Origin of the sequence: Mesorhizobium sp. CO1-1-7 (assembly GCF_020164885.1) — a bacterium.
Classification (GTDB): Bacteria; Pseudomonadota; Alphaproteobacteria; order Rhizobiales; family Rhizobiaceae; genus Mesorhizobium; species Mesorhizobium australicum.
In genome coordinates this window covers 1-57,671 of sequence record NZ_JAIUHA010000003.1, presented here as the reverse complement: position 1 = coordinate 57,671, position 57,671 = coordinate 1, and the positions used below count along the sequence as shown (strand labels likewise).

The 57,671-nt window shown below is 62.9% G+C and carries 50 protein-coding genes (1 of these 50 running past the window's edge); 33 read left to right on the top strand and 17 right to left on the bottom strand.

The features are described 5' to 3' along the window. Positions 1 to 225 carry the end of a translation elongation factor Ts gene (tsf, locus tag LB516_RS06875; RefSeq protein ID WP_015317779.1) on the top strand. Its footprint begins 696 nt before the window's first position, so 225 of the gene's 921 nt are visible here — the last part of the coding sequence; its start codon lies off the left edge, out of view; it ends in the stop codon at positions 223 to 225. 4 nt (positions 226 to 229) lie between these two features. Here tsf and LB516_RS06870 read toward each other — a convergent pair whose 3' ends face one another. After that, positions 230 to 1,174 (bottom strand): LysR family transcriptional regulator, encoded by a 945-nt coding sequence (locus LB516_RS06870; protein ID WP_224719211.1) that lies wholly within the window; start codon positions 1,172 to 1,174, stop codon positions 230 to 232. A 117-nt stretch (positions 1,175 to 1,291) separates the two neighbouring features. Between LB516_RS06870 and LB516_RS06865 the strand changes: the two genes are divergently transcribed. From LB516_RS06865 to lpxB, 13 genes are all read left to right on the top strand, one after another. Then, positions 1,292 to 1,819 (top strand): nuclear transport factor 2 family protein, encoded by a 528-nt coding sequence (locus LB516_RS06865; RefSeq protein WP_015317781.1) that lies wholly within the window; start codon positions 1,292 to 1,294, stop codon positions 1,817 to 1,819. Between the two features lie 35 nt (positions 1,820 to 1,854). Then, positions 1,855 to 2,964 (top strand): aldo/keto reductase, encoded by a 1,110-nt coding sequence (locus LB516_RS06860; RefSeq protein WP_224719210.1) that lies wholly within the window; start codon positions 1,855 to 1,857, stop codon positions 2,962 to 2,964. A 150-nt stretch (positions 2,965 to 3,114) separates the two neighbouring features. Then, positions 3,115 to 3,837 (top strand): UMP kinase, encoded by a 723-nt coding sequence (gene pyrH / locus LB516_RS06855; RefSeq protein ID WP_140726961.1) that lies wholly within the window; start codon positions 3,115 to 3,117, stop codon positions 3,835 to 3,837. 108 nt (positions 3,838 to 3,945) lie between these two features. Then, positions 3,946 to 4,500 (top strand): ribosome recycling factor, encoded by a 555-nt coding sequence (gene frr / locus LB516_RS06850; RefSeq protein ID WP_015317784.1) that lies wholly within the window; start codon positions 3,946 to 3,948, stop codon positions 4,498 to 4,500. Positions 4,501 to 4,532: 32 nt separating this feature from the next. Continuing rightward, entirely contained in the window at positions 4,533 to 5,267 is a 735-nt protein-coding gene (locus LB516_RS06845) for an isoprenyl transferase (RefSeq protein WP_015317785.1), read from the top strand. Then, on the top strand, positions 5,264 to 6,079 hold the full coding sequence (locus tag LB516_RS06840) for a phosphatidate cytidylyltransferase (RefSeq protein ID WP_224587273.1): 816 nt from the start codon (positions 5,264 to 5,266) through the stop codon (positions 6,077 to 6,079). Before LB516_RS06845 ends, LB516_RS06840 begins: the two co-directional genes overlap by 4 nt. 94 nt (positions 6,080 to 6,173) lie before the next feature. Next, positions 6,174 to 7,316, top strand: a complete 1,143-nt coding sequence (gene rseP, locus LB516_RS06835) for an RIP metalloprotease RseP (protein ID WP_015317787.1) — start codon at positions 6,174 to 6,176, stop codon at positions 7,314 to 7,316. Between the two features lie 217 nt (positions 7,317 to 7,533). Beyond that, on the top strand, positions 7,534 to 9,933 hold the full coding sequence (bamA, locus tag LB516_RS06830; protein ID WP_015317788.1) for an outer membrane protein assembly factor BamA: 2,400 nt from the start codon (positions 7,534 to 7,536) through the stop codon (positions 9,931 to 9,933). A gap of 73 nt (positions 9,934 to 10,006) precedes the next feature. Continuing rightward, positions 10,007 to 11,062, top strand: a complete 1,056-nt coding sequence (gene lpxD, locus LB516_RS06825) for a UDP-3-O-(3-hydroxymyristoyl)glucosamine N-acyltransferase (protein ID WP_015317789.1) — start codon at positions 10,007 to 10,009, stop codon at positions 11,060 to 11,062. Further along, complete coding sequence (fabZ, locus tag LB516_RS06820) at positions 11,055 to 11,522, top strand: 3-hydroxyacyl-ACP dehydratase FabZ (RefSeq protein WP_015317790.1); 468 nt, start codon at positions 11,055 to 11,057, stop codon at positions 11,520 to 11,522. The genes lpxD and fabZ overlap by 8 nt, the downstream gene beginning before the upstream one ends. 13 nt (positions 11,523 to 11,535) lie before the next feature. Continuing rightward, positions 11,536 to 12,369 (top strand): acyl-ACP--UDP-N-acetylglucosamine O-acyltransferase, encoded by an 834-nt coding sequence (gene lpxA / locus LB516_RS06815; protein ID WP_140664109.1) that lies wholly within the window; start codon positions 11,536 to 11,538, stop codon positions 12,367 to 12,369. After that, entirely contained in the window at positions 12,341 to 13,255 is a 915-nt protein-coding gene (locus LB516_RS06810; protein WP_140718024.1) for an LpxI family protein, read from the top strand. The genes lpxA and LB516_RS06810 overlap by 29 nt, the downstream gene beginning before the upstream one ends. Then, a complete protein-coding gene (gene lpxB / locus LB516_RS06805; RefSeq protein WP_140824580.1) occupies positions 13,248 to 14,426 on the top strand; it encodes a lipid-A-disaccharide synthase in 1,179 nt (392 codons plus the stop codon). Before LB516_RS06810 ends, lpxB begins: the two co-directional genes overlap by 8 nt. A 108-nt stretch (positions 14,427 to 14,534) precedes the next feature. Here the strand turns inward: lpxB and gltA are convergent, their stop codons facing one another. Together gltA and gltX are read right to left on the bottom strand one after the other, a co-directional pair. Further along, positions 14,535 to 15,857, bottom strand: a complete 1,323-nt coding sequence (gene gltA / locus LB516_RS06800; RefSeq protein ID WP_015317794.1) for a citrate synthase — start codon at positions 15,855 to 15,857, stop codon at positions 14,535 to 14,537. 183 nt (positions 15,858 to 16,040) lie between these two features. Continuing rightward, a complete protein-coding gene (gene gltX / locus LB516_RS06795) occupies positions 16,041 to 17,465 on the bottom strand; it encodes a glutamate--tRNA ligase (RefSeq protein WP_015317795.1) in 1,425 nt (474 codons plus the stop codon). A gap of 103 nt (positions 17,466 to 17,568) precedes the next feature. On the opposite strand from gltX, the gene LB516_RS06790 reads away from it, so the two are divergent. Further along, positions 17,569 to 20,022 carry a ComEC/Rec2 family competence protein gene (locus tag LB516_RS06790; RefSeq protein ID WP_224719208.1) on the top strand — a complete coding sequence of 818 codons (2,454 nt, stop codon included), beginning with the start codon at positions 17,569 to 17,571 and terminating at the stop codon, positions 20,020 to 20,022. On the opposite strand, the gene lexA is transcribed toward LB516_RS06790, so the two are convergent. Both lexA and LB516_RS06780 read right to left on the bottom strand, forming a co-directional pair. Continuing rightward, positions 20,016 to 20,759: a transcriptional repressor LexA gene (gene lexA, locus LB516_RS06785; RefSeq protein WP_015317797.1), complete on the bottom strand. Its 744-nt coding sequence runs from the start codon at positions 20,757 to 20,759 to the stop codon at positions 20,016 to 20,018. The genes LB516_RS06790 and lexA overlap by 7 nt on opposite strands. A 410-nt stretch (positions 20,760 to 21,169) precedes the next feature. Next, positions 21,170 to 21,943 carry a GntR family transcriptional regulator gene (locus LB516_RS06780; protein ID WP_140664092.1) on the bottom strand — a complete coding sequence of 258 codons (774 nt, stop codon included), beginning with the start codon at positions 21,941 to 21,943 and terminating at the stop codon, positions 21,170 to 21,172. A gap of 149 nt (positions 21,944 to 22,092) precedes the next feature. On the opposite strand from LB516_RS06780, the gene LB516_RS06775 reads away from it, so the two are divergent. The 4 genes from LB516_RS06775 to kynU are packed head-to-tail and all read left to right on the top strand — an operon-like array spanning position 22,093 to position 26,142. Beyond that, positions 22,093 to 23,079: an ABC transporter substrate-binding protein gene (locus LB516_RS06775; RefSeq protein ID WP_224719207.1), complete on the top strand. Its 987-nt coding sequence runs from the start codon at positions 22,093 to 22,095 to the stop codon at positions 23,077 to 23,079. 58 nt (positions 23,080 to 23,137) lie between these two features. After that, the gene (locus LB516_RS06770; RefSeq protein ID WP_140726986.1) at positions 23,138 to 23,917 is read left to right on the top strand and encodes an ABC transporter ATP-binding protein; all 780 of its coding nucleotides are present in this window, start codon (positions 23,138 to 23,140) and stop codon (positions 23,915 to 23,917) included. Positions 23,918 to 23,922: 5 nt separating this feature from the next. After that, a complete protein-coding gene (locus tag LB516_RS06765; protein ID WP_224644048.1) occupies positions 23,923 to 24,846 on the top strand; it encodes an ABC transporter permease in 924 nt (307 codons plus the stop codon). A gap of 48 nt (positions 24,847 to 24,894) precedes the next feature. Beyond that, on the top strand, positions 24,895 to 26,142 hold the full coding sequence (gene kynU / locus LB516_RS06760) for a kynureninase (RefSeq protein WP_224719374.1): 1,248 nt from the start codon (positions 24,895 to 24,897) through the stop codon (positions 26,140 to 26,142). A 65-nt stretch (positions 26,143 to 26,207) separates the two neighbouring features. Here kynU and kynA read toward each other — a convergent pair whose 3' ends face one another. Then, positions 26,208 to 27,044, bottom strand: coding sequence for a tryptophan 2,3-dioxygenase (gene kynA, locus LB516_RS06755; protein ID WP_263484902.1), 837 nt, complete (start codon positions 27,042 to 27,044; stop codon positions 26,208 to 26,210). Next, the gene (locus LB516_RS06750) at positions 27,041 to 28,666 is read right to left on the bottom strand and encodes an AMP-binding protein (RefSeq protein WP_224719206.1); all 1,626 of its coding nucleotides are present in this window, start codon (positions 28,664 to 28,666) and stop codon (positions 27,041 to 27,043) included. The genes kynA and LB516_RS06750 overlap by 4 nt, the downstream gene beginning before the upstream one ends. A 310-nt stretch (positions 28,667 to 28,976) precedes the next feature. Between LB516_RS06750 and LB516_RS06745 the strand changes: the two genes are divergently transcribed. Beyond that, positions 28,977 to 29,807: an alpha/beta hydrolase gene (locus LB516_RS06745; protein ID WP_140726998.1), complete on the top strand. Its 831-nt coding sequence runs from the start codon at positions 28,977 to 28,979 to the stop codon at positions 29,805 to 29,807. 32 nt (positions 29,808 to 29,839) lie between these two features. Here LB516_RS06745 and glp read toward each other — a convergent pair whose 3' ends face one another. From glp to LB516_RS06720, 5 genes are all read right to left on the bottom strand, one after another. Next, entirely contained in the window at positions 29,840 to 31,045 is a 1,206-nt protein-coding gene (glp, locus tag LB516_RS06740; RefSeq protein WP_224719205.1) for a gephyrin-like molybdotransferase Glp, read from the bottom strand. Then, positions 31,045 to 31,527, bottom strand: coding sequence for a cyclic pyranopterin monophosphate synthase MoaC (moaC, locus tag LB516_RS06735; RefSeq protein ID WP_140824573.1), 483 nt, complete (start codon positions 31,525 to 31,527; stop codon positions 31,045 to 31,047). The genes glp and moaC overlap by 1 nt, the downstream gene beginning before the upstream one ends. Before the next feature lie 66 nt (positions 31,528 to 31,593). Further along, a complete protein-coding gene (gene trpC / locus LB516_RS06730; RefSeq protein ID WP_224587253.1) occupies positions 31,594 to 32,439 on the bottom strand; it encodes an indole-3-glycerol phosphate synthase TrpC in 846 nt (281 codons plus the stop codon). Between the two features lie 3 nt (positions 32,440 to 32,442). Continuing rightward, entirely contained in the window at positions 32,443 to 33,453 is a 1,011-nt protein-coding gene (gene trpD / locus LB516_RS06725) for an anthranilate phosphoribosyltransferase (RefSeq protein ID WP_224719204.1), read from the bottom strand. Next, positions 33,450 to 35,342 (bottom strand): SurA N-terminal domain-containing protein, encoded by a 1,893-nt coding sequence (locus LB516_RS06720; RefSeq protein WP_224719203.1) that lies wholly within the window; start codon positions 35,340 to 35,342, stop codon positions 33,450 to 33,452. The genes trpD and LB516_RS06720 overlap by 4 nt, the downstream gene beginning before the upstream one ends. A 143-nt stretch (positions 35,343 to 35,485) precedes the next feature. On the opposite strand from LB516_RS06720, the gene tpiA reads away from it, so the two are divergent. From tpiA to LB516_RS06695, 5 genes are all read left to right on the top strand, one after another. Beyond that, positions 35,486 to 36,256, top strand: a complete 771-nt coding sequence (gene tpiA, locus LB516_RS06715) for a triose-phosphate isomerase (protein WP_140664064.1) — start codon at positions 35,486 to 35,488, stop codon at positions 36,254 to 36,256. A 167-nt stretch (positions 36,257 to 36,423) separates the two neighbouring features. Further along, positions 36,424 to 36,900 carry a preprotein translocase subunit SecG gene (gene secG, locus LB516_RS06710; RefSeq protein WP_224719202.1) on the top strand — a complete coding sequence of 159 codons (477 nt, stop codon included), beginning with the start codon at positions 36,424 to 36,426 and terminating at the stop codon, positions 36,898 to 36,900. 209 nt (positions 36,901 to 37,109) lie between these two features. Next, positions 37,110 to 38,240, top strand: a complete 1,131-nt coding sequence (locus tag LB516_RS06705; protein WP_015317813.1) for a L,D-transpeptidase — start codon at positions 37,110 to 37,112, stop codon at positions 38,238 to 38,240. Between the two features lie 195 nt (positions 38,241 to 38,435). Further along, positions 38,436 to 40,073 carry a CTP synthase gene (locus LB516_RS06700; RefSeq protein ID WP_083883046.1) on the top strand — a complete coding sequence of 546 codons (1,638 nt, stop codon included), beginning with the start codon at positions 38,436 to 38,438 and terminating at the stop codon, positions 40,071 to 40,073. Between the two features lie 8 nt (positions 40,074 to 40,081). After that, complete coding sequence (locus LB516_RS06695) at positions 40,082 to 40,621, top strand: DUF1697 domain-containing protein (protein ID WP_224719201.1); 540 nt, start codon at positions 40,082 to 40,084, stop codon at positions 40,619 to 40,621. Positions 40,622 to 40,657: 36 nt separating this feature from the next. Here LB516_RS06695 and LB516_RS06690 read toward each other — a convergent pair whose 3' ends face one another. Together LB516_RS06690 and LB516_RS06685 are read right to left on the bottom strand one after the other, a co-directional pair. Beyond that, complete coding sequence (locus tag LB516_RS06690) at positions 40,658 to 42,115, bottom strand: NCS1 family nucleobase:cation symporter-1 (RefSeq protein WP_140793586.1); 1,458 nt, start codon at positions 42,113 to 42,115, stop codon at positions 40,658 to 40,660. A gap of 252 nt (positions 42,116 to 42,367) precedes the next feature. Beyond that, positions 42,368 to 43,270, bottom strand: coding sequence for a LysR substrate-binding domain-containing protein (locus LB516_RS06685; RefSeq protein ID WP_224597519.1), 903 nt, complete (start codon positions 43,268 to 43,270; stop codon positions 42,368 to 42,370). 258 nt (positions 43,271 to 43,528) lie between these two features. Here LB516_RS06685 and LB516_RS06680 point away from each other — a divergent pair, with 258 nt between their 5' ends. The 8 genes from LB516_RS06680 to LB516_RS06645 all read left to right on the top strand — a co-directional run bounded on the left by LB516_RS06680 (position 43,529) and on the right by LB516_RS06645 (position 52,079). After that, complete coding sequence (locus LB516_RS06680) at positions 43,529 to 45,043, top strand: leucyl aminopeptidase (protein WP_224719200.1); 1,515 nt, start codon at positions 43,529 to 43,531, stop codon at positions 45,041 to 45,043. A gap of 39 nt (positions 45,044 to 45,082) precedes the next feature. Continuing rightward, complete coding sequence (locus LB516_RS06675) at positions 45,083 to 45,988, top strand: proline iminopeptidase-family hydrolase (RefSeq protein WP_224719199.1); 906 nt, start codon at positions 45,083 to 45,085, stop codon at positions 45,986 to 45,988. An 18-nt stretch (positions 45,989 to 46,006) separates the two neighbouring features. Further along, entirely contained in the window at positions 46,007 to 47,668 is a 1,662-nt protein-coding gene (locus LB516_RS06670; protein ID WP_140616442.1) for an ABC transporter substrate-binding protein, read from the top strand. A gap of 55 nt (positions 47,669 to 47,723) precedes the next feature. Further along, complete coding sequence (locus LB516_RS06665; RefSeq protein ID WP_224719198.1) at positions 47,724 to 48,740, top strand: ABC transporter permease; 1,017 nt, start codon at positions 47,724 to 47,726, stop codon at positions 48,738 to 48,740. After that, complete coding sequence (locus tag LB516_RS06660) at positions 48,740 to 49,711, top strand: ABC transporter permease (RefSeq protein ID WP_140717983.1); 972 nt, start codon at positions 48,740 to 48,742, stop codon at positions 49,709 to 49,711. The genes LB516_RS06665 and LB516_RS06660 overlap by 1 nt, the downstream gene beginning before the upstream one ends. Continuing rightward, complete coding sequence (locus tag LB516_RS06655) at positions 49,708 to 50,667, top strand: ABC transporter ATP-binding protein (RefSeq protein WP_224719197.1); 960 nt, start codon at positions 49,708 to 49,710, stop codon at positions 50,665 to 50,667. The genes LB516_RS06660 and LB516_RS06655 overlap by 4 nt, the downstream gene beginning before the upstream one ends. Before the next feature lie 8 nt (positions 50,668 to 50,675). Beyond that, entirely contained in the window at positions 50,676 to 51,659 is a 984-nt protein-coding gene (locus LB516_RS06650; protein WP_224719196.1) for an ABC transporter ATP-binding protein, read from the top strand. 117 nt (positions 51,660 to 51,776) lie between these two features. Beyond that, positions 51,777 to 52,079, top strand: coding sequence for a DUF982 domain-containing protein (locus LB516_RS06645; protein WP_015317826.1), 303 nt, complete (start codon positions 51,777 to 51,779; stop codon positions 52,077 to 52,079). A 94-nt stretch (positions 52,080 to 52,173) separates the two neighbouring features. Here the strand turns inward: LB516_RS06645 and LB516_RS06640 are convergent, their stop codons facing one another. The 3 genes from LB516_RS06640 to LB516_RS06630 all read right to left on the bottom strand — a co-directional run. Further along, complete coding sequence (locus LB516_RS06640) at positions 52,174 to 53,700, bottom strand: HlyD family type I secretion periplasmic adaptor subunit (RefSeq protein WP_224719195.1); 1,527 nt, start codon at positions 53,698 to 53,700, stop codon at positions 52,174 to 52,176. A 3-nt stretch (positions 53,701 to 53,703) separates the two neighbouring features. Then, a complete protein-coding gene (locus LB516_RS06635) occupies positions 53,704 to 55,419 on the bottom strand; it encodes a type I secretion system permease/ATPase (RefSeq protein WP_224719194.1) in 1,716 nt (571 codons plus the stop codon). 113 nt (positions 55,420 to 55,532) lie between these two features. Beyond that, positions 55,533 to 57,671 (bottom strand): DUF5801 repeats-in-toxin domain-containing protein (locus tag LB516_RS06630; RefSeq protein ID WP_224719193.1); only part of this gene is annotated, 2,139 nt, incomplete at its 5' end.

Here is a 57,671-nt window from a genome sequence, read left to right as displayed (position 1 = left end):
ATGGTCGAGGGTCGCCTGCGCAAATTCTATGAGGAAGTCGTGCTCCTGAAGCAGGCCTTCGTGCTCAATCCCGACATCACCGTCGAGAAGGCGCTGCAGGATGCCGAAAAGGAAATCGGCGCGCCGGCCAAGATCACGGCCTATTTGCGCTTCGCCCTTGGCGAGGGCATCGAGAAGGAAGAGACGGATTTCGCCGCGGAAGTCGCGGCGGCGGTCAAGAAGTAACTTCTTACCGGTCCATTTCGCCTGTGTTTTTTCGGCCGGACATCCGCTGGGATGCCCGGCCGATTTCGTTCGCGGTGTCGATAAAGGCCCTGAGTTTGGGCGCCATCGCCGCGCGACGCGGAAAGTAGAGGAAAAGGCCGGGTTCCTCGATCGCTGATTGCGGCAGAACCTGCACCAGGCGACCGGCCGCGAGATCGGCGCGCGCCAGCGGCTCGAACATGTAGGCAAGGCCCACTCCGGCGAGAGCCAGATCGATTGCCGCAAGCGAGTCCGTCACGATGGCCGTACCGCTGGTTTCCATGACCACGTCCTTGCCGTCCCAGGTCAAATCCCAGCGATAGAGGGCACCGGAGCGAACGAGACGGTATCCGATGCAATTGTGGTTCGCGAGATCGGCCACGCTGCGCGGACGGCCATGTCGCCCGATATAGGCGGGCGAGGCGACGATAACGGCTTTGAAGGGCTGCGTCAGTGGGATGGCCACCATGTCCTGGGCGATCATCTCGCCGAGCCGGATGCCGGCGTCAAAACCTTCGCCGACGATATCGACCAACCCTTGATCGGCAAAAATCTCGACCGTGATGTCGGGATATCGCTCGGCCATCGCCGCCACGACCGGCGTCACCGCCAACGGCATTGCAATGTTGGAGGCGTTGATCCTGAGCAGCCCGGACGGCCTGCCCTTGACGCTGCGGATACGATCCATCCGCTCGGCGATATCCTGGAGGGCAGGGGCCGCCGTTTCCACCAGCGCCTTGCCGGCCTCGGTGAGCGAAACGCTGCGCGTCGTGCGCGCGAACAGCGGCTGGCCGATCCGCTCCTCGACGAGGCGCACTGCATGGCTGACCGCCGAAGGGCTCATGCCCAGTTCGGCCGCGGCAAGGGCAAAACCGCCGCGCCGGGCGACCGCAATGATGACAGGCAGATGGCTGAGCAGATCCCGGTCCATTCATGAACAGTATCGCATAGTCTTTGCAGACAATGCAATCTTATCGACGCCGAGGCAGAGGTCCACATTGTCGCCAACACATCGGCGATCGGGCTGATGGTATCGAGGAGAAGAGACATGAACGCCTTGAAACACGCTACCTTCGCCGCAGGCCTTGCCTTGGCGCCGCTCGACGCCGGCGGGGCCGAACCGATGGGCTGGCAGGCGCTTGCCGATGACCGCGCCATCATCCGCATCGCCGATGCCATCGACCGCGCGGTCGACGCGCAGGACTGGAAACGCGCGCGCAGCTATTTCGCGGATAGGGTCACCGCCGACTTCAGCAGCCTGTCCGGGCAGCCCGCGGCCAACATCGCCTCCGACGATCTGATCGGCGCCTGGGCCGGCAATCTCAAAGGCAGCAAGACCAGCCTGCATCTGCGCACCAATCACCAGGTCGTCCTTGAAGCGGACACGGCGACCGTTCTGTCGAACGGCTACGCCTGGAACCGGATGGAGGGCAATGGCGACCCGCTCTGGGAGGTCTGGGGCACGTATGAGCATCACCTCACGCGCTCCGCGGCTGGCTGGAAGGTCGATGGCTTCACCTTCCGCATGACGCATGAGCGCGGCAATCCCTGGGTCAAGGCGACACCTGGCCAATGACGCCCGCATCAACCGGACCAAGATCGGAAAAGACAATGACGATGAGCTACTACACACTCGGCAACAGCGGCCTGCGCGTCAGCCGGCTGGCACTGGGCACGATGACTTTCGGGACGGAATGGGGCTGGGGCGCGGACCGGGATACGGCGCGCGCGATGTTCGACGCCTATGTCGAGGCCGGAGGCAATTTCTTCGACACCGCCGACCTTTACACCGGCGGCACGGCCGAGACCTGGCTCGGTGAATTCGTGGCCGAGCGGGGCTTGCGCGACAAGGCGGTGATCGCCACCAAATTCACCATGAACTCGAACCCAGGCAATCCGAACGCCGGCGGCAATGGCCGCAAGAACATCATGCGTGCCGTCGACGCATCGCTGAAGCGGCTGGGTACCGACTATATCGATCTCTATCTCATGCATATCTGGGACAGGCTGACGCCGGCCGAAGAAGTGCTGCGTACGCTCGACGATCTGGTTCGGGCAGGCAAGATACGTCACATCGGCCTGTCCGACGTGCCGGCCTGGTATGCCGGGCGGGCGCAGGCGATCGCCGAACTGCGCGGCTATGAGCCGATCTCGGCGTTGCAGCTTGAATACTCCCTGGCGGAGCGTGCCATCGAGCATGAATTCGTGCCGTTCGGGACACGCCATGGCGCCGGCATCATGGTCTGGAGCCCGCTGGCAAGCGGACTGCTAAGTGGCAAATACCGCCCGGCGCAGGCGGGCAATGCCGGCCGGCTCGACGGCTTCCGCAACACCACCCACCCAGGCTTCCAGAAATTCAGCGAGCACAACTGGGCGGTGGTGGCGGAGCTGGAGAAAGTCGCCGCCGAACTCGGCCGCGGCATGGCTCAGGTCGCGCTGAACTGGGTGGCGACTCAGCCAGGAGTTGCCACCGTCATTCTCGGAGCAACGCGGCTTTCGCAGCTGCAGGATAATCTTTCGGCGCTCGATTTCTCCATACCGCCCGCGCTTCGCCAGCGCCTGGACAAGGTGAGCGGCACGCCGGCACCGTTCCCGCATTCTTATTTCGGTCCCGAGATCCAGGTCCGTGTCGCGGGCGGTGTCGTGACCGGCGACAAGCCGTCAGGCTACGCATTGCCGGTCGTGGTCGAAGGCGAGGCGGTTGCCATCAGCAGCAACTGATCCAGAAAGCCTGGAATTTTGCACAAGGGCGCGGCGTGACATCGCCGCGCCCTTCGTGTATCCGGTCAACCCGTCATGACAGCACCGCCGGGCGAAGCAGGGGGCGTTTTCGCCTTCAGAGCTTGCCACGCCGGAATTTCGAGGAACCAGATGACGGTCAAGCCCCGCTACCGACGTGTTCTGCTGAAAGCTTCGGGCGAAGCGTTGATGGGCGAACAGCATTTCGGCATCGACGTCTCGGTCGTCGACCGCATCGCCGGCGACATTGCCGAGGCCCGTGCGCTGGGCATCGAGGTGGGTGTCGTTATCGGCGGCGGCAATATCTTTCGCGGCGTGGCGGTCGCCTCCAAGGGAGGCGACCGCGTTACCGGCGATCACATGGGCATGCTTGCCACGGTCATCAATTCGCTGGCGTTGCGCACGTCGCTGAACAAGATCGGTGTCGATGCCGTCGTGCTGTCCGCAATTGCCATGCCCGAGCTTTGCGAGAGTTTTTCGCAGCGCCAGGCGACCTCCTACATGAACCAGGGCAAGGTGGTGATCTTCGCCGGCGGCACCGGCAATCCGTTCTTCACCACTGATTCGGCGGCGGCACTTCGCGCGGCCGAAATCGGCGCCGACGCGCTGTTCAAGGGTACACAGGTTGACGGCGTCTATTCGGCCGACCCGAAAAAGGACCCGAATGCGACACGTTTCGAGCGCATCAGCCACGCCGAAGTCATAAATCGCGGCCTTTCCATCATGGATACCGCTGCGATTGCACTTGCGCGCGAAAACAACATTCCGATAATCGTCTATTCGATCCACGAAAAGGGTGGTTTCGGCGATATTCTAAGGGGCGGCGGCCGCTGCACGGTCGTCGCGGACGAATGATCGGGGCCGATCCCTGGAAGGGGAAACCGGCTTTCGAAAATCAGGCTCGAACACGGGGCCCTTGCCCCGAAGCAGTGAACCCGCGGCAGACGGGTCGAGGAGACTAAGATGAGTGGTGAGTACGACGATCTGAAGCGGCGCATGGATGGGGCCATCGCCGCGTTCAAGCATGACCTGGCTTCGCTGCGGACCGGTCGCGCCTCCAGCAACCTGCTCGATGCGATCCAGGTGCAGGCCTATGGCACCACCATGCCGATCAACCAGGTGGCCAACGTTTCGGTGCCGGAGCCGCGCATGATCTCGGTCTCGGTCTGGGACAAATCGATGGTCGGCGCGGTCGACCGCGCGATCCGGGAATCCAATCTGGGCTTCAACCCGATCGTCGATGGCACCAATCTGAGGATTCCGCTGCCGGAGCTCAACGAACAGCGCCGCAAGGAACTGGTCAAGATCTCGCACGGCTACGCAGAGAACGCCCGTGTCGCCGCGCGCCATGTGCGCCGCGACGGCATGGATTTCCTGAAGAAGGCGGAGAAGGACGGCGACATCAGCGAGGACGATCAGCGCAAGCGTTCCGACCAGGTCCAGAAACTTACCGACGAAACCATCAGCACCATCGATCATCTGCTTTCCGACAAGGAAGCTGAAATCATGCAGGTTTAGGGTTGGCCCTTGGCTGACCCGAAAGCGAGATCATGACAACGCCCGCGCATGTCGCGATCATCATGGATGGAAATGGACGCTGGGCCAAGGCGCGCGGTATGCCGAGGCTCGCCGGTCATCGCGCCGGCGTGGAGGCCCTGCGCAAGGCGGTGCGCGCCGCCCCGGATCTCGGCATCTCCTTCCTGACCGTCTACGCTTTCTCGTCGGAGAACTGGTCGCGGCCGAAGTCCGAGGTCAGCGACCTTATGGGTCTGTTGAAGCTGTTCATCCGTCGCGACCTTGCCGAGCTGCACCAGAGCGGCGTACGGGTCAGGATCATCGGCGACCGCACAGGGCTGCAGGCGGACATCAGGGGGCTGCTCGACGAGGCCGAATCGCTGACGATCCACAACACCTCGCTGACGCTGGTGATCGCCTTCAATTACGGCGGGCGTGACGAGATCGTCCGCACGGCGCGCAAGCTTGCCGCGGCTGTGGCGCGCGGCGAAATGGACAGCGAGGCTATATCGGCTGAAAGCTTTGCCGGCTCTCTCGACACGCAAGGCATTCCCGATCCGGAGCTGGTCATCCGCACCAGCGGCGAACTGCGCCTGTCCAACTTCCTCTTATGGCAGGCCGCCTACAGCGAACTCGTCTTCCTGCCGTGCTACTGGCCGGACTTCAACCGCGAGCATTTCGCCGAGGCCTTGCGCGAATATGCTGGCCGTGAGCGCCGCTTCGGCGGACTGGGCCCGCAGGACGTTGCTTCGCGGCCGGCCGCGGGATGAGCAACCTTCAGCTGCGCGTCATGTCGGCTGTCGTGCTGGCCATTGTGGCCCTCGGCCTGACCTGGCTCGGCGGCCTGCCGTTCCGGCTGCTGTGCGCCGTCATGGCGGCAATGATCTTTTACGAGTGGACACGCATGTCGCGGCCCGCCGCGGCCGACGGGCTTGGTTTTCTCCCGGAAGCGCTAATGGTCATTTTCGTCGGCGCCTTGATTGCCGGCCTGCCCGCACGGTGGCTGCTGCCGCTCGTCGTGATTCTGGTTGCGACAGCGGCGATCACCGCTGGAGTTCGCAAGATCGGCCAGTGGGACGCCAGCGGCCTTGCCTATGCCTGCATGTCGGGCCTGTCGCTTGCCCTGCTGCGCGACGGCGACCATTCGGGCCTCGTCGCCATTCTGTTCCTGTTCGCGGTCGTCTGGGCAACCGACATTTTTGCCTATTTCGTCGGGCGTGCCGTTGGCGGGCCCAAACTGGCGCCTTCGATCTCGCCCGGCAAGACCCGCAGCGGCGCCCTCGGCGGGGCGGTTGGTGGTGTCGTGGCAGGGCTTCTGCTTGCCGCCTTCGCCGGCGCCGGCAACCTGGCGTTGCTGGGTATTGTGGCGCTGGTGCTGTCGATCGTCGCCCAGGCCGGCGACCTCTTCGAATCCTGGGTCAAGCGGCGGCACGGCCGCAAGGATTCTGGCGTGCTCATCCCTGGGCATGGCGGCGTCATGGACCGTGTCGACGGGCTTGTCGCGGCCGCTCTTGCCCTATACGTCATCGGCTGGATCGCGGCGGGCGCCGAGCATCCGGCACAGGGGCTGTTTCCCATTTGAACGGTGTCATTCCACGATCTGGCGCGGGCGCCTTGGATTCGCCTGTATTGATGTCACAGTCACGCAGCGACGCGGAAGAACTTGAGGGCCTGAATTGAACGAGATTCTTCACGCGATTTTCAGCACGGAAGGCCTCTTTCTCGGCACGCTCGTGCCGTTTCTCTTCGTTCTGACCGTCGTGGTGTTCGTTCACGAGATGGGCCACTATCTCGTCGGCCGCTGGTGCGGCATCGGGGTCAGGGCCTTCTCCATCGGCTTCGGTCCGGAGCTCATCGGCTTCAACGACAGGCATGGTACGCGCTGGAAGCTTTGCGCCATACCGCTTGGCGGCTATGTCAAGTTTGTCGGCGACATGAACGCCACCTCCAGCCAGCCGACATCGGAAGAACTCGAAACGCTGACCGACGAGGAACGCAAGGTTGCCTTCCACACCCAGGCGATCTGGAAGCGCGCGGCAACGGTGGTGGCCGGGCCGCTGTTCAACTTCCTGCTGACGATCGTCGTCTTTTCCGTGCTGTTTGCCGCCTATGGGCGTTATGTCGCGGAGCCCATGGTGGCGGAGGTTACAACAGACAGTCCCGCAGCCAAGGCCGGCATCTTGCCAGGCGACCGATTCGTCAGCGTTGACGGCAGCAAGGTCGAAACCTTCGGCGACGTGCAGCGGCTGGTCTCGGGCCGCGCCGGCGACACCATCACCTTCGTCATGCTGCGCGGCGGCAAGGAGGTCACGGTGACCGCGTCGCCGCAGCTGATGGAGCAGGAGGACGCGCTCGGCAACAAGGTCAAGGTCGCCGTGATCGGCGTCGTCAACAACAAGGAACTCGGCCAGCCCCGCCTCATCACCTACACCCCGGTCGGAGCCGTTGCGGCGGCCGTTGAGGAAACCGGCCACGTCATCGAGCGCACCGGACAGTTCCTGCAGCGCTTCGCCGTCGGGCGCGAAGACAAGTGCCAGTTGGGTGGCCCGGTCAAGATCGCCGACATGGCCGGCAAGGCGGCCAAACTCGGTTTTGAATGGCTGGTGCAGCTCGTCGCGCTGCTGTCCGTTGGGATAGGCATTCTAAACCTTTTGCCGATTCCCCCCCTCGACGGCGGCCATCTGTTGTTCTACGGGGTGGAGGCCGTCATCCGCCGGCCGGTGTCGGAACGGATGATGGAAATGGCCTATCGGGCCGGTCTGCTTCTGGTGCTGTGCTTCATGGGGTTCGTGTTCTGGAACGATCTCTTTGGGTGCTGAAATCATGAAGGAATTTGGCCTGAGCATGGCGGATGTTGAGACGCCGTTTACCATGCACGGGGATATGAGTGACGCGAAAGCCACGCACCAGGGTTAAGTAAATACAAATTAACCAGAAGCCTTGCGTGTAGGGAAAATCCGGTTAATACGGTAGGGGAAATGACCGCACGTCCGGTTTTCTCGCCGTGGGGACTACGAGAAAAGGTTATTAAGCCCGATGAAGGCAGCATCCAAGTTTCTAAACGCCGCGTCAGCGGCGGCACTGTCCGCCGCTCTGGTCGTACCAGGTGCGCTCGCAGTGCAGTTCGTTGCCACATCGGCGGCCGAAGCCGCGGTCGTAAGCCGGGTGGAGGTGAGCGGCAACCAGCGTGTCGACGCCGATACCATCCGCAACTACATCACCATCAAGCCCGGCAAGGCCTTCTCCAGCTCCGATGTCGATAGCGCGGTCAAGGCGCTGTTCGGCACCGGCCTGTTCTCGGATGTCCAGATCAACCAGGTCGGCTCGACCCTGGTGGTCAAGGTTTCGGAATACAAGGTCGTCAACCAGGTGCTGTTCCAGGGCAACAAGAAGCTCAAGGACAACGCGCTTCAGGCAGCGGTTCAGCTCAAGCCGCGCGGCACGTTCTCTCAGGCTACGCTGGATTCGGATGTCGAGGCGGTCAAGGCCGCCTACAGGCGCATCGGCCGTGACGATGCCGGCGTGACCGCGCAGATCATGGAGCTTGGCGACAACCGCGTGAACGTGGTCTTCCACATCACCGAAGGCGATCGCACGCAGATCGCGGCAATCAATTTCGTCGGCAACAGTGCCTATTCCAGCCGCCGCCTGTCTGATGTGATCAACACCAAGCGCTCGTCCTGGGTCTCGTTCATCCTGCGCGACGACGTCTACGACGAAGACAAGCTGCGCGCCGACCAGGAGCTGCTGCGCCGCTTCTATTACAATCACGGTTATGCCGACTTCCAGGTCGTGTCCGCCGTCGGCGAGCTCGACAATGCGACCAACAAATACACGGTCACCATCACCGTCCAGGAAGGCGAGCGCTACAATTTTGGCGATATCAGCGTCGAAAGCACGATCCCGGAAGTCGACTCCAAGTCGCTGGAATCGGTGGTCGAAACCCGCAAGGGCGATGTCTACAACGCCAAGAACGTCGAAGACTCCATCATTGCGCTGACGGAGAAGGTGGCTGGTTCCGGCTATGCTTTCGCCCAGGTGACACCGCGCGGCGACCGCAACTTCGAGAACCACACGATCTCGGTGGTCTACACCGTCGACCAGGGCACCAAGGCCTATGTCGAGCGCATCGAGATCCGCGGCAACGACCGCACGCGTGACTATGTCATCCGTCGCGAATTCGATGTCAGCGAAGGCGATGCGTTCAACCAGGTGCTCATCCAGCGCGCGAAGAAGCGCCTGGAAGACCTGAATTATTTTGACAAAGTCGACATTTCGACCGTGCCTGGCTCGGCCCCTGACCAAGTCGTGCTGGTGGTCGATGTGGTCGAGAAGTCGACGGGTGAATTCTCGGTTGGCGCCGGCTATTCGACCGGCGGCGATTCAGCTGGACCGTCCGTCGAAGGATCGATCACCGAGCGCAACTTCCTCGGTCGCGGCCAGTTCATCAAAGTGTCGGCGGGTGGCGGCAAGAATTCGCGCGACTACAGCCTGTCCTTCACCGAGCCCTATTTCCTCGGGCGGCGCATCGCAGCCGGCTTCGACATTTTCAAGTCGACGCGGGAATACAATAACAATTACGACAGCGACACCACCGGCGCGACGATCCGCTTCGGGTTGCCGATCACCAACAGCATCACGACCCAGTTGGCGTACAACATCTCGCAAGAGAAATATAAAGTCGACGATAGTTGCGGTCCAACCACCATTGGAAATCCGGACGGCACCTGCACGATTTCACCGGCTATCCTGGATGGCATTGCTCAGAGTCCTTGGATCAAGTCGTCGATCAGCCTAGGGCTGGTTTACAACACGATCGACGACATGAAGAACCCGCATGAAGGCATCTATGCCAACACGACGGTCGAAATGGCCGGCTTGGGCGGTGACGCGAAGTTCGTAAAGATCACCGGTCGCGGTAGTATCTACCAGACGCTATCCGAGCAGCTTGATCTGGTCGGGCTGATTTCAGGCGGTGCAGGACATGTCGAGGCCTATGGCGGCGACGGTAATCTGCGTATCTTCGATCAGTTCCAAAGCACCGACCGCATGATCCGTGGCTTCGCGTATAATGGCATTGGTCCCGTGGACCCGACCACGGGTGATCATCTGGGGGGTGTGACTTATTTCAACGCCTCGGCCGAAGCGCAGTTCCCGTTGCCGGTTATTCCCGAGAGCTTCGGTCTGCGCGGTGCGGTGTTTGCGGACGCCGCAACGCTCTATGGCAGTAAGATCAATCAGCATCTAAACGATGGTAATCCCGGTAACGATATTCATATCGCTGGTACCGGCCTCGAATTGCGTGCGTCTGTCGGCGTTGGCCTGATGTGGGCTTCACCGTTCGGGCCGATCCGAATCGACTATGCGATCCCGGTCAAGAAGCAAGCGAGCGACGACGTGCAGGAATTCAACTTCGGCATATCGACCCGCTTCTGATCGGCGGCCAACGATGCTCCCGGGTTTTGGATCCGGGAGAAATGTTCCGACCTAGCTGGATATAGCTTCTGGAATGACCGATCCGGTGTTCTTCGCGCCATCACGCCGGTATACGGCGGCCGAAGTCGCGAATCTGACCGGCTCGGTGCTTGTCGATTCCGGCCAATCCGACGTTTTGATCGAAGCGCTGGCGCCGGCCAATGAAGGCGGCGCCAATGCGCTTGTTTTCGTCGACGGCAGGCGTAATTCCGCGCTGATGCCGTCGCTGCGCGCGGCGGCGGTCCTATGCACGGCCGAATTCGCAAACAAGGCGCCTTCCAGCGTTGCTGTCTTGACTCATCCACGGCCGCAGCAGGCTTTCGCGCTGGTTGGGCGCCTGCTGTTCCCGACAGCCGCCACGCCGGGGCCAATGACCAGTGAGACCGGTGTTTCGCCGCATGCCCATGTCGATCCGACGGCGCATGTCGAAGCCGGGGCTATCATCGAGGCCGGCGCGGTCATCGGGCCTGGTGTCTCGATCGGCAGCGGCACAGTCATTGCGCCCAACGCCGTCATCGGACAGTCCTGCCAGATTGGCCGTGACGGCTATGTCGGGCCGGGCGCCAGTATTCAGTACGCTCTGATCGGCAATCGGGTCATCATCCATGGTGGCGCCAGGATCGGCCAGGACGGCTTTGGCTTTGTCGGCGGCGCCAAGGGGCCGGAACGTGTTCCACAGATCGGACGCGTCGTCATCCAGGACGATGTCGAGATCGGCTCCAATTCCACCGTCGATCGTGGCGCCATGTCCGATACGATCATCGGGCAAGGCACCAAGATCGACAATCTCGTTCAGATCGCCCATAACGTCCGCATCGGCCGCAATTGTATAGTGGCCGGGCTGTCGGGTATTTCCGGTTCCGTGGTGGTGGGTGACAATGTCACCATGGGCGGCGGCGTCGGGCTTGCGGATCATCTGACGATTGGTACAGGTGCCAAGCTTGCAGCCAGAAGTGGATTTATGAGCAATGTTCCCGCCGGCGAGATTTGGGGTGGCTATCCGGCGCAGCCGATGGCGGAAGCCATGCGAGAGATAGCCATGTTGCGCACGATGGCCAGGGCACGCAAGCAGGGCAAGGACAATGGCTGACATGGTGGCGGCGACAACGCTGGAAGCGGTCGACATATTGGGGCTGATGAAGCTCCTGCCGCACCGCTATCCCTTCCTGATGATCGACCGCATCGTGGACATCGACGGCGACGACTCCGCCATCGGCATCAAGAACGTGACCATAAACGAGCCGCATTTTCAGGGGCATTTCCCGGAGCAGCCGGTGATGCCGGGCGTGCTGATCGTCGAGGCCATGGCTCAGACGGCCGGAGCCATCTGCATCCGCAGCCTCGGGGCATCGAAGCCGTCGCTGGTCTATTTTCTGACCATCGACAACGCCAAATTCCGTAAACCGGTCGTCCCCGGCGACCAGTTGAAGATCCATGTCAAGAAAATCAAGAAGCGCGGCAACCTGCTCAAATTCGCCTGTGAAGCCCTGGTCGAAGGTACCAAGGCGGCCGAGGCCGAGATTTCAGCCATGATGGTCACCGGCGACTGACGATCGAGTGCCTATGAAAATCAAGACGTCAATCCATCCTTCCTCCGTCGTGGAAGAAGGCGCCCAGATCGGCCAGGGTGTGCGCATTGGGCCGTTCTGCCATGTCAGCGCCGATGCCGTGATCGGCGACGGGGTCGAACTGGTCAGCCATGTCTCGGTGATGGGCGCGACCACTATCGGGGCGTCGACCAAGGTCTATCCGATGGCGACACTGGGCGCACCGCCGCAAAACACCAAGCACAAGGGCGGCCGCACGACGCTGGTCATCGGCGCCAACTGCACCATCCGCGAAGGCGTGACCATGCATGTCGGCACCGACACCAGCCGTGGCGAAACCACGGTCGGCGACAATGGCAATTTCCTCGCCTACGCCCATATCGCCCATGACTGTGCCGTCGGCAACAACGCCACCTTCGCCAATGGGGCGACATTGGGCGGCCACTGCGAGATAGGCAACAACGTCTATATTGGCGGCCTCAGCGCCGTCCATCAATTCGTGCGCGTGGGTGACAACGCCTTTCTTGGCGGGTGCTCGGCTTTTGTCGGTGATGTCATTCCCTATGCCATCGCCGTCGGTAACCGCGCCAGCCTGCGCGGCTTGAACATCATCGGCCTCAAGCGCGCCGGTCTGCCGCGTTCCGAAATCCATCTGCTGCGCAAGGCCTACAAGACGATCTTCGACCGCTCCCGCACCGTGGGCGAGAACATCGAGTTCGCCAAGGTGGAGTTCGCCTCGTCGCCGACAGCGATGAAGATCATCGACTTCATCACCAGTCGCGGCAAGCGGCACTATGCGGTGCCATCGCTCAAGGGCGGCGATGGCGACGATGCCGATGACGAAGGCTGAGACAGCCGCGGCTGGTCTCGATCTCCCGCCTGGTGCCAGGGTCGGCATCATCGCCGGCGGCGGCAGCCTTCCGGTCGAAGTCGCTGCCGGTTTGGCCGGACAGGGTCATCCGCCCTTCGTCGTGCTCATGGACGGTGAGGCCGACCGCTTGGCTGAATTGTGCCGTTACGAGCATGAGACCCTTGCCCTGGAGGCGATAGGATCGCTCATTCCGCTGCTCAAGCGTAACCGGATTACGCATCTGGTGCTTGCCGGCGAGATTAAGCGCAGGCCAAGGCTGACACAGATGCGCCCAAGCCTCAGCCTGCTCGCTGTGATACCCGTCGTCGTCATGGCGTTGGCGCGCGGCGACGATGGACTGCTCAAGGTGGTGGCGCGCGGGCTCGAGGCCCGGGGGATAAAGGTCGTGGGCGCCCACGAGATCGTGCCGAACCTTGTCGCCGCCGAAGGGGTGTTGACCAGGGCCACGCCCCGGAAGTCGGACTGGCGCGACATCGAGGCAGGTTTTGCCGCGGCAAAAGCCATCGGGGCGCTGGATATCGGCCAGGCGGCGATCGCGGTCGGCGGCCGGACCATTGCGCTTGAAGGCATCGAGGGCACGGCCGGATTGCTGGACCGCGCCAGGCTGCTGCGCGGCCACGGCCGTATCGCCGGCAAGACGCGCGGTGTGCTGGTCAAATGCGCCAAGCCTGGCCAGGAGCTGCGCGCGGATCTTCCTTCCATAGGGCCCCAGACGGTAGAAGCAGCGCATGCGGCCGGGCTTGCCGGCATTGCCGTCGAGGCGGGACGCTCCCTAATCCTCGAAGCTCCCGCAACCCTCTCGCGTGCCAATGACCTTGGGCTGTTCATTGTCGGCCTGGCCGCAACGGAGTCAGGTCATGGCTGACAGGGCGCTGAAGATCGCGATCGTCGCGGGCGAGGAGTCAGGCGACCTGCTTGGCGCCGACATTGTCCAGTCGCTGCGCCAAATAACAGGGCGCGATGTGCAGCTCGTCGGCCTCGGTGGCCGCCACCTGCAGGCGCTTGGGCTGGTTTCGCCGTTCGACGCCAGCGAGGTCGCGCTAATGGGGTTCAGCGCCGTCCTGCGTGACCTGCCGCGCCTGATGCGGCGGATCGGTCAGCTGGCGGGGCTGGTTGCGGATGCCAAGCCGGACTGCCTCGTCACCATCGACAGCCCCGATTTTTCGCTGCGCGTCGCCAAAAAGGTGCGCGCCGCCAACCCGACGATCCCGATCGTCCACTATGTCTGCCCGAGCGTCTGGGCATGGCGGCCGGGCAGGGCGGTGGCGATGAAGCCGTATGTCGATCACATCCTGTGCATCCTGCCGTTCGAAGTGAAGGAGCTCGATCGGCTGGGTGGCCCGCCCGGCACCTATGTCGGCCATCGCCTGACGCATGATCCCGGCGTGCTGTCGGCCGCCAGGGCGCAGGCCCAGCCGCGTGATCTTTCACCAGACCGCGTGAAGACGCTGCTTGTCCTGCCCGGCTCGCGGCGCGGCGAGGTGCGACGGCTGCTCGAGCCGTTCGGCGAGACCGTGTCGATGCTGCGGGCACGCGGGCATCGGCTTCGGCTGATGTTGCCGACGGTGCCGCATGTCGCGGACACCGTACGATCCGCGGTCACGCGCTGGGATGAAAAACCCGAGATTATCCTGGAGCCGGAGCGCAAATGGCAGGCCTTCGGCAAGGCCGACGCGGCGTTGATCGCGTCCGGCACCGTCTCCCTGGAACTGGCACTGTCCGGCGTGCCGATGATCTCTTGCTACCGGCTCGACCCTGTCGCACGCGCCGTGGCGCGGTATTTCGTTTCCGTCTGGTCGGCGCTGCTGCCCAACCTGATCTCGGATCGCGCACTGATCCCGGAGTTCTACGACGAATACGTCAGGCCGAACAATCTGGCACGCCAGCTGGAAGCGCTGTTGGCCGACAGTGGCATGCGCGCCTGGCAGAAAGACGGGTTCGCCGAGATTTCACGGCGCATGGCAACGGACAAACCGTCCGGTGAGATCGCGGCGCAGGTGGTGATGGGGTGTATCAAGAGAGTGAGTAGGCAGTAGTCAGTAGTGAGTGGTGAATAGTGAGTAGTGAGTTAGAAAACTCTCTAACCTGACTACTCACTAGTCACTAGTCACTAGTCACTAGTCACTACTCACTACTCACTCGTCTCAGCGCTTGGCGATCGGCACGTAGTCGCGCTCTGGCGCACCGGTATAGAGCTGGCGCGGACGGCCGATCTTCTGGCGTGGATCCTCGATCATTTCCTTCCACTGGGCGATCCAGCCGACCGTGCGGGCAACCGCGAACAGCACGGTGAACATGGTGGTGGGGAAGCCCAGCGCCTTCAGCGTGATGCCGGAATAGAAGTCGACGTTCGGGTAGAGTTTCTTCTCGATGAAATAGGGATCGGTCAGCGCGATCTTTTCCAGTTCCATCGCGATGTCGAGCAGCGGATCGTCCTTGATGCCGAGTTCGCCCAGAACCTCATGCGCCGTCTTCTGCATGATCTTTGCACGCGGATCGTAGTTCTTGTAGACGCGGTGGCCAAAGCCCATCAGGCGGAATGGATCGTTCTTGTCCTTGGCGCGAGCGATGAATTCCGGGATGTGATCGACATGGCCGATCTCGCCCAGCATGTTGAGCGCCGCTTCGTTGGCGCCGCCATGGGCAGGGCCCCACAGGCAAGCAATGCCGGCGGCGATGCAGGCGAACGGGTTGGCGCCCGAGGAGCCGGCGAGGCGAACGGTCGAGGTCGAAGCGTTCTGCTCATGATCGGCATGCAGGATGAAGATACGCTCCATGGCGCGCGCCAGCACCGGGTTGATCTTGTACTCCTCGCACGGCACGGCAAAGCACATGTGCAGGAAGTTTGCCGCGAAACCGAGATCGTTCTTCGGGTAAATAAAGGGCTGGCCGATGTGGTATTTGTAGGCCATGGCCGCGATCGTCGGCATTTTGGCGATCAGGCGCATGGAGGCAACCATGCGCTGGTACGGGTCGGAGATGTCGGTCGAGTCGTGATAGAAGGCCGACAGCGCGCCAACCACGCCGCACATCACCGCCATCGGGTGCGCGTCGCGGCGGAAGCCGGTGAAAAAGCGCGACATCTGCTCGTGCACCATTGTGTGGCGCGTTACGCGGTAGTCAAAATCGTCCTTCTGCGCCTTGGTCGGCAATTCGCCGTAGAGCAGGAGGTAGCAGACTTCGAGGAAGTCGCCATGTTCGGCCAACTGGTCGATCGGATAGCCCCGATGCAGGAGGATGCCGGCGTCGCCATCGATGAAGGTGATTTCCGACTCGCAGCTTGCCGTCGAGGTGAAGCCCGGGTCATAGGTGAAGGCGCCGGTGGTGCTGTAGAGCGAGGCGATGTCGATGACGTCAGGTCCGACCGAGCCGCTTCGCACCTTGAATTCGTGAGTCTTGCCGGCGAATTCCAGCGTCGCCGTGGCCTCTTGGCCGCCCACATCCAGTTTTTTCGCAGCTTCGGTCATTGCAAACTCCTTCTTGTTTCGTCATGCCGGCAAAGGCAAAATCCGCAGAGCGACACGTCGAAATCACCGCAATGCGCGTACTCGCCACCGCATTCTAGGAGGTGCGTGCCAGATTGGGCCAAGGCCTAATGTTGCACTGCGAAACCCGCCTTTCAATGCCAATCTTCTTGGGCCAGTTTGCTCCTAATCGATTTGATCCGCTATGCGCGCCAGGCTTTCCTCACGCCCCAGAACGGCAAGCACGTCGAATACGCCCGGTGACGTGCTCTTGCCGGTCAACGCAGCCCGCAACGGCTGGGCCACGGCGCCAAGCTTGTGGCCGCCAGCCGACGCAAAGTCGCGGATCGCGGCCTCGGCCGTGGCCGCCGTCCAGTCGCCTGACAGCGACTTCAAAGCTTCGTGAGCGCCACGCAGGATCTTGCGCGCGTCGTCATTGAGCAGGAGTGCCGCCTTGTCGTCGATCGGCAGCGGCCGCGCGGCAAACAGGAAGCCGGCACCGTCGACAAGCTCGACCAGCGTCTTGGCGCGCTCCTTCAGGCCCGGAAGTGCTGCCAGCAGCTGCGCCTTGTTCTTGTCGTCGAGGCGCGCCGCCATCGCCGGACCGCCCTCCAGATAGGGCAAGGTGGCGATGAAGATATCGAACAGCTCGGTGTCGGCCATACGTCGCATATGGGCGCCGTTGATCGCTTCCAGCTTGGCGAAGTCGAAGCGCGCCGCGCCCTTGTTGACGTCGCCAATGTCGAACCACGAGACCATGTCCTCGATCGACATGATCTCGTCGTCGCCATGGCTCCAGCCGAGCCGCGCAAGGTAATTGAGCAGCGCCTCCGGCAGATAGCCCATGGCGCGATAGGCTTCGACGCCGAGCGCGCCGTGGCGCTTCGACAGCTTGGCGCCGTCGGCGCCGTGGATCAGCGGGATATGCGACATCGACGGCACGTCCCAGCCCATGGCGTTGTAGATCACGGTCTGGCGGGCGGCGTTGGTCAGGTGATCGTCGCCACGGATGATGTGGGTGACGCCCATGTCGTGATCGTCGACGACGACGGCATGCATGTAGGTCGGGTTGCCGTCCGAACGCAGGATGATGAAGTCGTCGAGATCCTTGTTGGGGAAGCGCACGTCTCCCTGGACCCGGTCCTGCACCACCGTCTCGCCCTCGGTCGGTGCCTTGATGCGGATGGCGCCCTTGACGCCGGACGGCGCCTCCGAGGGGTCGCGGTCACGCCAATGGCCGTTATAGCGTGGCGGCAGGCCCTTGGCGCGTGCAGCCTCGCGCATTGCCTCCAGCTCGGCTGAAGTCTCGTAGCTGTAATAGGCCTTGCCCAGGCGCACCAGCTCCTCGGCCACCTCGCGATGGCGCGGCGCGCGCTCGAATTGGGAGACCGCGTCACCGTCCCACGAAAGGCCAAGCCAGGTCAGGCCATCGAGAATGGCCGATGTGGCCGCATCGGTCGAACGCTCGCGATCGGTGTCCTCGATGCGCAGCAGCATCGTGCCGCCGGTATGCTTTGCATAGAGCCAGTTGAAGAGCGCCGTGCGCGCGCCGCCGATGTGCAGATAGCCGGTCGGCGAGGGGGCAAAACGGGTGATGACCTTGTCGGGCATGGAACTCTCGGAAAACGTCTGAAGCTGGGTGCAGAGCGTGCGGACTTTCGCGCGTTGCGCGTTCATGTAGCATAGGACGTCGAGGGTGCAAGGGGCAGACCCGATGACTGGACGAGGCCGGGGCTCGGATCGGGGCGAGGATGCCGCTATCGGCGTCAGCGAGCGATCCCTGTTTGCGGCGCCTGCGACGATCCCACTGCCATCTCCGCTCGTGGCTGCACCCGAGACCAGGTCGCTGCAGGCAGGTGGGCAGGCGCCGGCGCCGGCTCCTGCCGCGGGCAGGATCGTGCGCGTGCGCCGGCAAATCGGCCTGGTATCCTTGCCTCGCCTGCGCCATGGCGTGACCCGGGCGGCGGAGCTCGAACTCGACCGAGGCATCGCGTTCCTGCTGGTGCCGGTCTGTCTGGCCGTTGGGGCGATCGCCTATTTCTCGCTGGCGTCCGAGCCCGACTTTGCAAAGCCCGCCGCGGTCGTGGTGCTGATGGCGGTCTGTGCCTTCGTCTCGCGTTCCTGGCCCAAAACCCATCTGTGTCTCATGGCAGTGCTGTTGTGCGCGCTGGGCCTGCTCGCGGCGAAGGTCGAAACATGGCGAGCCGGAACCCGGATGCTGGGTTCGGAAATCTCCACGCAACTGACCGGCCGCGTGGTCTCGATCGAGGAGATGGAGAGCGGCCGCATCCGGCTGACCATGGACGTGACTTCGACCGCCCGGCCGAAACTGCGCTATGCGCCGGAAAGGGTCCGGCTTTCCGCACGCAAGATACCGCCGGGAATGACCGCCGGCTCGCTCATCACAGGCTACGCCAAACTGTTGCCGCCGACCGGCCCGGTGCGGCCGGACAGCTACGACTTCTCTTTTGACAGCTATTTCGCCGGCATCGGCGGCAGCGGCTTCTTTCTCGGCAATCCAACGGTTGTTTCCGCCGACGACGGTGAGATGCCGCTATCGGCTCGCCTTTTTTCAGGCATCGAAAATGCCCGCGAAGCCATCGCCGACCACATCAGGGGCAGCGTCGGCGGCGCTGAAGGCGAGATCGCGGCGGCGCTGATCGTCGGCGTGCGCGCCGGCATACCCGATGAAATCAATGAAGCGATGCGGCGTACCGGCATCTATCACATCATCTCTATTTCGGGACTGCATATGGCGCTTGTGGCCGGCACCATCATGGGTCTGCTGCGTGGTGCCTTCGCGCTGTTTCCAGACTTTTCCGCGCGCCGGCCGGTGAAGAAATACGCGGCCGCCGCCGCACTGTTCTCGATCGCGGCCTATCTCATCATTTCCGGTGTCGTCGTTGCCGCCGAACGCAGCTTCATCATGCTGGCGGTGATGCTGATTGCCGTCTTCTTCGATCGCGCTGCGCTGACCATGCGCAATCTGGGGATCTCGGCGATCGCCGTCATCCTGGTCTCGCCTCACGAGGTCGTCGGCCCGAGCTTTCAGATGTCGTTCGCCGCGACCGCGGCCCTGGTTGGCGCTTATGCCGGCTGGGCCGATCACCGTGCGGGAAAGACGCGGCCACCGCCGCCAAAGCGATCGCTGCCCGGGTTCCTGACGCGAAAATTCCTGCTGGCGACAGGTGGACTGGCCATGACGTCCATTATCGCCGGCAGCGCCACGGCACTGTTTGCCATCTGGCATTTCCAGCGGGTATCGCCGCTCAGCCTGTTCGCCAATCTGGCCGTGATGCCTATCGTATCGGTCGTGATGTTCCTGGCCGTCGCCAGCGCGCTGTTGATGCCATTCGGATTGGATTGGCCGGCTCTCTACCTCATGGGCAAGGGCCTGACAGCAATGATCGCCGTGTCTGCGTGGATATCGGAGCGCTCTCCGGTCGATGGAGTCGGGCTGATTTCGCAGCAATCCGTGCTGCTGGTCACCGTCGCGCTGGTTATCGCGACGATGGCGACGACATGGCTGCGGCTCGCGGCGCTGCCATTCGCGCTCGCCGGCCTGTTGACTGTGTCGCACACACGCGCGCCCGATGTGCTGATCTCGGAAGATGCGCGGCTGGTCGCGCTGCCGATCGGCAATGGCGAACTGGCCGTCAACCGGGAACGTCCGAACGAATTCGCAACCGACAACTGGAAGCGCGCCCTGATCTCCGAAACAATCGTCAAACCGGAAATGTTCGACACGACAGACAGGCAATTCGATGTTGCCAGTCCCACCGACCTGCCGCCGGGATCGCCCTTCTACTGCCGCGAAGGCCTGTGCCTTGCCAGGCACCCTTCCGGCGCGATCATTGCCTATGTCGAGGACCGCAAGACCACCTGGAAAGCCTGCGCTTTCGCCGACCTGATCATCGTCAATGACGCAACCGCCTATGACGCCTGCCACAATCCACTGGTTCTCGTCGTCACCAAACGGCAGCTCGCCCGCAAGGGAACCGCTGCCGTCTTCTTCAATCCCCAGTCGGCCACGACCCGGGCCGCGATCGCATTCGCCGTCGACGGACCATACCGGCCCTGGCACGAACAGCGAAAATTCTCACGCGAGGCGAGGGGGCTGCCGCCGTACAAAAAACCCGACAAGCCCGATGACAAGCCGGTTCAGTAGCGCCTGATCAACCCGACCAGCTTGCCTTGTACCTTGACCCTGTCCGGCCCGAAAATGCGCGTTTCGTAGGCTGGATTGGCGGCCTCGAGCGCGATCGAAGCGCCTTTGCGGCGGAACCGCTTCAGTGTCGCTTCCTCTTCGTCGACCAGTGCCACGATAATTTCGCCCGGGCTTGCCGTGTCGGCATTGCGGATAATGACCGTGTCTCCATCGAAGATACCAGCCTCGATCATCGAGTCGCCCTTGACCTCCAACGCATAGTGCTCGCCGCCCATGATCATGTCCGGCGGCACCGAGATCGAATGCGTCTGATGCTGGATGGCATCGATCGGCACACCGGCGGCGATACGGCCCATGACCGGGATGGACACGGCTGAAACCGCGTCGTCGTCGTTGCCGGCCGCGGGCAGGCGCGAAGGCGCAGCGGCCGGCCTGATCTGGCGTCCGAGACTGCCTTGGCCAAGGCTGCCTTGGATGACGCTTGGCGAGAACTTCTTTGCCGCATTGAGGCCCGGCGCGATCGAGTCCGGCAGCCGCAGCACTTCCAGCGCGCGCGCCCGATTGGGTAGCCGGCGAATGAAGCCGCGCTCCTCCAGGGCCGTGATCAGGCGATGGATCCCCGACTTGGAGGCAAGATCGAGTGCTTCCTTCATCTCGTCGAAGGAAGGCGGTATCCCGCTTTCCTTGAGCCGTTCGTGGATGAACATCAGCAGTTCATGTTGCTTGCGTGTCAGCATGGCGGCCCCCAAGACATTGAACGAAAGGTTGAACCAGAATCGAAAAAACAAACCCAGAACAAACACTATCTGTTCCAGTTGTGTTCTGCAACCGTTTAAAGTTTAATGAATTTGTTAAGGGGTCTGAAGTTTTTTGCCCGCGACGGCGGGCGGCAACCAGTCCTTTCCGCCGTCGGCAGGCGCATTGAAATCGTTTTGGTTAATGGCCTGTGGCCCATCCGCCGACGAGGCTTTGGCATCAGTTAGTTGGAAGGCTTCTCCTCGGAGGGACGTATAATTCGCGGAGCCATTATTCGCGGAACGAAACGAAACCAAAATGCCAACGATTGGTAGCTTCGGGCGGCCATGGATCGGGGCGTTCGGCGCACTCCGGCCAGCGCGTTCGAATAGGCGTCGCGGAAGCGCTGAAGTTATCCCGAACCCGCCTTCAAGCTGCCGGCGCGAGCGGCGTATCTGGTAGCGCCGCTGTCTTCGCTGTGGACATAGACGTGCAGTGTGTAGCCGATATGCGCCGTCATCAGCGCCTTGGCCCGCTCGACGTCACGGTCGAGCGCCGCTTCCATGATCGCGGTATGGTGTTCGATCGCAATCGCTTCGCGTAGCGCTTCGATTGCCTCTTCATAGCCATCCTTGAGGCCGGCCGCGGCCCGCAGTGTCGGCGCCAGACCAAGAAAGCGATGATGCCGGCGCAGCTGATCCGAGATCGTCGAGCGGAACCGCAACAGCCAGTCGCATGTGGCGGCGCTCAGCAGCGCCGCATGGAAAGCCTCGTGGTTCTCGTCCCATCTGTCGACGGCCGCGTCCGAGGGATCGTCGACCGCCGTCTTGCAACGCGAGAGCCGGTAGTGGGCGGTGACCACGGCATCCTCCCACTCCCTGCCGCCTTTTTCCATCGATTCGAGGAACAGGGGTATCTCGACCACCATCCTGGCGCGTGCCAGATCCTCCAGCTCGGCCCGCGACACCGGAGCCACGGCAAAACCACGATTGCTGATCGCGGTGACCAGGCGTTCGGCCTCGAGCCGCGACAGGGCTTCGCGCAACGGTGTCCAGCCGACGCCATAGGTGCCGCGCAGCGCACTCAGTTTGAGCGGGGCGCCCGGCATGAGGCGCGTGGTCAGGATGTCGCGCCGCAACAGCTGATAGGCGGCTTCCGTTTTTGTGGAACTTGTTTCATCCAGCATCGTGATCAATCCGTCGTCTGGCGAAAGTATATATGATACCGGGTCCTAGCAACAATTATATATAATGTTTGACACAGACCGGCGGACTGACCATGATCGCCGTAGTAGCCGCGTTTCCGAGCGGCCCTGATCAAATCTGGGAGGAAATGATGTTGAAGTCGAAATCCGCTTGGTTGTCGGGTTTGGCCCTGGCGGGCGCATTGATGGTCGGCGCCGGCAGTGCCGCGGCCGATCAGATCCGTATCGGCATTGCCAATTTCGGCGAGCATCCGCAATTGAACGCCGCCATAGCCGGCTTCAAGAAGGCGCTGACGGACAATGGCTTCGTCGAGGGCAAGGACGTCGTCTACACGGAGAGCCACACCAATTTCGATGCATCGCTGGTGCCGCAGATGATCGCCAAGCTGCAGGCCGAGCAACCCAAGCTGATCTACACCATCACCACGCCGGTCTCACAGATCGCCAAGAAAGCGCTCGCCGGTTCCGGCATTCCGATCGTTTTTGCCGCGGTCACCGATCCGGTGGCGGCCAAGCTGGTGCCGTCATGGGACGCCGGAGACGAAGGCATGACCGGCGCCAGCGATCTGCAGGACGTCGCCGCGGTGATGGCCTTCACCAAGAAGCTGCTGCCGAACGCCAAGCGCTTCGGCGTGCCTTATAATCCCGGTGAGGCCAATGACGTTGCCTTGGTCGAAAAGCTCAAGGCGGCGGCACCGGCCGCGGGCTTCGAGGTGGTGGAGGTCGGCATCGACAACGTCAATGACATCCAGCAACGCATTGCTTCGCTCGCCGGCAAGGCCGACGTGATCTACGGCCCGGCCTCGAACCTGATCCAGCCGGCGATCGCCGCTGTCTCCGCGGCCGCCCGCCAGGCCGGTATCCCGGTCGTCAACTCCGATGACAGTGCGGTCCGTAACGGCACCGTGCCGGCGAGCTTCGCGGTCAATTACACGCAGGTCGGCGTCAACGCCGGCAACATCGCCGCCGAGATCCTCAAGGGCAAGGATCCCAAGACGATCGCGCCGTCGCGCCCGGCCTACAAGGACCACATGGCAACGATCTCGCGCAAGGCGATGGCCGCGTTCGGCATCGAGATACCGGCTTCAATGGCCGATTGCGGCTGCATCGTCGACTAACATCGGAACTGCTGGGGTGACGGCGTCGGCGCCGTCATCCCGAGGTCAGGGAGAAACGATGCTCGAGATTCGATCCGCGCGCAAAGTGTTCTACAAGGGCCAGGCCGACGAGAAGGTCGCGCTGGACGGTCTCAGCCTGTCCTTGGCCACCGGAGAGTTCGGCATCGTCATCGGCTCCAACGGGGCCGGCAAGAGCAGCATGCTCAACGCCATTTCCGGCGCCCTGATCCTCGATTCCGGCCAGATCCTGATCAACGGCGCCGACGTGACTGCAATGCCGGTGCACAAGCGCGCCGCGAAACTGGCGCGCGTGTTCCAGGACCCGATGCGCGGCACCGCCGCCAGCATGACGGTTGCGGAAAACATGCTGCTGGCCGATTTGCGCAGCCAAAAGCGCACCTTGCGCCCGGGGCTGAACACCACCCGGCTTGCATCCTACAGGGAACGCCTGTCGATCCTGGGTCTCGGTCTGGAAAATCGTCTCGACACGCGCGTCGACCTGCTCTCGGGCGGGCAGCGGCAATCCTTGTCGCTGATCATGGCGGTCGGTGGATCGCCGGACTTGCTGCTGCTCGACGAGCATACCGCGGCCCTCGACCCGCGCACGGCCGAAATCGTCATGCAAGCGACGGTTCGCGCCGTCAACGCGCTGAAACTGACGACTTTGATGGTGACCCACAACATGCAGCACGCCGTCGACCATGGCAGCCGGGTGATCATGCTCGATGCGGGCCGGGTGCTCCTGGAAGTTGCCGGGCAGGAGAAGGCGAGGGTCACGGTTATCGATCTGATCGGCCATTTCTCGGTCAAGACCGATCGCATGTTGCTGGCGAGCTGATCATCATGGGTTTTGTTGGGGACGTTCTCACCAGCTTCGTCGCGATCATGCCGGTCACCCTGGCGCAAAGCCTGATCCTGGCCTTTGTCGTGCTCGGGATCATGATCCCGTTTCGCATGCTGAATTTTCCCGATCTCACCAGCGAAGGCGCCTTTCCGCTGGGCGGCTGCGTCTGCGGCGTTCTCCTTGCCGCCGGCGCATCGCCGCTGATGGGCATTGCTGCCGCCCTTGTCGCTGGCTTCGCGGCGGGCTGCTGCACCGCCTTCATCCATCTGCGCTTCCGCATCCACACGCTGCTTGCGGGCATCCTGATGATGACGATGCTCTACAGCATCAACCTTCGCATTATGGGCAAGTCCAACCTGTCCGTCTTCGGTTCGCCCTCGGTGTTCGACTGGGTGCCGTTCGCGCGGCCGGGTTTCCCCGCCAGCAAGATTGTCGTCGCGGGTCTCCTCGCGCTTGCCGCCTTCATGCTGCTCTACATGTTCTTCAGGACCGAGAAGGGGACTGCCGTGCGCGCCGTGGGCGCCAATCCTGACATGGCCGAGGCGCAAGGCATCAATGTCTGGGCCGCGACCATAGGCGGTGTCGGGCTGGCCAGCGCTTTTTCGGCGTCAAGCGGTGCGCTGATGGTGCAGTCGCAAGGCTTCGCCGACGTCAATATGGGCCTGGGAATTCTCATCAACGGCCTTGCCGCGCTGATGATCGGCGAAGCCGTCGTCGGCAAGCAGACGGTGTGGCGGCAATTGCTGGCGCCCTTCGCCGGCGCGATCATCTACTACCAGCTGGTGTCGTTCTGCCTTGCGGCCGGCATGCCGCCGCCTGACCTGAAGCTTGCCACGGGCCTGTTCGTGCTGGCCATGCTTGCCTTGCCCAGCCTCAAGCGCAGCCGGGGGTCCGCACCGGTTCGCGAAGCGATTCGTGAGTAACCCGGCGTGAATGACCAAGGCGTGAATAACCAGGGAATGTCACAAATGATGCCTACGACGCTCGATCTCGCAGCCGTCGATGCCATGGATGCGGCGGACCCGCTGCGTGCCATGCGCGACCGGTTCATCTTGCCGGAAGGCGTGATCTACCTCGACGGCAATTCACTCGGCGCCGCGGCACCCGCCGTCTTCGACGAGCTGCGGAAAGCCGCGACCCAGGAGTGGGCGCAGGATTTGATCCGTGCCTGGAACACCGCCGGCTGGTTCGACATGCCGGTCGCGCTCGGCGACCAACTGGGGCGGCTGATAGGCGCGGCGACCGGCCAGACGGTGGTCTGCGATACGACCTCGATCAACATCTACAAGGTGCTGCATGCCGCACTCGGCATGCGGCCGGACCGCTCGGTCATCGTCGCCGAGGGCGACAGCTTTCCAACCGATCTCTACATGGCCGAAGGCGTGGCCTCGACGCGCCCCGGCACGGTGTTGCGGCTTGAGGGCGTTGATGCGCCGACCATTGAGGAGCTGATCGACGAGCGCGTTGCGGTCATCCTGGTCAACCACGTCAACTACAAGTCCGGCCAGCTGCGCGACATGGCGGCACTGACATGCAAGGCCCATCAGGTCGGAGCGCTGATCGTCTGGGATCTCTGCCACACCGCCGGCGCGCTGCCTGTCGAGCTCGACAGCGCCAATGCCGATTTCGCCATCGGCTGCACCTACAAATATCTCAATGGCGGCCCGGGCGCGCCAGCCTTCATCTACGCCGCCGAGCGTCATCACGATAAAGTCCAGCAGCCGCTCAGCGGTTGGTGGGGCCATGCGCGGCCCTTCGCCTTCGAGCAGGGTTATGCGGCCGGCAGCGGTATCCGCCGGTTCCTGTGCGGCACGCAGCCGGTGTTATCGATGCGGGCGCTGAAGGGGGCGCTGGATATCTGGGACGATGTCGACATGGCGACGGTGCGCAAGAAGAGCATCGCGCTCACCGACCTGTTCATCCAGCTCGTCGAGACCAGATGCGGCGCCTACGGCCTGGAGCTGGAAAGCCCGCGCGACGGCAATCAGCGTGGCAGCCAGGTGTCCTTCCTCCATCCCAACGGTTACCAGGTGATGCGGGCCTTGATCGAGCGCGGTGTGATCGGCGATTTCCGTGCGCCGTCGACGATCCGCTTCGGCTTCACCCCGCTCTATGTCGGCTACGCCGATGTATGGCAGGCGGTCGAGGTCCTGGAAGATATCCTGCGCACTGGCGCCTGGCAGGATGCACGCTTCGCGGTCAAGACGGCGGTGACCTGAAGCCGGCGCGAAGCCGGGAAAAATGTGACGCGGTTTCCGTCCAAAACCGTGCCAAAACAAAGAGTTCAGAGCCGGGTGCGAACCATCCACAGTTCCGGAAACAGGACGACCTCGAGCATCTTCTTGAGATAGGAGGCACCCGACGTGCCGCCGGTGCCGCGCTTCAGGCCGATGATGCGCTCGACGGTGGTGACGTGGTTGAAGCGCCAGCGGCGGAAATAGTCCTCGAAGTCGACCAGCTTCTCGGCCAGTTCATAAAACATCCAGTAACGCTGCGGATCGCGGTACACCGTCTGCCAGGCGACCAGGACTTCTTCGTTCCCGGTCCGCGTCTCGCGCCAATCCGTGCGCTTTGCGTCCACCCCGATGTCGAAGCCATTGCGGGCCAGAAGCAGCAGCGCTTCATCGTAGAGCGACGGCTCGGCCAGGATCGCCTCCAGCTTCTGGCTGAGGTCCGGCCGGTGCTTGTGCGGCCCGAGCATGGCGAGGTTGCGGTTACCGGCCATGAACTCGATGGCGCGATACTGCCAGGACTGGAAACCCGAGGACTGGCCGAGCGCGTCGCGGAACTCGGTGTATTCGCTGGGCGTCATCGTGCGCAGCACGTCCCAGGCATTGTTCAATTGCTCGAAAATGCGGGCGACACGCGACAGCATCTTAAAGCTCGGTTCGAGGCGGTCGGCACGGATCGAGCGGATCGCCGCGCCAATCTCGTGCAAAGCCAGTTTCATCCACAATTCCGATGTCTGGTGCTGGATGATGAACAGCATTTCGTCATGCGCCGAGGACAGCGGTGTCTGGGCCTCCAGCACTTTCTCCAGGTGCAGATAGTCGCTGTAGGACATGCGCTCCTTGAACGACATCTCTGCGCCTTCAGAGGCCGGATCGTAAGGCTCGCTCAATTGATCTTCTCCGTGCGCAGCCGAAACCGCTGGATCTTGCCGGTCTGGGTCTTCGGCAGAGCGGCGATGAATTTGACCGATCGGGGATATTTGTAGGGCGCGATGGCTGCCTTGACGTGGTCCTGCAGGCGCTTGACGGTCATTGCGTCTGGCGGGACACCTTGCACCAGCACGACATGCGCCTCGACGATCTGGCCGCGCTCGCCATCCTCGGCACCGATGACCGCGCATTCGGCGACATCGGGATGCGACAGCAGCGCCGCTTCGACCTCGGGTCCGGCGATGTTGTAGCCGGCGCTGACGATCATGTCGTCGGAACGCGCGGCGAAGTGGAAGAAGCCGTCCTCATCCTGCGTGAAGGTATCGCCGGTGAGATTCCAGCCGTCGCGCACATAGTCCTTCTGCCTGTCATCGGCCATGTAGCGGCAGCCGGTCGGCCCGCGCACCGCCAGCCGTCCGGTCTCGCCACGCGGCACCTCGCGCATCTCCTCGTCGACGATGCGCGCCTCGTAACCGCCCACCGGCTTGCCCGTCGAAGCGGGCTTCCTGTCGTCAAAGCGGTTGGAGATGAAGATGTGCAGCATTTCGGTGGCGCCGATGCCGTCAAGGATAGGCTTGCCGGTCTTTCGCGTCCACTCTTCGAAGACTGGAGCCGGCAAGGTTTCGCCGGCCGAGACGGCAACGCGCAATGATGAAAGATCGGCGCCTTCGTCCATGGCCTTCAGCATGGCCCGGTAGGCGGTCGGCGCGGTGAAGGAAATGGTCGCTTTGTAGGTCTCGATGATGTGGACCATGTTGGGTGGCGTCGCCTGTTCCAGAAGCGTTGCCGCCGCGCCGAAGCGCAGGGGGAAGATGGCAAGCCCGCCAAGGCCGAAAGTGAAGGCGAGCGGCGGCGAGCCGACGAAGATGTCCTCGGGCGTCACCTGCAGGACTTCACGGGCGTAGGCATCGGCGATGATCAGCAGGTCGCGGTGGAAATGCATCGTCGCCTTCGGCACGCCGGTCGTGCCCGAAGTGAAGCCGAGCAGGGCGACATCGTCGCGGCCGGTGCTGACGGCGGTGAAGGTAACCGGCTTGTCGAGGGCGGCGCGATCGAGCTCGGCGTCATGGTTGGCGGTGCCGTCGAAGCCGATCACCTGCTTCAGGAACGCGCTGTCCTTGGCGCAGGCGGTCATCTCGTCCATCAGCCTGGTGTCGCAGAGCGCGGTCGTGATCTCGGCCTTGTCGACGATCTTGGTGAGTTCACCGGCGCGCAACATCGGCATGGTGTTGACGACGACAGCACCGACCTTGGTGGCGGCCAGCCAGCAGGCGACCATTGCCGGGTTGTTGGCGGAGCGGATCAGCACCCGGTTGCCCGGCTCGACGCCGTAGTTCTCGACCAGCGCATGGGCGAGCCGGTTCGTCCAGTCGGACAGTTCCTTGTAGGTGCGGCGGCGGCCATTGCCGATCAGCGCGGTGTGGTCACCAAGGCCCTTCTCGACGAGCCTGTCGGTCAATTCGACACCGGCATTGAGGTGTTCTGGATAGTCGAAGCCGTCGAGCAGGAAGTCGGGCCATTGCTCGGGCGGCGGCAGATTATCGCGGGTGAACGTGTCGGTATGCGCTGAAGGCCCAAGCATGTCGCCGCTGTCCCTGTCTGCCGCCTGGCAGTGTGCGTGGCACCTGGCCGGCGGCGGTGGATCTGAATTCCTGTCTCTCGCGGAAGGCTTCGTGCGGCCGGCTACACCCTTGTCGACATGTCACCGGAAAGGTGACCATCGGCGGGTTCGGACGGCACAGCGGACCTCCCATTTTGTCGGCTGTTCCGAAGGCAGGATCGCACCAGTCGAAATTTGTTTCAAGCCTAAAATGTTTCATCCCAAAGCCTTGACGCACGGCCTGGTGGCGGCCATTGCTAGCACTGAGACGATGCTTTTGGGGAGGGTGCCGATGCTCGACCATCGCATTGCCGATTGGGACAATGCCTATGCCAACGGCGCGAATATTGCCGGCAGCGACCGGTGGCCGGCCGCCTGGTCGGAACCAGCGCAAGCGTTCCGTGACGCACTGTCGGGGGAGGGCCGGGCACGGTTCGACATCGCGTATGGCGATCGGCCGCGCAACCGGTTCGACCTTTTCCTGCCGGAGGCTACGCCCAAGGGGCTCGTCGTGTTCATCCATGGGGGCTACTGGCTGGAGTCCGACAAAAGCGGCTGGTCGCATCTCGCCAAGGGCGCGGTCGGCAACGGCTTTGCCGTGGTTATGCCTTCTTACACGCTCTGCCCGGACATCCGCATTGCCGGCATTGTCAGCGAAATCGGGGCGGCGATCGGCAAAGCGGCGGCAATGGTCGGGGGACCGCTGATGTTGACCGGACATTCGGCCGGTGGACATCTCGCCAGCCGCATGGTGACCACAACCACACCGCTCGCCACCGATGTCGTGCGGCGCATACGCCACGTCGTTTCGATTTCCGGCTTGCATGATTTGCGCCCGCTGATGCGCACCGGCATGAACGCCGTGCTGAAAATCGATGAGCATGAGGCGCTGACGGAAAGCCCGGCACTGCTGCGGCCAATCGATGGTGCCCGCATCACCTGCTGGGCCGGCGGCGGCGAGCGCTCGGAGTTCCTGCGACAGAATGCGTTGCTGGCCAACATCTGGACCGGGCTTGGCGCCACCACCAGTGCCGTGGTCGAGCCCGACCGGCATCACTACGATGTAGTTGATGGCCTGGCCGATCCGGCGCATGCATTGACGCGGACCTTGATCTCGGAATAAGCCCTGTGATCAGTAAGTTATTACGAAATACTTCAGCGCAACATCAGAACGCTGCAAGCGTCGCCCGCAGCGGATGCAGGGGCAAAAGGCGCGCGAACGACCAGTCCGTTGGCATCGGCCAGCATCCTCAGCATCGAGGAATCCTGGATGCCGAACGGCGTCGCCACCAGTTCGCCGTCATCCTCCCTGACTACCGCCCTCACATAATCCTGGCGCAGGTCATTGGCCGCCATTGCGGCGCCCAGCCGTGCCGGGCGGATATCCTGACGATGGTCGCGACCGCCCAGCCTTGCCAGAAGCGGCTTCAGGAACAATTGCGAGCAGACCAGGCTTGCTACCGGATTACCGGGCAGGCCGATGCATCTGATATCGCCGAGGCGCCCGAACATCAGCGGCTTGCCGGGACGCATGGCGATCTTCCAGAAGCCGAGCGTCATGCCTTCGCCGGTCAGCACGTCATGGATCAGGTCGTGGTCGCCGACCGATGCGCCGCCCAGCGTGACGATGACATCGGCACCCGCCGCGACCGCTTTCCTGACCAGGCCGGCGATGTCGTCCTTGCGGTCGGCGGCGATCCCGAGATCGAGCGCACAGGCACCGATCGATTGTGCCGCCGCGGCGACGCCGTAGGCGTTGGACGAGATGATCTGGTCAGGCCCGAGTTCGCTGCCGGGCGGCAACAACTCGTCACCGGTGGCGATGATGGCGACCAGCGGCCGTTTCACCACGCCTACTCGGGGATGATTGGCCGATGCCGCCAGCGACAGTGCCGCCGGGTCGAGCACGCGCCCGGTCTCCAGCAGCACGTCGCCCTTGGAAAAATCGAGGCCGACGCGGCGAATGTTACGCCACACGGCGGTGGGCTCGATCACTTCGATGTTGCCGCCGCCGAGATCCCGGACGTTTTCCTGGATGACGATGGTGTCGGCGCCGTCAGGCAGCGGTGCGCCGGTGAAGATACGCACTGCCTGTGCCTGGCCGACCGCGCCGTCAAAGCCGCGTCCGGCCGGCGCCATGCCGATCACCGAGAGTTTCGACGGCACCGACGCGACATCGGCGGCTCGCACCGCATAGCCGTCCATGGCCGAAGCGTTGAAGGGCGGCTGGGTGCGCAGCGCCATGACCGGCTCCGCCAGCACACGATCGATCGCCTCGATGAGCGGGACGCTTTCGCCGGCCAGCGGCACGGCGCCGTCGAGCAGGCGCTCGAGCGCGTCGGCGACCGGAACCAGTGCCATCAGAGCCCTGCCTTGTAGTCGCCGGACTTGCCGCCGGTCTTTTCGACCAGCCGTATGCCGGAGATGACCATGGCGCGGTCAACCGCCTTGGCCATGTCGTAAATGGTCAGGCAGGCCACCGAGGCTGCCGTCAATGCTTCCATTTCGACGCCGGTCTTGCCGGTGACGCGCGCAAGGGCCGTGACCTTCAGGCCGGGCAGAGCATGGTCAGGCTCTATGTCGACGGAAACCTTGGTCAGCAGCAGGGGGTGGCAGAGCGGGATCAACTCATGGGTCTTCTTCGCTGCCATGATGCCGGCGATGCGCGCCGTGCCCAGCACATCGCCTTTCTTGGCATTGCCGGCGAGGATGGTCTTCAACGTCTCTGGCTGCATCGAGACGAAACCCTCTGCGATCGCGGTGCGCGTCGTCTCGTTCTTGTCGCCGACATCGACCATGTTGGCCTCGCCCTGTGCGCCAAGATGGGTGAGAGCGCCTGTCATCGTCAAATCGCCATAGAGCGACGTGCGTCCATTCGGACGCACAGAGTGCGCTCTGTCACTTTGACTCTATGCATCGTGCTCTCCGAAAATCGATTCCGATTTTCGACCCGCATCGGACGCCTTGCCCGTGAGCAGCGAGCGCGTTGCAGCGGTCACGTCCCGTTGGCGCATCAAGCTCTCGCCCACCAGGAAGGCCCCGATGTCCATCCTTTGCAGTCTAAGGCAATCGTCATGCGAGAAAATGCCGCTTTCGCTGACCAGCAAATGACCCCCCGGCACCATCGCCCGCAGCCGCTCCGACGTATCGAGGCTGGTCTCGAATGTCCGCAGATTGCGGTTGTTGATGCCGATCAATTGCGATGACAGTTTCAGCGCTCGCTCGGTCTCGGCTTCATCGTGCACCTCGATCAGGGCGTCCATGCCGAGCTCGAACGCAGTCGATTCGAGTTGGCTGGCCATGGCATCATCGACGCTGGCCATGATGATCAAAATGGCGTCCGCGCCCCAGGCCCGCGCCTCGTAGACCTGGTAAGGATCGAACAGGAAATCCTTGCGCAGGGCGGGCAGCGTCACGGCCGCTCGCGCCTCGGCCAGAAACTCCGGTGCGCCCTGAAAGGAGGGCGCATCGGTCAGCACAGAAAGACAGGCCGCGCCGCCTTTTTCATAGGCCCTGGCCAGGCTCGGCGGATCGAAATCGGCACGGATCAACCCTTTGGACGGACTTGCCTTCTTGATCTCGGCGATCAGTGCGAAGCCACCCGATCCGCGCTTCGCTTCGAGCGCGGCGAGGAACCCGCGCGGCGCGTCGGCGTCCTTCGCGCGCGCCTTGATCTCTGCCAGCGGCACGCTTGCCTTGGCGGCGGCGATCTCGTCGCGCTTGTAGGCTTCGATCTTGCGCAGAATGTCAGACACGGTTCACCCGTTCGAAATCTCGACCAGGCGGTCGAGCACCTGCAGCGCCCGGCCGCTGTCGATGGCCTGTGCGGCAATGGCGATGCCATCACCGAGCGTCGTCGCCTTGCCCGCAATCACCAGTCCGGCGCCGGCATTCATCAAAACCGTGTCGCGATAGGCGCCGGCGGCCCCGCCTAGCATACCGCGCAAGGCCTTGGCATTGTAGGCGGCATCACCGCCACGCAACTCATCCTTGGTATGACGCTTCAGTCCAACCTCTTCCGGGGTCAGCGTGAAGCTGCGGACTTCGCCGCCAACCAGTTCAGCTACCCGTGTCTCGCCTGTGGTGGTGATCTCGTCATAACCATCGCCGTGGGCGACCCAGGCATGCTCGGTGCCGAGCGCCTTCAGCGTTTCGGCCACCGGCATGATCCATTCCGGCATGAACACGCCGACCATCTGCCGCCTGACGCCAGCCGGGTTCGAAAGCGGGCCGAGCAGGTTGAAGATGGTGCGCGTACCAAGCTCGCCACGAACCGGACCGACATGCTTCATAGCCGGATGGTGCGCCGGCGCGAACATGAAGCCGACGCCGGCTTCATGGATGCACTTGCCGATTAGCTCCGGCGCGATGTCGATCCTGACGCCAAGGGCAATCAGCACGTCGGCCGCGCCGGTCAGTGAGGACAGGCCGCGATTGCCGTGCTTGGCGACCGGTACGCCGCTGCCGGCAATGACAAAGGCGGAAGCCGTCGAGATGTTGACCGAGTGCGAATTATCGCCACCGGTGCCGACGATGTCGATGGCGCCGTCAGGAGCATCGACGCGCAGCATCTTGGCGCGCATCGTGGCGACAGCGCCCGAAATCTCGCTCACCGCCTCGCCGCGTACGCGCAACGCCATCAGGAAGCCGCCGATCTGCCCTGGAGTCGCATCGCCCGACATGATGATGTCAAAGGCCTCGCACGCCTCCTCGAAGGACAGGGCGGTGCCGGTCGCGACCTTGGCGATATGGGTTTTCAGCGCGCTCATCTTGTCGAGGCTTGGGCAACGGCGGCCTGGTCGACGCGGACGTCGTACTGCGTCTGCAACTGCGCCACCAACTGGTCGAGCAGGTCGTCGGACATGCCGGAGGTGAATGATTTCTGCGCGTCGTCCGGCACCGAGCTGGCGTCGGCGCCGGCCGGTTCGAACACTTCGGCGACCTTGAACAGGATCTGGCCGTCGCCGGTGGGCGAGGGGATCAATCCGGTGCCGCCTTCGCCGACGCCGAACATGACGGCGGCGCCTTCCTTGCCGAAATCGGCATCGTCGGCTTCGCGCTTCAAGCCGCGCTTGGTCTGCTTCTCCAGCTTGAGTTCGCCGGCGATGACGTCGAGCGTGGTGCCGGCCTTGAGGCGCTTCTCGAGTTCGTCCGCCTTGGCGGCGAGCCGCTTGGCGGTCTCGGCCGCCGTCCAGTCGGCGACAACCTTTTGGCGCACCTCATCAAGAGTGCGGTCGCGGGCCGGTGTGATCGAACCGACCTCATAGAAGACAAAGCCGTTGTCCGCTGTGGTCAGCGCCTCGTTTTCGGTGTTCGGTTCCGCATCGAAGACGGCCTTGATCAGCGCCGGCGATTCCGGCAGGTCCTTGACGATGGAGCCATCGGGCCTCAGGCCGTTGCGATCGATGGCGTCGATGGTGATGTCCTTAAGCTTCAATTTGGCGGCGGCATCGGCCAGCGAACTGCCGGAGGCGCGGGTGTCTTCATAATTGTCGTGCACATCCAGAAGGATGCGGCTTGCCTCGCCCAGCGCCAGATCCTTGCGGATCTGGTCCGACACTTCGGCGAGCGGCTTCACCACCTCGGGCTTGATGTCGGTCACGCGCAGCAGCACCGGACCGAAGGCGCCCTGCACGACCTGGCTGACTTCGTTGGCGTTGAGCGCGAAGGCGGCATCGGCAACCGCCTTGTCGGCGATCTTGTCCTTGGCGAGCGTGCCAAGCAGCGTGTCGGCCGGGGTCTTGCCCTCAGCGGTCACCAGCTTGTCGAAGGTGGCGCCGGCCTTGAGCGAATCGAGCGCCGCCTTGGCGGCATCCGGCGTCTTGAACACAAGCTGCTCGATGGTGCGCATTTCGGGCGTGGTGTAGCGTGACTTGTTCTTGTTGTAGTCGTCACTGACCTGCTGGTCGGTGACCGCGGTCGTATCCATAATGTCCGCCGGTTCGAGGCGGACATACGAGAATTTGCGGTATTCAGGTGCGGCGTAGCTCTTCTTGTTGGCCTCGAAATAGGCCTGAAGCACGCTGTCGCTCGGCGCCGCGATCGGCTCGACCAGCGCCTTCGGCAAAGTCAAATAGTCGACGGTGCGGTCTTCACCGCGGTAGAGCGCGACCGCCTTGAAGAACGTGTCCGGCGCCTTGAGGCCGTCCGAGACCGCCTCGACGATCTGCTGGCGCACCGCTACCTGGGCACGGTTCTTCAGATAATCCTCGGGCCGCATGCCGACCTGGTGCAGCATGTAGTCGAATGTCCTTCGGTCGAACTGACCGCCAGGGCCCTTGAAAGCCGGGTCTTCGCGGGTGAGTTCGGCCAGCCGATCCTTGGAAAGGCCGAGGCCGAGCTTGCGTGCCTGCTCGTCGAGGACGGCACCGGAAACGAGTTGCGCCAGCACCTGGTTGTCGATGCCGAGCGCCTTTGCCTGTTCATGCGTGAGGCGCTGACCAAACTGCTGCGACATGACGGCGAGCTGGCGGTCATAGGCGAGGCGGTATTCGTTGATCGATACCTTGGTGCCGCCGGCCGTTATTACCGAATCGTGGCCCGCGAAGCCGCCCATCAGCCGTCCGGAGATGCCCCAGGCGGCGAAACTGACCACCAGCAGCGAAAGCAATGTCTTCGCGACCCAGGTACCCGCCGCGCTTCTCAATATACCAAGCATGGTTACTTCCGATTTATGCGCATTTTCGCATGCGCCGAGTCTGAACCAAGCGCAATAGCGCCCTTCCTGCCCACTGTCGATTGCTTTGTGGCCTGATTTTGGTAGTGAGGGCCAGAGCTTGATATCGCCCGGAGAAGCACACCATGACACCAGGAATTCGCCCGCTTGTCGCCGGCAACTGGAAAATGAACGGCACCAGCGCCTCGCTGAACGAGCTCAGGATGATCGGCAACGGTTTCATGAGCGGGCTCGACGCCGAGACCGAAGCGCTGGTCTGCGTTCCCGCGACGCTGCTTTCCCATGCCGCGGAGATTTTGTCGCGCACGCCGGTCCATGCCGGTGGCGAGGACTGCCATCCCAAGGAAAGCGGTGCCTATACCGGCTGTATCTCCGCGGAGATGCTGAAGGACGCAGGCGCCAGCCATGTCATTGTCGGCCATTCCGAATGCCGCGAGCAAAGCGGCGAGGACGATGCGACGGTCCAGGCCAAGGCCACCGCCGCATGGCGGGCCGGGCTCGTGGCCATCGTGTGCATCGGCGAGACGCGGCAGGAGCGAGAGGCTGGAGCCACGCTGGAGGTGCTGTCGCGCCAGGTCGCCGGCTCGGTGCCGCCAAGCGCCACGCCATCCAACACCGTCATTGCCTATGAGCCGGTTTGGGCGATCGGCACCGGCCTGACGCCAACCGCGGCCGATGTGGCCGAGGCGCATGCGCATATCCGCGAAAAGCTGGCGGAAAAACTTGGGACCGCCGCCGCCAGGATGCGCATCCTGTACGGTGGCTCGGTCAAGCCTTCCAATGCCGTTGAACTGCTGGGCGTCAGGAATGTCGACGGCGCGCTGGTCGGCGGCGCCAGCCTGAAAGCGGCTGATTTCCTGGGCATCGCCGAAGCCTATCGCAGCATTGCTGGCTGAGATTCACGAGGATGGACGGGTCTCGTCCCGTTCAAATTCGTTGCAAAGAGGGCGTTGCTTCCCATATTCCGGCCACGGGCTTGGAAATGCCGTGAAAGCATTGTATTGAGCCGCCTCCAATTCACCGGCCGTGTCCGCGGCCGGGCAGGGCCTTGCCAGGATAAATTATGCAAACCGTACTGATCGTCATTCATCTCATGGTCGTGCTCGCCCTTGTCGGCGTGGTGCTGCTGCAGCGCTCCGAAGGCGGCGGTCTCGGCATTGGTGGCGGATCGGGCTTCATGACCGCGCGCGGCGCGGCCAACGCATTGACCCGGGCGACGGCGATCCTGGCGGCAGCGTTCTTTGTGACGTCGCTGACCTTGTCGATGATTGCCCGCTACGGCGAAAAGCCGATCGACATTCTCGATCGGGTTCCCGCGACCTCGGATGGCGCCGGCAAGGGCGTGCTCAACCAATTGCCGGGTACGGCCACGCCGGCACCCGCCGGCAGCACCACGCCGACGCCTCCGTCCGGCAACGACGCCGCGACAAAACCGCTGGCAACGGCCCCGGCCACCGCGCCCGCCGGCAGCACCACGCCGCCAGCGGCCAATGGAACCACCAACACCGCGCCGGCGTCGCCCCAGGTTCCGAACCAATAACCTTATGTTCTAAACCGCGATCTGTGTTCGTTTGAACACAGTCGCGGCAAATGCTGCGCAATCACGAAGATTCGACGGATCACGGCGCGGTCTCGCGCTTGAGGCATACGCGCTTATTCGACTATAGATTGCACGCGGCATTTTCGGCGTCCTTGGGGGACGCCGGGCGACGCCGTGGGCAACAAGCATTGAACGATCGGATCTTCGCCATGCAGCTTCGCAGCTTCATTTTCCTGGGACTTTGCGCCGCAATCGGCATAAGTTCCCCGGCCTCCGCCGCCATGCCGGCAAACATGGCCGCACAACAGTCGGTGTCGCTCGAAAAGACCGACGCCATCCCCGTCGCTGCCAAAAGCGATGCGACGCAGTTGAAGCTTCTCAAGAAGAAGAAAAACCCCACGCCGGAGGATCTTGCCCAGATCAAGAAGATCGAGGCCAAGATCGTTGCCGACAAGGAGGATGCCAAGGCCAAGGCGCTTGAGGCCAGGAAAATGGCGATGCGCGAGGCGGCCAAGGCCAGGGCTGACGCAGATCGGCAGGCGTTCCTGGCCAGCAAGGGCCAGAAAGCAGCGGCAACCGAAGTGGCCGATGCCAAGCCGGCCAAGAAGACCGTCAAGATCATCGAACCGATCGAACCTGTCACCCCGATCCCGGCGGCCGAGCCGATCCCAGCCGAGGCGATGAATGTCGCTTTGACGGGCAACAATGGCGAACTGCGCAGCGAGGTCGTCGGCGGCCAGAAGCAGTCAAGCGGCGGCCTGTTCGCGGGTCTGTTCGGTGGAACATCGTCTGGCTCATCGATCAGCTATCTGCCCGAGACACGCGCGCTCGACTCGGCACTTGCCCAGAAGAACGCCAAGAAGCCGTTCAAGGTGAAGCCGGAATTCGTGCCTCAGGACGTGGAATTCACCGGCTATGACGCCGGCACAATCGTCATCGACACCAGCGCTCGCCGACTCTACCTCGTCGAATCATCGACCACCGCACGCCGTTACGCCATCGCGGTCGGCCGCGAAGGCCTGCAGTTCAAGGGCACGGTCGCGGTCGGGGACAAGCAGGAGTGGCCGCGCTGGATCCCGACGCTCGACATGCAGAAGCGCGAGCCCAAGCACTACGGCCAGTACAAGGACGGCATGGCAGGCGGCGGCCAGAACCCGCTCGGCGCCCGCGCCATCTATCTCTACGATGGCAGGAAGGACACGCATCTGCGTATCCACGGCACCATCGCGCCGCAGTCGATCGGCACCAGCGCGTCCAATGGCTGCTTCCGCATGATGAACGAGCACGTCATGGATCTATACAGCCGCGTCCGGATCGGCACCAAAGTCGTCATCATCTGACGTTTCCGTCATCATGCCGAAGGGCCGGCTCAGCCGGCCCTTTTGTTTTGCTTAGAGCGATTCAAAACCCTTTGGCCGTGATGCCTGTCCGAAAGCCGGATCCCACTTTTCGGGATCATGGTCCGAGCGCCTTTTTGGGAAAAAGCCTTCGCGGCGGTTTTTTCTCTGGCGGAATCAATCCGGCCGCGTTAAGCGATGACTCCCATGGCGCGATATGTATTCATCACAGGCGGCGTGGTTTCCTCACTTGGAAAAGGCATTGCCGCAGCGGCCCTTGGGGCTCTCCTGCAGGCGCGAGGTTATCGCGCACGCATCAAAAAACTCGACCCTTATCTGAACGTCGATCCCGGCACGATGTCGCCGTACCAGCACGGGGAGGTGTTCGTCACCGATGACGGTGCCGAGACCGACCTCGATCTTGGCCATTACGAGCGCTTCACCGGCCGGTCCGCCAATCAGCAGGACAACATCACGACCGGGCGTATCTACAAGAACATCATCGAGCGCGAGCGGCGCGGCGATTATCTCGGCGCCACCGTGCAGGTGATCCCGCACGTCACCGACGAGATCAAGAACTTCGTCCTCGACGGCAATGACGACTATGATTTCGTGCTGTGCGAGATCGGCGGCACGGTCGGCGACATCGAGGCGATGCCGTTCCTCGAGGCGATCCGCCAGCTCGGCAACGATCTGCCGCGCAACAACGCCGTCTATGTCCACCTGACGCTGATGCCCTATATCCCGACGGCGGGCGAACTGAAGACCAAGCCGACCCAGCATTCGGTCAAGGAGCTGCGCGGCATAGGCATCGCGCCCGACATTCTTCTGGTGCGCGCCGACCGCGCCATCCCCAAGGAAGAGCGCCGCAAGCTGTCGCTGTTCTGTAATGTCAGGGAAAGCGCCGTTATCCAGGCGCTCGACGTGCCACATATCTACGATGTGCCGATGGCCTATCACAAGGAAGGTCTGGATTCGGAAGTGCTCGCTGCCTTCGGCATCGAGCCGGCGCCCAAGCCGCGCATGGAGCCGTGGCAGGCCGTCTCCAACCGCATCCACAATCCGGAAGGCGAGGTCACCATCGCCATCGTCGGCAAGTATACCGGCCTCAAGGATGCCTACAAATCGCTGATCGAGGCGCTTTCGCATGGCGGGCTGGCCAATCACGTCAAGGTCAAGCTCGACTGGATCGAATCGGAAATCTTCGAAAAGGAAGACCCGACGCCTTGGCTGGAGAAGGTGCACGGCATATTGGTGCCCGGCGGCTTCGGCGAACGCGGCTCAGAAGGCAAGATCCTGGCGGCCAAATTCGCACGCGAGCGCAAGGTGCCGTATTTCGGCATCTGCTTCGGCATGCAGATGGCGTGCATCGAGGCGGCGCGATCGCTGGCCGGTGTCGAACATGCCTCGTCGACCGAATTCGGCCCGACCAAGGAGCCGGTCGTCGGTTTGATGACCGAATGGCTGAAAGGCAACATGCTGGAAAAGCGCAGGGCGACTGGCGATCTCGGCGGCACCATGCGGCTCGGCGCCTATCAGGCCGAGCTCGCCAAGGGTTCGAAGATCGCCGACATCTACGGCGACACCCAGATTTCCGAACGTCACCGGCACCGCTACGAGGTCAATATCGACTACAAGCAGCGCCTGGAGGATTGCGGGCTGGTGTTTGCAGGCATGTCGCCCGACGGTGTGCTGCCGGAGACGGTCGAATACCCCGACCATCCCTGGTTCATCGGCGTGCAATATCACCCCGAACTGAAGAGCCGGCCGCTCGATCCGCATCCGCTGTTTGCCAGCTTCATCGAGGCGGCGGTGGAGCAGAGCCGCCTGGTCTGACCGCTCCCATGCGGACCTACGTCGCGCTTCTCTACAGCATCGTCCTGGGAGAGGGGCGGCGGGTCGTCATGTCCGACCTCAAGGCCATGGCGGAAAGTCTCGGCCTGAAGAATGTCCGCACCTTGGTGGCGACCGGCAACCTGGTCTTCGAGAGTGAAAGGACCTCGATCACCACGCTTGAGACACGCCTGGAATCCGCCTTCGAACAGGCCTTTGGCCGCCATGTCGATATCATCGTGCGTGCCGCCGAAGACTGGCGCAAACTCGCAGCCAGCAATCCATTCCCGACCGAGTCGGTGGAAGCCGGCGACCAGGTGGCGGTGCGCGTGATGCGCAAACCTGTGGCCGAAGATGCCATATCGGGGCTTCAAGCCTGTGCCGTCGCGGACGAGAAGGTGCTTCTGGTCGGCGGCGACATCTGGATCGTCTTTTCAAGGGAGAGGCCTAGCTCGCGCCTGCTTGCCGCTGCCAACCACAAGCGCATGGGCGCCGGCACATCGCGCAACTGGAACACCGTGCGCAAGCTGGCCGAATTGATCGCGCGGTAGAGCGGGGCGGCTCGGGGCCGCCCCGCTATGGTTTCATCAAGCTTTCGCCATCTTGGCGCTGGCGCTCACGGCCGCGGTGCGCAGCACGTAGTAGATGACGCCGGCAATCGCCACGCCGAAGAACCAGCCATAGACGCCCCACCAGGACGGCAGCCAGTTGGTGAAGTTGGGCAGGATCGACGAGAAGATGGCGCCGATGCCGGCGGCGATGAACGCATTGACGTGCCAGCCACCCTGGAAGCGGAACTCGCCGTCCTCGCGATACAGCGCCTCGACGTCGACTTCACCTTTGCGGATCAGATAGTAATCGACCATCATCACGCCGAAGATCGGCCCCATCGTTGCGCCGATGACGTTGACGAAGGAAGCCGCACTGCCTTCCCACGGTGCGAAGGGATAGAGCACCAGCGCGATGACGGCCGCGATGTAGCCGCCTTTCTTGAAGTCGATCTGGCGGGGAAAGACATTGGAAAAGTCGAAGGCCGGCGAGACGAAGTTGGCCACGACATTGATGCCGAGCGTCGCCACCGCGAAGGTGAGCGCCGCGAGCGCGGCCAGGAACCAGCTGTCGAACTTGGCCGAGATCTGGTCGGGGTGCAGCAGCACCTCATGGTAGACGTCGTAGGCGGCGATGGTGGTGACGCCGGCGACCAGCGAGAACAGGATCAGGTTGATCGGCAGGCCCCAGATATTGCCCTTGCGCAGCGATGCCTGGTCGGGGGCATAACGGGCGAAATCGCAGAAGTTTAGATAGAGCGCCGAGAAGTACGTCACCCAGATCGCCGCCACGGCAAACAGTGCGGTCCAAGACCCTGGAGTACCAGGGACGCCCGCATCCTTGGTCTTTTCAAGTAATACATCCATTGGGATATCGCTGGTGAAAGCGAAGGTTCCTGATTTGACGCAGAGATAGATGGCCAGGATCAGCATCATCACCCAGACCGCCGGGCCGGCCCAGTCCTGGAAGCGGCGCACCGTTTCCATACCGCGCTGGATGATCAGCAGTTGCAGTGCCCATATGATCACGAAGCAGATCACCTCCAGGCCGGAATGGCCAAGGAAATGGGTATTGGCGTTGAAATCGGCGAACCATTGCGAGCGGATCAGCAATGCGACGATGGCGCCTGAGGCGGCCGCTGTCTGCGCGCCGTACCAGAAGCAGGCGACGATGGCGCGCACCAGTGCCGGAATGTTGGCGCCCCAGATGCCGAAGGAGGCGCGGGCGAGCACGGGGTAGGGCACACCGGTCTTGACACCGGCATAACCGACCATGTTCATCAGTGCGTAGATGATCAGCGAACCGATGCCGATGGCGATGATGAAATTGACGAAGCCGCCACAGAACAGAAACAGGCTGGCGGCGAGGTAGTAGCCCCACAGGCTATGGACGTCCGACGTCCAGACGTTGAAGATCGAAAACGGTCCCCAGTTTCGAACCTTGGCAGGAGCGAGGTCTTCATTATACAGGTCAGGCGATGCGCCTTGTATCGTCATTGCAATGTCCCCTTCTTGCAGCACGCGCCCTCACGCGTTGACCGCAGAGGTTACGCCTGACGCTGGGGAACCGGCAAGCAATCGATTTGCCGGCTTTGGCCTTAAAGATATTCAATGCGAACCGCGATTATCGAGAGCCCGTGATGGTGAGCCGCTTTTGAAACAGGCCTGCCTGTCGATTCGAATTCTCGATCCACGGCTTCCAAGCTGGACAAATCCGCGTTCCCGACGCCTATCGGCAAGCAAGGCTGCCTAGGCGATGGCCATCACCCGCTTGTGGTCCTCGACTTCGGAAAGCAGCCAATCCTGAAACAGGCCCGTACCCGGCTTGTTTCCGATGCTGCGGCGCTGATGCAGGTAGATGCCGGCCGGATAGGTATGGCGGGCGCTGAACGGGGCGACCAGTTTGCCCTGCTGCAGCAGATCCTGGGCCATCATCGTGTCGGCGAGCGCTATTCCAGCGCCATTGATCGCCTCGCGCATGATCAGCGTACAATCATCCAGCGTCGTGCTGGATTTCGGCGTCGTGTCCAACACGCCTTCCTGCTCCAGCCAGCGCTTCCATCGCATGGTCTCGCATTCGTGGATCAGGTGGTGGTTGACCAGGTCGGCGGGCGATCGCAGCGGCATCGGCCCTTCAAGCAGCGAGGGCGCACAGACCGGCGTCAGGACCAGCGGGATCAGCAGCGTTAGAGCCGGGCCGGCCTTGTAGACGAACTCGTCGACGATGGCCAAATCGAAATTGGCCCGCTTGCCGGACGTGGATATCTCCAGATCTACGGACGGATGCCGTCGGCGAAAATTCGGCAGCCGGTCCGCCAGCCAAAGGTTCAGGACAGCAGGGACGCACAAAACCCGGACACGCTGGGTCCTGCCGTGGCTTGGGGGCCCGGCGAGACTGACATCGTCGGTGGCCCGCCAGATGGCTTCGAATGCTTCGGAGAGGCTGCGTGCGTAATAAGAGCCCCGAATGGTCGGCGTTATCTGCCGAAAGCCGCGCTCGAACAGCTCCTGGCCGAGATTCCGTTCGAGTGCGCGGATGTGACGGCTGATAGCCGAGGGTGTCAGATGCAGCTCTTCGGCTGCGTCCTTGACGCTGCCGAGACGGGCGGCGGCCTCGAAAGCGCGCATGCCATTGAGTGAGGGTAGGGCCATCGGCCGATCATGAATTGCCAGTTGAGTTTTTGTCAATCGATATGGACAAAATTGGCGTTTGATCGCCTGACCCGTTCGGGGATACCCAAGAGGCAAGAGCAATTAAGTCGTCTCAAGAACGACAATTTGGGGACTTCGGCACGATCCAACCAGAGGTGACGGCCGGCTTGACCGGTTTCCACCGGTGGCGGGAGAAGCCTTGCGCAAACTGCAAGCCGCGCCTGGGCCAAAGCCCCGCAAAGAGGAGAACGCCTACCTATGCCTCAATCGCCAGTGCCGGTCTTTGAAACGGCGGACGAGATTTCCGCTGAAACCTCCGTCGTCGTGATTTTGCAGGCCGCTCAAACCGGCTTTGGCCCGCGGGCAACGGCCCTGGACACCGAAATGGGCGGGATCCTCTCCCGGGCCTGTGCCGATGCGGCTGCCTTGGCTGAATCCGGCGCCTGTATCGATGTCATCGCCCCCCAGGCGGTATCGGCGCGGCGCGTGATTGTCCTGGCCATGGGCAAGGCTGAGGCCGTCACCGCACTCTCCTTGGCGCGTGCCGGCGGCCTGCTTGCCGCGCATCTGGAGGGCAAAGGGGAATGCGCGGCCACCCTGGTCCTGGACCCCATTGCCGGCATAAGTCTGCCGGGAGCGGAAATCCTGGCAAGAGTCGCGCTTGGCATGCGGCTGCGGCGCTATCGTTTCGACATGCGCAACCGGCGCCAAGGGGCGGGGGCCGATCGGACCCTTCGGGTGCAACTGGTCGGGGCCGGCGGTCCGGAGCTGAATTCGGCGCTGGCGCGGATCAATGCCATCGCGGATGGCGTCGAATATGCGCGCACACTGGTCAACCTGCCGCCGAACCATCTCCATCCCGACAATTTCCACGATCACCTGGAGCCTCTGCGCGAAGCCGGCATCGACGTCGAGATACTCGATACGGCGAAGCTCAGGGAATTCGGCATGAACGCGATCCTGGCCGTGGGGGCGGGTTCGGTGCGGCCGCCTCGGGTCGCCGTCCTGCGCTATCGCGGCAAGGGTGCTCCTGCGCAGCCGCTGGCGTTCGTCGGCAAGGGTGTCTGTTTTGATTCCGGCGGTCTCTGCATTAAACGCGGCGAGCAGATGTTCGATATGAAGGCCGACATGGGCGGTGCGGCCGCCGTGGTCGGCCTGCTGATCGCCCTGGCCCGGCAAGGCAGCCTGGTGCACGTCGTCGGTGTGCTCGGCATTGCCGAGAACATGCCGTCAGGCACCGCGCTCAAGCCGCGCGACATCATCACGACAGCGTCCGGGCAAACCGTGGAAGTGTTCGACACGGATGCGGAAGGCCGCCTGATCCTGGCCGACTGCCTCTATTATGCCGCTTCGCGCTTCAATCCGTCGGTGATCGTCGACCTCGCCACCTTGACCTATTCGGTGATGCGCGGTCTTGGATCGGTATTCGCCGGTCTCTTCAGCACCGACGATGCCATCGCCTCGCGGATGATCGCGGCCGGAGAAATAGTCGGCGAGCGGTTCTGGCAGCTGCCGCTCGACCGGGCTTATGACGAGGGCCTGCAATCGCCGTTCGCGGACCTGCGACATCACGCCAAGGACATGGAAGACGGCGACGCTCCTTACGCGGCGGCGTTCCTGCGACACTTCACGGAAGACCGCCCCTGGGTGCATCTCGACATCGCCGGCAAGGAACTGACCGAGAAGGATCAGCCCCTGGGCCGGGAAGGCGCTACCGCATTCGGCGTGCAGATGCTGGAAGAATGGGTTCGCGCCAGCCGAGTTGCAAACTAGGTGACCAGCGGCATGCCTTCAAACATTCAGGAGATCGGGATGTCATCGGAGATCGTCACCAGGGAAGGGCGGGCCGATTTCGGCGACTACGAAACCTGGTATCGCGTCAGCGGTAACCTCGATGCTGACAAGGCTCCGATCGTCATTTTGCATGGCGGGCCGGGAGCCGCCCACAATTACGTCGATGCCTACAAGCTTCTTGCCCGAAGAGGCCGCGCCGTCATCCACTACGACCAGCTGGGCTGCGGCAATTCCACCTTGCTGCCGGACAAAGGCGCCGATTTCTGGACACCCAGGCTGTTCATCGATGAGCTTGAAAACCTTGTCGACCATCTCGGCATCCGCGGCGGCTTCCACGTGCTCGGACAGAGCTGGGGCGGCATGTTGGGCGCCGAGTATGGGGTGACGCGGCCGAAGGGCTTGAAGTCGCTGACCATCGCCAACTCGCCGGCGTCCATGAAGCTCTGGGTAGAGGAGGCCAACCGGCTGCGCGCCGACCTGCCCATGGACGTACAGGAGACACTGACCCGGCACGAACAGGCTGGCACGACGGATCATCCGGACTACCAGCAAGCGACGATGGTGTTTTACGAGCGGCATGTCTGCCGGATCGTTCCGTTCCCCGCCGAAGTGACCGAGACCTTCGCCCAGGTCGTGCGCAATCCGACCGTTTACAACGTCATGAACGGGCCGAACGAGTTCCATGTCATCGGTACGCTGAAGAACTGGAGCATCATCGATCGGCTGCCTGCCGTCGATGTTCCGACGCTGATCGTTTCCGGCCGTTACGACGAAGCCACGCCCGCGACCGTGCAGCCGTTCAAGGACGGCATCGAGGGATCGCGCTGGCAGGTATTCGAGCATTCCAGCCATATGCCGCATGTCGAAGAGCAGGATCTATGCATGCGGGTGGTGGGAGACTTCCTGGACGACAACGACAACTGAAAAAAGGGGAACTGCGACATGAAGAAACTGCTCTTGGCGGCGTCAGCCGCGGCATTGCTGGCCGGCTCGTGGCTGGCTCCGGCACAGGCCGAATACCTCAAGGAACATCGCGGCGGCACTATTCGCCTGCTGGCCCGCTCGGCCGCCGGAACGCTCGATCCGCACATCAATTACACCGACCAGGGCTGGCAGATGTATCAGCCGATCTATGACGGGCTGGTCGCCTTCCGCAAGGCCGAGGGCATGGACGGCTTCACCATCGTCCCCGATCTGGCCGAGGCGCTGCCCGAGGTGACCAATGACGGCAAGACCTTCACCTTCAAACTGCGCAAGGGCATCAAGTTCTCCGACGGCAAGGATCTCGGCGTGAAGGACGTCGTTGCTTCCTTCCAGCGCATCTTCAAGGTCTCCGGACCGACCTCCGGCACCTTCTATGCCGGCATCGTCGGCGCCGACAAATGCCTTGCCGAAACCAAGAGCTGCACGCTGGAAGGCGGCGTTGTCGGCGACGAAGCGGCAGGCACCATTACGTTGAATCTCACCAAGCCGGACGCCGAGATCCTCTACAAGCTTGCGTTGCCGCATGCTGTGGTCCTGCCGGCGGACACGCCTGCGGAAGACATGGGCTCCAAGCCCATCCCCAGCACCGGCGCCTACATGATCTCCGCCTTCGATCCCAACAAGGGCATGACGGTGACCCGCAACCCCAATTTCAAGCAATGGAGCGAGGACGCCCAGCCGGACGGCTATCCTGATGTCGTCCAGTATGATTTCGGCCTCTCCGAGGAAGCTGCCGTCACCGCGATCCAGAACGGGGAAGCCGACTGGATGTTCGACGCGCTGCCCAGCGATCGTCTCGGCGAACTCGGTACCAAGGCCATGGACCAGTTGCATATCTCGCCGCTCTCGGCCTGGTGGTATGCGCCGCTCAACAACCGGCTGGCGCCGTTCGACAATGAAAAGGCGCGCCAGGCCGTTGCCTACGCGGTCGACCGCAACACGCTGGTCAAGCTGTTTGGCGGCAAGGTGCTGGCCTCGCCGGTGTGTCAGGTCCTGCCTCCGGATTTCCCCGGCCACGAAGACTACTGCCCCTTCACCAAGAACCCCGGCGCCAAGTGGTCGGCGCCAGACCTCGACAAGGCAAAGCAGCTCGTCGAGGAATCGGGCACCAAGGGCCAGAAGGTGACCATCATCGTCGAGGACACGGCCATTTCCCGCTCCATCGGCGTCTATCTGCAGAGCGTGCTGACCACCATCGGCTATGTCGCCGACGTCAAGCCGATCTCGTCGAACATCCAGTTCACCTACATCCAGAACACCAACAACAAAGTGCAGATGTCCGTTACCCAATGGTACAAGGACTATCCCGCGGCTTCGGACTTCCTGAACATCCTGTTCAGCTGCGCATCTTTCCGTGAAGGTTCGGACGCTTCGATCAACATCGCCGGCTTCTGCGACAAGGATATCGACGCCAAAATGCAGAAGGCATTGGACCTCGGTGTGACCGACCAGAAAGCCGCCGACAAAATGTGGGCCGAAATCGACAGGCAAGTCACGGACAAGGCACCGGCCGTCGGCCTCTTTACGCCGAAGCGGCTTGACTTCGTCAGCAAGCGCGTCGGCAATTTCAAGTTCAACCGGCAGTTCAACTGGATGATCACCCAGTCGTGGGTACAGTAATGGCCTGGGTACAGTAATGGCCTGGGTGCAGTAACGAACCGCGAAGGGCACGTCCGTGTCGTACCAAGTCGCTGCCGTGCCGCGCAAAACGCGAGGGCCCTGGGCCGTCGCGTTTGCGAAGCTGGCAAGAAACAAAGCCGCCATGGCGTCCCTGGCCGTGTTCCTCGTCATCGTCCTTGCCTGTCTCAGTGCGCCTCTCTATGCGAAATGGGCAGGAACAGACCCTTTCGCCTCGACGCTCGACGCCGTCATCCAGATCGACGGTGCCGACGTTCCGGTGATGGAACAATCGACAGAGGGGCTCGGGCTTGGCTACACGCCGCTCGGCCCGACCTGGCGGATCGGCAACTATTTCCTCGGCGCCGACAGCCAGGGGCGCGATGTCATGGCCCGGATGCTCTATGGCGGGCTGAGCTCGCTGCTGATCTCCGGGGCCGCCACCATCTTCACCCTGATTCTCGGCACGGCGGCGGGATTGATCGCGGGGTATTTCGGCGGCGTTACCGACACGGTTCTGTCGCGCTTGCTGGATGTGCTCTGGGCATTTCCGATCTATCTCCTGGCGATTTCGCTTTCCATTGTCACAATTTCGCAAGGCATCTCGATCGGACCGATCGAGATCGAGTCCGGCAGCCTGTGGTTGCCGGTCATCATCATCGGGATCGTCTATATACCCTATGTGGCGCGTCCGATCCGGGGGCAGGTTCTGTCGCTGCGGCACAGCGAGTTCGTGCTGGCCGCGATCAATCTGGGCGTACCGGGATGGCGGATATTGTGGCGCGACATCCTGCCCAACATCACCACCACCCTCATCGTGTTCATACCGCTGATGATGGCGCTGAACATGCTTACCGAATCGGCGCTCTCCTTCCTCTCGATTGGCGTCCAGCCGCCCGCGGCGAGCTGGGGAACCATCATCCAGGACGGGCAGGCGCTGCTTTACACCAGGCCACTCGTGGCGCTGGTGCCAGGCCTGGCGATCGCGATTTCCGTCATGACCCTCAATGTCTTCGGCGACGGCCTGCGCGACGCGCTCGACCCGCGCTCGAAGGTTCGGCTGGGGCGCGACTGATGATCTACGCCATCCTGCGCCGTTTCGGTCAGATGCTGTTCGTGATGTTCGGCATCTCGGTCATCGTCTTCCTGATTTTCTTCGCCACACCGGGCGCCGACCCGGCGGCCCGTATCGCCGGCCGCAATGCATCGCCCGAAGTGCTCGAGGCGGTACGCCACAGCTTCGGCTTCGACCGGCCGCTCTACGTGCAATACGTGACCATGATGGAGAAGATCTTCGTCACGGGCGATCTGACTTCCTTCGTCAATCGCGGCTGGAAGGTGGTGCCGGCGGTGATGGATTCCATACCGGTCACGCTCTCGCTGGTGTTCGGGGCGGCGATCCTGTGGGTGGTTGTCTCCATCGGCATAGGCATCATCGCCGCCGCCACACGCGACAGTTGGCTGGACAGGCTGCTGATGGCGTTGGGCTTGCTCGGCATTTCCATGCCGGTCTACTGGCTGGGCGAGGTGATGAACCTGATCACCCAGAGCCGCTATCACGACAGCTGGGCATTTTCCTGGGTGCCGCCGCTTGGCTACAAGAATTTTTCCGACGACCCGAAAGGCTGGTTCCTGACGCTGGTCATACCTTGGATCACGCTCGCCATCCTCTACATCGGCATTTACGGGCGGGTCTTGCGCGCGGCGATCATCGAATCCCTGCAGGAAGACTATATCCGCACGGCCCGCGCCAAGGGCCTTTCGGAGACCCGCATCCTGCTGCGCCATGCCTTGCGCACGTCGCTCATCGCCTTCGTCACCTTGTTCGGTCTCGACTTCGGCGCACTGGTGGGCGGCTCGGCCCTCCTGACCGAAGTGGTGTTCGGGCTGCACGGCATCGGCAAGCTCACCTATGACGCACTGCAGAACCTCGATTTGCCAATGATCATGGCGACGGTGATGTACGCTTCCATGTTCGTGGTGGTCGCCAACGCGGTCGTCGATTTCGTCTACATCCTTCTCGATCCGCGCCTGAGGACATCATGATATTGTCGGTGCGTGATCTCCGTGTATCCTTCCGGACCGATGATGGCCTGGTGGGGGCCATCGATGGTGTTTCCTTCGACCTCGCGGAAAGCGAAATTCTCGGTGTCGTCGGCGAGTCCGGCTCCGGCAAGACCGTGTCGCTGCTTGCGGTGATGGGGCTTATCACCGATCCCAACGCCATCATCGAAGGCTCGATCCGCTACAAGGGTCGCGAGTTGGTCGGACTGCCGCCGCGCGAACTGAGGCACCTGCGGGGCAACGAGATCGCAATGATCTTCCAGGATCCGATGACGGCGCTGACGCCGGTCTACACCATCGGCTGGCAGATCGCCGAACAGATCCGCGCGCATCGCAACATCAGCAAATCCAAGGCCATGGAGCGGGTGGAGGAACTTCTGGCGGAGGTGAATTTCCCCAATCCGCACGAAGCAATGTCGCGCTATCCGCACCAGCTCTCCGGCGGCATGCGCCAACGGGCGGTGATCGCGATGGCGCTGTCCTGCAACCCGGCGCTACTGGTGGCGGATGAGCCGACCACGGCGCTCGACGTCACGGTGCAGGCAGGCATTCTCGATCTGGTGCGCAAGCTGCGCGCCACGCACAAATCGGCGGTGGTCTTCATCACCCATGACATGGGCGTGGTCTCCGAACTCGCCGACCGGGTCATGGTCATGTATGCGGGCCGCATCGTGGAACGCGGCAGCCGCACGGAGCTGTTCTCCGACCCGCGACACCCCTATACGCGTGCATTGCTTGGTTCGATCCCGCCGCTGACCGGTGCCAAACCCCGCCGCCTGCCGGCCATTCCCGGGTCTCCGCCATCGCTGCTGCGATTGCCGCAAGGCTGCGCCTTCGGTCCGCGTTGCCCTGTCGGGTATGAGCCCTGCCTAACCAAGAAGCCCGAGCTTGGCGCCGCCACGCACGCGGCGGCCTGTTTCCGGGTGGCCCAGACATGATCGGACCGATGATCGACAAAGACCGTCCAATCCTCGAAACGCGCGGGCTCGGCAAGCGCTTCTCGATCGGCAGCCGTTTTTCCGCGGAGGGCAGGCGAACCGTCCACGCGGTCGACAATGTCTCCCTCACAGTGCGCCGCGGCGAAACCGTCGGATTGGTCGGCGAGTCCGGGTGCGGCAAGTCCACGCTGGCGCGGTGCCTGGTCAGGCTCTACGACATTTCGGACGGCAAGCTCCTGTTCGAAGGCGACGACATCACCTCGAAATCGCTGTCTGAACTGAGGCCGCTGCGGCGGCGCCTGCAAATGGTCTTCCAGGACCCGTCGGCCTCGCTCAATCCGCGCCGGCGCGTCGGCGACCTGGTGGCCGAACCGCTGCGCATCCATGGCAGGCTTTCATCGCGCGAGATCGCCAGCCGCGTCGCGGAACTGTTCGACCTCGTGGGACTGTTGCCGGACCATGTCATGCGCTTCCCCCATGAATTCTCGGGCGGGCAGCGCCAGCGTGTCGGCATTGCACGCGCCATCGCCCTCAATCCCGATCTCGTCGTTCTCGACGAACCTGTCTCCGCGCTCGACGTGTCCGTACAGGCGCAGATCGTCAACCTGCTTGCCGATCTGCAGGAGAAGTTGGACCTCACCTATGTTTTCATCGCCCACGACCTGTCCGTGGTGCGTCAGGTCTCGACCCGCATCGCGGTCATGTATCTCGGCTCGATCGTCGAGGAAGGGCCGGCGGAAGAGGTGTTTTCAGCCCCGGCCCACCCTTACAGCCAGGCCCTGATCTCGGCCGTTCCCGTCGTGCAGACGACCAGTGGGACGCGTAAGCGTATTATCCTTACAGGCGACGTACCGAGCCCGCTCAACCCGCCCTCCGGTTGCCGTTTCCATCCCCGATGCCCAATAGCGGTTGAGCGTTGCCGTTCGGAACGGCCGGAGCTGAGGGAGCACCAATCCGGCCGCAAAACGGCTTGCCACTTCCCGACGGTATAACCGACCTCATTCCGATCCAGAATTTTTTAAAAATTCTGTTTCCATATGGAACAAATCGCCAGGCGGGGCGTTTCATAAGGTTCGATCGAGCGCATCTTGATCGACCGGGAGGAAACAATGGACTACCTGCATTTCTTTGCGCCCGTGCGGATATCGCGCGGGCAGGGGCATCCTGTAGAAGAAGTGGATAGTGTTGCCGAGGCGATGGTTTTCTTGCGTAAATGGCCGACGGGACGACGTGGGCCAGTTTATCAGTGCGCGCTGAATTGCTGCTCGGCTGCCCTGTCGGGACAGATGTCGGCGGAGGAAGCCAGAAAGGCGTTCACCGGATTTGCCCGGATCACGCGGCTTCTCGACGATGACATGGCACTGCCGATGGGCAGCGACAGCATGGCGAGCATACACGCGCTGCGGCGATAGCCGCCACGCCCCTTTGCCTTTGGTGGATCGCGCCCCTTACGGGCGCGATGGAGGTTATGCTTGACCCTCGGGGCAGGTCGGTGGGTATCGCTTCTCAATTCTCCCTGAACCCACGATTGAGCGAATCGCGAACCGGCGCCAACATATAGTCCAGCAGCGTGTGCTCGCCGGTCAGGATCATGACTTCCGCCGGCATGCCGGGCGATAGATGGATGTCATGCAGATCCCTGAGATCGGCCGCGTCGATCTTGACCTTGGCAAGGAAATAAGGCTCTCCGGTTCTCTCGTCCGTCATCCGGTCAGCCGAAATCGAGGTCAGCAGGCCATGGATTTGCGGCAGGTGTCTGGTTGGATAGGCCGACAGCACCACACGGGCCGGCATGTCCGGATGCACCACGTCGATATCCGTGGGCTTGATGCGGGAATCGATGATCAGATTGGCCTCGTTCGGGACGATGTCGAGAAGCGCCTGACCGCTGGAGATCACGCCCGATTCCGTTGTTACGCGCAGGTTCATCACCGTTCCGGCGATTGGCGCGACGATGTCCGTCCTCGCCAGCACGTCCTGGCGCGAAGGCAATTGGCTGCGCAATTCGGCGAGATCCGTGCGCGCTTTGGCAAGATCCTCGTTGGCGCTCTCGCTATCCTGCTGACGCAGGTTGAGGAGTTGGAACTGGGTTTCGCCGATCTGCTGATCGTTCTTCGCTATCTGCGCCCGGTTCGATGCCTGGTTGGCTCGAATGTCGGCCTGGGAGCGCTGAAGCGCCAATATCCGCGGCAGGCGTTCGAGGCCCTTCCTGTACATCTCCTGCGCGGAGGCGATCTCCTGGTCGATCAGGCCGAGTTGCTCGGCCTCGGCCGCCATGACATCCCTCGCTCCCGTGCTTTGCTCTTCGATCTGCGCGATGCGTTTGTTGAGGATCTGTGTGCGGCCTTGGCGGGTTGCGAGGCGGCTGTCGAGCAGCGCCTGTTCTTCGGCGACCACCTTGCGCGCGCTCTCGCTGTCGATCGAGGTCAGCTCGTTGGGGAAGGTTATCCGGTCCTGACCGGCAAGCTCCGAAACAAGTCGCGCCTCGGTCGCCAGCAGGCGAATATAGCGCCCCTCCAGCTCGTCATATCGCCCTTGCGCATCGGTCGTCTTCAGGCCGATCAGCACTTGGCCGACGCTGACTTTATCGCCCTCCTTGACGTGGATCGCGCCGATGATGCCGCCCTCCAGATGCTGGATGGTCTTACGATAACCCTCGGGGCTGACGACGCCGTTGGCAACGACAGCGCTCGCCAGCAGGGCGACGCTTGACCAAGCAGCGGTGCCGCCTACGAAAAGGATGGCCGAAGCGTAGCCCAGCATTCGCGCCGGCCGCGTCCGCAGCTTCAGATTGCGCCTGCTGGCACGGTAGGCGCGCGAGCGTCGCCGGAGCAATCCCGCAATCAAGAGCAGGAAGAGCGCGCCAGCCACCGCCAGCAACATTATGCGAGACGGCGTGTCGGTCCCATCCAACCAAACCGATACCGCTGTGCTGAGGTCGTTGGCGGAGGCGGTCAGCCTGTCGGTGAGTTCGTGCAAGCTGTCCGTCAGCCGGTTCAGCGTCGTCGAGAAGTCGCCAAATCGATCGCTCATGGCTCACTCCGCTGCGTTCAGTTTCGTTGCCGCGTTGGCAACAAGCTTTTCCCGCAAGGCCGCCGGAACCGGAATGCGCCTGGGCGGTCCGCCGAGCGCGCCGAGCACCTCGTCGCGCGTGCCGAACATCGAAACCGATCCGTCATGGAGGAAGACGACATGATCGGCGGTGCGCAGGAGATTGGTCTGGTGGCTGACGAGAATGACGGTGCGGCCCCGCTCCTTCAGTTGCTGGAGCACGTTGAACAGCGCCACTTCGCCTTCACCGTCCAGGCCGGTGTTCGGTTCGTCGAGAACGATCAGCTGCGGATCGCCGAACAGTGCCCGGGCCAACGCGACACGCTGGCGCTGGCCGCGCGAAATGCGAGCGCCATGCGGTCCCACTTCGGTCCGGTAGCCGTTCGGCAGCCGCAGGATCATATCATGGATGCCGGCAAGCTGCGCCGCGGCGATGACCGCGTCGCTGTCGACGTCACGCAGGCGCGCGATGTTCTCGCCGATCGTTCCTGGGAACAGCTCGACCTGCTGCGGCAGATAGCCGAGATGCATGCCAAGTTCGTCCGAAGGCCAGTTGCACACCTCCGCGCCATCCAGCCTGACATGGCCGAGCGAAGGCCGCAGCGCGCCGACGATAAGACGACAGAGCGTGGTCTTGCCGGAACCGGACTGGCCGATCACACCGCAGGTCTGGCCCGGCTCAACGCCGAAGCTTATGGCATTGACAAGCGCCTGGGACGTTCCCGGCGCGCAGTAATGCAGGTTCTCGAGCTTCAGCCTGCCTTGTGGGCGGGGCAATGTGACGCCAACCGTTTGCATCGATCTGGTGTCGGCGAAAAGCTTCGTGAGATTGCGGCGCGCGGTTCGCGCGCTGACTAGGCCGCGCCAGGCGCCGATAGAGCGCTCGATCGGCGCCAACGCGCGGCTGAGCAGGATCGAGGCCGCAATCATCGAGCCTGGCGTCAGCTCGCGACGCAGGACGAGATAGGCGCCGAGCCCGAGCACCGCCACTTGGAGCGCTAGGCGAAGCGAACGCGACAAGCTGCCGATGACGGTGGTGCGCCGCAGGAGCCGGGTCTGGATATCCATCAGCGACTGCTGGTTTTCCTCCCAGCGCCGCAGCGCCGGCTCGGACATGCCGAGCGAGCGCAATGTCTCGGCGCCGTCGATGAACTGCCCGACGGCGGTCTGGCTGCGGCGCAGTCCGGCCGCGGCCTCCTGGCTCTTGCGGCGGGTGAGGAAATCATTGGCGAGCGCAGCACAGAACAAAAGCACGGCGCCGGCAAGACCGACCACGCCCAGCGCGGGATGCAGCAACCACATGAACGCCAGGAAGACCGGTGTCCATGGCGCGTCGAGAAAGGTCAGGATGCCGTCGCCGGCGATGAAACCGCGCAGGTCCGCTACGTCCTTCAGCCCGGCTTCGAGGCTGCTGCCGGCGAGCCGCGCGTCCATGGCGCGTTCGATCACCGGAACGCTGAGCTGGTCGTCCAGCCATTGGCTGATATGCCCCAGCATCATACGGCGGGCGTGTTCCAGCATGCCGTAGACGGCGATGGCGCCGACAACGGCCAATGTGAGCCAGAACAATGTGTCGATGGAACCGCTCGACAGTACCCGGTCGTAGATTTGCAGCATGTAAACGGTGCTGGCGAGCAGGAGAAGATTGGAGACCAGGCTGAAGAGGAGGAGGGCGGGGACCTGGTGGCGTGCCAGATGCATTACCTCCTGGAATTGCGGTCTTGGCTGCATCACGGATACCCCACTTCGATGCTTGCCGGCACCCGGCCGGTGTGAAACGGGGACAGCTGATGCCGCCCCCGTCGGGTCTGGTGTCAGGCGATGTCGACAAGGATGTGCTGCATCGCTGTGTGATCGGCGTCCGCGTCCGCCACCTGGAAAGCGAAGTCGAGGTGAGCGTCCGGCGTCTGCGTCACGGTCGAGGTGAAGCCGATATCCGTGATCTTCAGCACGTCGTTGTCGACGGGGTCGAAGTTGACCAGACTGGCGGTCGTGTTGCTCCCACCGCTAGCGCCGGTCGCTCCGTTCAAGTCGATTGCCTGGCCGGTGATGCCGTTGCCGGACTGCATGATCTGAACGCCTTGCAGCGAGTAATGTTCGCCGGCCGCGTTGTAGTCGTTCTGCTCGATGATCACGAGGCCGTCATTGTTGTCGAGTGTGAACTCGCCATTGTAAGGGGCCGGCACCTGACCCTTCTTGAAGATGTCGGAGTTCGAGACATACACGGCCCGTGTGATCTCGTTTGTGCCGTCGGTCAGGTCGAGGATTAGCATCAGGTCTTCGCTGTTGCCGATGCCGTCGAACTTGATGGCCATCGCGCCGGCCGTCGCGGTCGGATCGGTAGCCTCGGTCTGGATGCCGACACTGCTGTCGAAGAACCGCAGGGTAAGCAGTTCGCCTTTCTGGATCGTGTCGCCGGCGACACCGTTAGTGCTCTGGGTGGCAGAAACCCAGGTTTCATTGCTGTTGCTGACCATATCGTGGGTACCGGCCGTCGGCAGCGAGTTGAACGTGGAGTCGCCGGAAGACCCCTCTCCATTATTCGTCAGGCTGAACGGATGGCTTCTGTCGATCAGGTTGCCGGTGAACTGCACGTAAAAGTCTTCGTCGGCCGCCGTGCCCGGGTCATCCGCCTGCAACTTCTCCACCACGATCGGCGGGTGGCCTGCATTGCTCAAGGGCTCCTTGGACAGGAGTTGGCTGGTGTGAATCACGTCGAAAGTGAAGCCTTCGAGTGGGTCGGTCACGGTGATGGCGTAAGTGTCGTTGACCTTGTCGAAGACGAGGGTGCCACCCGCCGTGCCGGTCTGGAGCCCGGCAGCCGAATCCTTGTCGTAGGTGAAGCTGAAGTTGAATGTTGCGGTCGTGTCGGTCTCCGATGCGAGCGTCACATCCGGGGTGAGGACATTGCCGCCGCCACCGCCGACGATCGTGCCGCTCAGCCCGATCTGGACGCCGGCAAGCGCGCCGTTCTGGTCGACAAAGTCGGAACCGCCGCCGGCGTAGAACGCAGTCGGGTGCGCATCGGCGCCGATGTCGTAGCCGAAGGCTCCGGAGGCGGATGCATTCAGCGCGTTGGCCAGGGTCTCGTTCTGGATACCCGCGGTGCCTGGGTCGCCGTCGAACGGCGCGGTGATCGTTGGCGCGTCGTCCTTGAAGATGAGGCTGGTCCCGATATTGACATGGTCCGATGCCTGATCGCCGTCACCATCGGTGATGGTGGCGGTCAAAGTGACGAGATTATCAGCCGCCAAAGTTGTTGCCTGATCCGGTCCGGAGTCGGGCGAATGTATGACCGCACGTTCCTGGTAGAGGGTCACGTTGCCGTCGGCGGCCACGCTCACCGTGAATACCACGGCGCCCGCGGCCGATCCGGCGCGGCCAACCACCTCGCCGCTTTCGACGAAGAGCAGAATCGACAGGCCGCTCAAGGTGTCTGTCAGGCCGCTGACGTTGGTGACCTGATTGATGTCGAGCGTGTAGCTCATGGCACCGCCATCCGCACCGGCATGCGGGGTAAAGACAGCCGCGAAATCGGCGGCGTTGCTGCCGAGGCTCGACTCGTCGACGGTTAGCGTCGGCTCGGTGCCGGTCGTCGATATGCTCGGCCCGTCATCGTGGAAGTTGAGGTTCTGGCCGATGTTGAGCGTTGCCGACTGGTGGTCGCCGTCCTTGTCGGTAACGGTTGCGGTGAGCTTGACCAGGTTGTCGGCGGAAAGCGTGGCATTGTCATTGGGGTCGTTGGAGTCCGAGTGGACCAAGGCACGTATCTGGTCGAGGGTGACGTTGCCGCTGGCGTCGACGGATACCGTGAAGACGAGGTCGCTGGTGCCGGAGGTGCGGCCCTCGACAACGCCGCCGGCAGTGACCGACAGTACGACCTCCTGGTTGGTCGCAGTGTCGATCAACCCGGTCGAGCCGGCCGTGACGGCGAGCGCATAGGTGACCGCTCC

Bases quoted from the DNA above. Each gene is read 5' to 3' on its own strand.
- LB516_RS06870 (WP_224719211.1), bottom strand. From the start codon at position 1,174: ATGGACCGGGATCTGCTCAGCCATCTGCCTGTCATCATTGCGGTCGCC.
- LB516_RS06865 (WP_015317781.1), top strand. From the start codon at position 1,292: ATGAACGCCTTGAAACACGCTACCTTCGCCGCAGGCCTTGCCTTGGCG.
- LB516_RS06860 (WP_224719210.1), top strand. From the start codon at position 1,855: ATGACGATGAGCTACTACACACTCGGCAACAGCGGCCTGCGCGTCAGC.
- pyrH (WP_140726961.1), top strand. From the start codon at position 3,115: ATGACGGTCAAGCCCCGCTACCGACGTGTTCTGCTGAAAGCTTCGGGC.
- frr (WP_015317784.1), top strand. From the start codon at position 3,946: ATGAGTGGTGAGTACGACGATCTGAAGCGGCGCATGGATGGGGCCATC.
- LB516_RS06845 (WP_015317785.1), top strand. From the start codon at position 4,533: ATGACAACGCCCGCGCATGTCGCGATCATCATGGATGGAAATGGACGC.
- LB516_RS06840 (WP_224587273.1), top strand. From the start codon at position 5,264: ATGAGCAACCTTCAGCTGCGCGTCATGTCGGCTGTCGTGCTGGCCATT.
- bamA (WP_015317788.1), top strand. From the start codon at position 7,534: ATGAAGGCAGCATCCAAGTTTCTAAACGCCGCGTCAGCGGCGGCACTG.
- lpxD (WP_015317789.1), top strand. From the start codon at position 10,007: ATGACCGATCCGGTGTTCTTCGCGCCATCACGCCGGTATACGGCGGCC.
- fabZ (WP_015317790.1), top strand. From the start codon at position 11,055: ATGGCTGACATGGTGGCGGCGACAACGCTGGAAGCGGTCGACATATTG.
- lpxA (WP_140664109.1), top strand. From the start codon at position 11,536: ATGAAAATCAAGACGTCAATCCATCCTTCCTCCGTCGTGGAAGAAGGC.
- LB516_RS06810 (WP_140718024.1), top strand. From the start codon at position 12,341: ATGGCGACGATGCCGATGACGAAGGCTGAGACAGCCGCGGCTGGTCTC.
- lpxB (WP_140824580.1), top strand. From the start codon at position 13,248: ATGGCTGACAGGGCGCTGAAGATCGCGATCGTCGCGGGCGAGGAGTCA.
- gltA (WP_015317794.1), bottom strand. From the start codon at position 15,857: ATGACCGAAGCTGCGAAAAAACTGGATGTGGGCGGCCAAGAGGCCACG.
- gltX (WP_015317795.1), bottom strand. From the start codon at position 17,465: ATGCCCGACAAGGTCATCACCCGTTTTGCCCCCTCGCCGACCGGCTAT.
- LB516_RS06790 (WP_224719208.1), top strand. From the start codon at position 17,569: ATGACTGGACGAGGCCGGGGCTCGGATCGGGGCGAGGATGCCGCTATC.
- lexA (WP_015317797.1), bottom strand. From the start codon at position 20,759: ATGCTGACACGCAAGCAACATGAACTGCTGATGTTCATCCACGAACGG.
- LB516_RS06780 (WP_140664092.1), bottom strand. From the start codon at position 21,943: ATGCTGGATGAAACAAGTTCCACAAAAACGGAAGCCGCCTATCAGCTG.
- LB516_RS06775 (WP_224719207.1), top strand. From the start codon at position 22,093: ATGTTGAAGTCGAAATCCGCTTGGTTGTCGGGTTTGGCCCTGGCGGGC.
- LB516_RS06770 (WP_140726986.1), top strand. From the start codon at position 23,138: ATGCTCGAGATTCGATCCGCGCGCAAAGTGTTCTACAAGGGCCAGGCC.
- LB516_RS06765 (WP_224644048.1), top strand. From the start codon at position 23,923: ATGGGTTTTGTTGGGGACGTTCTCACCAGCTTCGTCGCGATCATGCCG.
- kynU (WP_224719374.1), top strand. From the start codon at position 24,895: ATGCCTACGACGCTCGATCTCGCAGCCGTCGATGCCATGGATGCGGCG.
- LB516_RS06750 (WP_224719206.1), bottom strand. From the start codon at position 28,666: ATGCTTGGGCCTTCAGCGCATACCGACACGTTCACCCGCGATAATCTG.
- LB516_RS06745 (WP_140726998.1), top strand. From the start codon at position 28,977: ATGCTCGACCATCGCATTGCCGATTGGGACAATGCCTATGCCAACGGC.
- glp (WP_224719205.1), bottom strand. From the start codon at position 31,045: ATGGCACTGGTTCCGGTCGCCGACGCGCTCGAGCGCCTGCTCGACGGC.
- moaC (WP_140824573.1), bottom strand. From the start codon at position 31,527: ATGACAGGCGCTCTCACCCATCTTGGCGCACAGGGCGAGGCCAACATG.
- trpD (WP_224719204.1), bottom strand. From the start codon at position 33,453: ATGAGCGCGCTGAAAACCCATATCGCCAAGGTCGCGACCGGCACCGCC.
- LB516_RS06720 (WP_224719203.1), bottom strand. From the start codon at position 35,342: ATGCTTGGTATATTGAGAAGCGCGGCGGGTACCTGGGTCGCGAAGACA.
- tpiA (WP_140664064.1), top strand. From the start codon at position 35,486: ATGACACCAGGAATTCGCCCGCTTGTCGCCGGCAACTGGAAAATGAAC.
- secG (WP_224719202.1), top strand. From the start codon at position 36,424: ATGCAAACCGTACTGATCGTCATTCATCTCATGGTCGTGCTCGCCCTT.
- LB516_RS06705 (WP_015317813.1), top strand. From the start codon at position 37,110: ATGCAGCTTCGCAGCTTCATTTTCCTGGGACTTTGCGCCGCAATCGGC.
- LB516_RS06700 (WP_083883046.1), top strand. From the start codon at position 38,436: ATGACTCCCATGGCGCGATATGTATTCATCACAGGCGGCGTGGTTTCC.
- LB516_RS06695 (WP_224719201.1), top strand. From the start codon at position 40,082: ATGCGGACCTACGTCGCGCTTCTCTACAGCATCGTCCTGGGAGAGGGG.
- LB516_RS06690 (WP_140793586.1), bottom strand. From the start codon at position 42,115: ATGACGATACAAGGCGCATCGCCTGACCTGTATAATGAAGACCTCGCT.
- LB516_RS06685 (WP_224597519.1), bottom strand. From the start codon at position 43,270: ATGGCCCTACCCTCACTCAATGGCATGCGCGCTTTCGAGGCCGCCGCC.
- LB516_RS06680 (WP_224719200.1), top strand. From the start codon at position 43,529: ATGCCTCAATCGCCAGTGCCGGTCTTTGAAACGGCGGACGAGATTTCC.
- LB516_RS06675 (WP_224719199.1), top strand. From the start codon at position 45,083: ATGTCATCGGAGATCGTCACCAGGGAAGGGCGGGCCGATTTCGGCGAC.
- LB516_RS06670 (WP_140616442.1), top strand. From the start codon at position 46,007: ATGAAGAAACTGCTCTTGGCGGCGTCAGCCGCGGCATTGCTGGCCGGC.
- LB516_RS06660 (WP_140717983.1), top strand. From the start codon at position 48,740: ATGATCTACGCCATCCTGCGCCGTTTCGGTCAGATGCTGTTCGTGATG.
- LB516_RS06655 (WP_224719197.1), top strand. From the start codon at position 49,708: ATGATATTGTCGGTGCGTGATCTCCGTGTATCCTTCCGGACCGATGAT.
- LB516_RS06650 (WP_224719196.1), top strand. From the start codon at position 50,676: ATGATCGACAAAGACCGTCCAATCCTCGAAACGCGCGGGCTCGGCAAG.
- LB516_RS06645 (WP_015317826.1), top strand. From the start codon at position 51,777: ATGGACTACCTGCATTTCTTTGCGCCCGTGCGGATATCGCGCGGGCAG.
- LB516_RS06640 (WP_224719195.1), bottom strand. From the start codon at position 53,700: ATGAGCGATCGATTTGGCGACTTCTCGACGACGCTGAACCGGCTGACG.
- LB516_RS06635 (WP_224719194.1), bottom strand. From the start codon at position 55,419: ATGCATCTGGCACGCCACCAGGTCCCCGCCCTCCTCCTCTTCAGCCTG.